This window comes from Streptomyces sp. NPDC058326, from assembly GCF_042879855.1.
Taxonomy (GTDB): Bacteria; Actinomycetota; Actinomycetes; order Streptomycetales; family Streptomycetaceae; genus Streptomyces.
In genome coordinates this window covers 113702-169410 of record NZ_JBHVZO010000003.1, presented here as the reverse complement: position 1 = coordinate 169410, position 55709 = coordinate 113702, and the positions used below count along the sequence as shown (strand labels likewise).

The 55709-nt window shown below is 68.9% G+C and carries 55 protein-coding genes (2 of these 55 running past the window's edge); 26 read left to right on the top strand and 29 right to left on the bottom strand.

The annotated features are described in order from the left end of the window. The 6 genes from gyrB to dnaA all read right to left on the bottom strand — a co-directional run. Positions 1-369, bottom strand: partial view of a DNA topoisomerase (ATP-hydrolyzing) subunit B gene (gene gyrB, locus ACFVYX_RS06345; RefSeq protein ID WP_389680188.1) — the beginning only. The gene continues 1659 nt to the left of window position 1, outside the view; 369 of the gene's 2028 nt are visible here — the first part of the coding sequence; its start codon is at positions 367-369; the stop codon falls past the left edge of the window. 354 nt (positions 370-723) lie between these two features. Next, positions 724-1278, bottom strand: coding sequence for a DUF721 domain-containing protein (locus ACFVYX_RS06340; protein ID WP_389680186.1), 555 nt, complete (start codon positions 1276-1278; stop codon positions 724-726). Further along, a complete protein-coding gene (gene recF, locus ACFVYX_RS06335) occupies positions 1275-2396 on the bottom strand; it encodes a DNA replication/repair protein RecF (RefSeq protein WP_389680185.1) in 1122 nt (373 codons plus the stop codon). Before recF ends, ACFVYX_RS06340 begins: the two co-directional genes overlap by 4 nt. 60 nt (positions 2397-2456) lie before the next feature. Beyond that, on the bottom strand, positions 2457-3335 hold the full coding sequence (gnd, locus tag ACFVYX_RS06330) for a phosphogluconate dehydrogenase (NAD(+)-dependent, decarboxylating) (RefSeq protein WP_056565173.1): 879 nt from the start codon (positions 3333-3335) through the stop codon (positions 2457-2459). Positions 3336-3445: 110 nt separating this feature from the next. Continuing rightward, a complete protein-coding gene (gene dnaN / locus ACFVYX_RS06325) occupies positions 3446-4576 on the bottom strand; it encodes a DNA polymerase III subunit beta (RefSeq protein WP_030205035.1) in 1131 nt (376 codons plus the stop codon). Positions 4577-5549: 973 nt separating this feature from the next. After that, positions 5550-7310 (bottom strand): chromosomal replication initiator protein DnaA, encoded by a 1761-nt coding sequence (gene dnaA / locus ACFVYX_RS06320; protein WP_389680184.1) that lies wholly within the window; start codon positions 7308-7310, stop codon positions 5550-5552. Between the two features lie 396 nt (positions 7311-7706). On the opposite strand from dnaA, the gene rpmH reads away from it, so the two are divergent. From rpmH to ACFVYX_RS06275, 9 genes are all read left to right on the top strand, one after another. Beyond that, on the top strand, positions 7707-7844 hold the full coding sequence (rpmH, locus tag ACFVYX_RS06315; RefSeq protein WP_030205020.1) for a 50S ribosomal protein L34: 138 nt from the start codon (positions 7707-7709) through the stop codon (positions 7842-7844). Between the two features lie 21 nt (positions 7845-7865). Then, the gene (gene rnpA / locus ACFVYX_RS06310; RefSeq protein WP_389680183.1) at positions 7866-8237 is read left to right on the top strand and encodes a ribonuclease P protein component; all 372 of its coding nucleotides are present in this window, start codon (positions 7866-7868) and stop codon (positions 8235-8237) included. Continuing rightward, positions 8234-8560, top strand: a complete 327-nt coding sequence (yidD, locus tag ACFVYX_RS06305) for a membrane protein insertion efficiency factor YidD (RefSeq protein WP_015034858.1) — start codon at positions 8234-8236, stop codon at positions 8558-8560. The genes rnpA and yidD overlap by 4 nt, the downstream gene beginning before the upstream one ends. 3 nt (positions 8561-8563) lie before the next feature. Further along, positions 8564-9874, top strand: a complete 1311-nt coding sequence (yidC, locus tag ACFVYX_RS06300) for a membrane protein insertase YidC (protein ID WP_389680182.1) — start codon at positions 8564-8566, stop codon at positions 9872-9874. Between the two features lie 29 nt (positions 9875-9903). Then, positions 9904-10428: a protein jag gene (locus ACFVYX_RS06295; RefSeq protein WP_389680181.1), complete on the top strand. Its 525-nt coding sequence runs from the start codon at positions 9904-9906 to the stop codon at positions 10426-10428. 117 nt (positions 10429-10545) lie between these two features. Beyond that, on the top strand, positions 10546-11262 hold the full coding sequence (gene rsmG, locus ACFVYX_RS06290) for a 16S rRNA (guanine(527)-N(7))-methyltransferase RsmG (RefSeq protein WP_389680180.1): 717 nt from the start codon (positions 10546-10548) through the stop codon (positions 11260-11262). A 236-nt stretch (positions 11263-11498) separates the two neighbouring features. After that, a complete protein-coding gene (locus ACFVYX_RS06285; protein WP_389680587.1) occupies positions 11499-12575 on the top strand; it encodes a ParA family protein in 1077 nt (358 codons plus the stop codon). Next, the gene (locus ACFVYX_RS06280; protein WP_389680179.1) at positions 12572-13669 is read left to right on the top strand and encodes a ParB/RepB/Spo0J family partition protein; all 1098 of its coding nucleotides are present in this window, start codon (positions 12572-12574) and stop codon (positions 13667-13669) included. Before ACFVYX_RS06285 ends, ACFVYX_RS06280 begins: the two co-directional genes overlap by 4 nt. Before the next feature lie 159 nt (positions 13670-13828). Further along, positions 13829-14446 carry a GNAT family N-acetyltransferase gene (locus ACFVYX_RS06275; RefSeq protein ID WP_389680178.1) on the top strand — a complete coding sequence of 206 codons (618 nt, stop codon included), beginning with the start codon at positions 13829-13831 and terminating at the stop codon, positions 14444-14446. A gap of 98 nt (positions 14447-14544) precedes the next feature. On the opposite strand, the gene trxA is transcribed toward ACFVYX_RS06275, so the two are convergent. From trxA to sigM, 4 genes are all read right to left on the bottom strand, one after another. After that, complete coding sequence (gene trxA / locus ACFVYX_RS06270; RefSeq protein ID WP_030321223.1) at positions 14545-14877, bottom strand: thioredoxin; 333 nt, start codon at positions 14875-14877, stop codon at positions 14545-14547. Positions 14878-14921: 44 nt separating this feature from the next. Next, on the bottom strand, positions 14922-15887 hold the full coding sequence (gene trxB, locus ACFVYX_RS06265; protein WP_389680177.1) for a thioredoxin-disulfide reductase: 966 nt from the start codon (positions 15885-15887) through the stop codon (positions 14922-14924). Positions 15888-16025: 138 nt separating this feature from the next. Next, positions 16026-16967 (bottom strand): anti-sigma factor family protein, encoded by a 942-nt coding sequence (locus ACFVYX_RS06260; RefSeq protein WP_389680176.1) that lies wholly within the window; start codon positions 16965-16967, stop codon positions 16026-16028. Further along, on the bottom strand, positions 16964-17674 hold the full coding sequence (gene sigM, locus ACFVYX_RS06255) for an RNA polymerase sigma factor SigM (protein ID WP_389680175.1): 711 nt from the start codon (positions 17672-17674) through the stop codon (positions 16964-16966). Before sigM ends, ACFVYX_RS06260 begins: the two co-directional genes overlap by 4 nt. 110 nt (positions 17675-17784) lie before the next feature. On the opposite strand from sigM, the gene ACFVYX_RS06250 reads away from it, so the two are divergent. Continuing rightward, on the top strand, positions 17785-18309 hold the full coding sequence (locus tag ACFVYX_RS06250) for a hypothetical protein (RefSeq protein ID WP_389680174.1): 525 nt from the start codon (positions 17785-17787) through the stop codon (positions 18307-18309). Positions 18310-18538: 229 nt separating this feature from the next. After that, positions 18539-19288: a hypothetical protein gene (locus ACFVYX_RS06245; protein ID WP_389680173.1), complete on the top strand. Its 750-nt coding sequence runs from the start codon at positions 18539-18541 to the stop codon at positions 19286-19288. Between the two features lie 56 nt (positions 19289-19344). Here the strand turns inward: ACFVYX_RS06245 and ACFVYX_RS06240 are convergent, their stop codons facing one another. From ACFVYX_RS06240 to ACFVYX_RS06230, 3 genes are all read right to left on the bottom strand, one after another. Then, positions 19345-21063 (bottom strand): protein kinase family protein, encoded by a 1719-nt coding sequence (locus tag ACFVYX_RS06240; protein WP_389680171.1) that lies wholly within the window; start codon positions 21061-21063, stop codon positions 19345-19347. 118 nt (positions 21064-21181) lie between these two features. Beyond that, positions 21182-23464, bottom strand: coding sequence for a murein biosynthesis integral membrane protein MurJ (gene murJ, locus ACFVYX_RS06235; RefSeq protein ID WP_389680170.1), 2283 nt, complete (start codon positions 23462-23464; stop codon positions 21182-21184). A gap of 45 nt (positions 23465-23509) precedes the next feature. Then, positions 23510-25870 (bottom strand): DUF6049 family protein, encoded by a 2361-nt coding sequence (locus tag ACFVYX_RS06230; protein ID WP_389680169.1) that lies wholly within the window; start codon positions 25868-25870, stop codon positions 23510-23512. A 213-nt stretch (positions 25871-26083) separates the two neighbouring features. On the opposite strand from ACFVYX_RS06230, the gene ACFVYX_RS06225 reads away from it, so the two are divergent. Further along, positions 26084-27550, top strand: coding sequence for a CCA tRNA nucleotidyltransferase (locus ACFVYX_RS06225; RefSeq protein ID WP_389680168.1), 1467 nt, complete (start codon positions 26084-26086; stop codon positions 27548-27550). A gap of 80 nt (positions 27551-27630) precedes the next feature. Here the strand turns inward: ACFVYX_RS06225 and ACFVYX_RS06220 are convergent, their stop codons facing one another. From ACFVYX_RS06220 to ACFVYX_RS06210, 3 genes are all read right to left on the bottom strand, one after another. Then, entirely contained in the window at positions 27631-28890 is a 1260-nt protein-coding gene (locus ACFVYX_RS06220) for an MFS transporter (RefSeq protein ID WP_389680167.1), read from the bottom strand. Between the two features lie 75 nt (positions 28891-28965). After that, positions 28966-30048 carry an inositol-3-phosphate synthase gene (locus ACFVYX_RS06215; protein ID WP_389680166.1) on the bottom strand — a complete coding sequence of 361 codons (1083 nt, stop codon included), beginning with the start codon at positions 30046-30048 and terminating at the stop codon, positions 28966-28968. Between the two features lie 48 nt (positions 30049-30096). Then, positions 30097-30777: a helix-turn-helix transcriptional regulator gene (locus ACFVYX_RS06210; protein ID WP_389680164.1), complete on the bottom strand. Its 681-nt coding sequence runs from the start codon at positions 30775-30777 to the stop codon at positions 30097-30099. 374 nt (positions 30778-31151) lie between these two features. Here ACFVYX_RS06210 and ACFVYX_RS06205 point away from each other — a divergent pair, with 374 nt between their 5' ends. Further along, positions 31152-33920, top strand: a complete 2769-nt coding sequence (locus tag ACFVYX_RS06205) for a transglycosylase domain-containing protein (protein ID WP_389680163.1) — start codon at positions 31152-31154, stop codon at positions 33918-33920. A 115-nt stretch (positions 33921-34035) separates the two neighbouring features. Next, a complete protein-coding gene (locus tag ACFVYX_RS06200; protein ID WP_389680162.1) occupies positions 34036-35550 on the top strand; it encodes a glycosyltransferase family 87 protein in 1515 nt (504 codons plus the stop codon). 22 nt (positions 35551-35572) lie between these two features. Here the strand turns inward: ACFVYX_RS06200 and ACFVYX_RS06195 are convergent, their stop codons facing one another. From ACFVYX_RS06195 to ACFVYX_RS06185, 3 genes are all read right to left on the bottom strand, one after another. Beyond that, a complete protein-coding gene (locus ACFVYX_RS06195) occupies positions 35573-36604 on the bottom strand; it encodes an alanine racemase (protein ID WP_389680161.1) in 1032 nt (343 codons plus the stop codon). 82 nt (positions 36605-36686) lie between these two features. Further along, complete coding sequence (locus ACFVYX_RS06190) at positions 36687-37805, bottom strand: lipid II:glycine glycyltransferase FemX (RefSeq protein ID WP_384101849.1); 1119 nt, start codon at positions 37803-37805, stop codon at positions 36687-36689. Positions 37806-37922: 117 nt separating this feature from the next. Beyond that, entirely contained in the window at positions 37923-38237 is a 315-nt protein-coding gene (locus tag ACFVYX_RS06185) for a hypothetical protein (RefSeq protein ID WP_389680160.1), read from the bottom strand. 284 nt (positions 38238-38521) lie between these two features. Between ACFVYX_RS06185 and rpsF the strand changes: the two genes are divergently transcribed. The 4 genes from rpsF to rplI all read left to right on the top strand — a co-directional run bounded on the left by rpsF (position 38522) and on the right by rplI (position 40249). After that, positions 38522-38812, top strand: coding sequence for a 30S ribosomal protein S6 (gene rpsF / locus ACFVYX_RS06180; RefSeq protein WP_015034882.1), 291 nt, complete (start codon positions 38522-38524; stop codon positions 38810-38812). A 74-nt stretch (positions 38813-38886) separates the two neighbouring features. Next, positions 38887-39489 carry a single-stranded DNA-binding protein gene (locus tag ACFVYX_RS06175; RefSeq protein ID WP_389680159.1) on the top strand — a complete coding sequence of 201 codons (603 nt, stop codon included), beginning with the start codon at positions 38887-38889 and terminating at the stop codon, positions 39487-39489. Positions 39490-39547: 58 nt separating this feature from the next. Continuing rightward, complete coding sequence (gene rpsR / locus ACFVYX_RS06170; protein WP_003956534.1) at positions 39548-39784, top strand: 30S ribosomal protein S18; 237 nt, start codon at positions 39548-39550, stop codon at positions 39782-39784. Between the two features lie 18 nt (positions 39785-39802). Next, complete coding sequence (rplI, locus tag ACFVYX_RS06165) at positions 39803-40249, top strand: 50S ribosomal protein L9 (RefSeq protein WP_030204953.1); 447 nt, start codon at positions 39803-39805, stop codon at positions 40247-40249. A gap of 116 nt (positions 40250-40365) precedes the next feature. Here the strand turns inward: rplI and ACFVYX_RS06160 are convergent, their stop codons facing one another. After that, complete coding sequence (locus ACFVYX_RS06160; protein ID WP_389680158.1) at positions 40366-41703, bottom strand: MATE family efflux transporter; 1338 nt, start codon at positions 41701-41703, stop codon at positions 40366-40368. Between the two features lie 425 nt (positions 41704-42128). Between ACFVYX_RS06160 and dnaB the strand changes: the two genes are divergently transcribed. Both dnaB and ACFVYX_RS06150 read left to right on the top strand, forming a co-directional pair. Next, on the top strand, positions 42129-43610 hold the full coding sequence (dnaB, locus tag ACFVYX_RS06155) for a replicative DNA helicase (protein WP_389680157.1): 1482 nt from the start codon (positions 42129-42131) through the stop codon (positions 43608-43610). 118 nt (positions 43611-43728) lie between these two features. Continuing rightward, positions 43729-45111, top strand: a complete 1383-nt coding sequence (locus ACFVYX_RS06150) for a serine hydrolase domain-containing protein (protein ID WP_389680156.1) — start codon at positions 43729-43731, stop codon at positions 45109-45111. Between the two features lie 104 nt (positions 45112-45215). Here ACFVYX_RS06150 and ACFVYX_RS06145 read toward each other — a convergent pair whose 3' ends face one another. The 3 genes from ACFVYX_RS06145 to ACFVYX_RS06135 form a co-directional block, all read right to left on the bottom strand. Further along, positions 45216-45668 carry a GNAT family N-acetyltransferase gene (locus ACFVYX_RS06145; RefSeq protein WP_389680155.1) on the bottom strand — a complete coding sequence of 151 codons (453 nt, stop codon included), beginning with the start codon at positions 45666-45668 and terminating at the stop codon, positions 45216-45218. Between the two features lie 85 nt (positions 45669-45753). After that, positions 45754-46212, bottom strand: a complete 459-nt coding sequence (locus tag ACFVYX_RS06140; protein ID WP_389680154.1) for a MarR family winged helix-turn-helix transcriptional regulator — start codon at positions 46210-46212, stop codon at positions 45754-45756. Positions 46213-46360: 148 nt separating this feature from the next. After that, positions 46361-47224 carry a GNAT family N-acetyltransferase gene (locus ACFVYX_RS06135; RefSeq protein ID WP_389680153.1) on the bottom strand — a complete coding sequence of 288 codons (864 nt, stop codon included), beginning with the start codon at positions 47222-47224 and terminating at the stop codon, positions 46361-46363. A 99-nt stretch (positions 47225-47323) separates the two neighbouring features. Here ACFVYX_RS06135 and ACFVYX_RS06130 point away from each other — a divergent pair, with 99 nt between their 5' ends. Next, positions 47324-47977 carry an HAD family hydrolase gene (locus ACFVYX_RS06130; RefSeq protein ID WP_389680151.1) on the top strand — a complete coding sequence of 218 codons (654 nt, stop codon included), beginning with the start codon at positions 47324-47326 and terminating at the stop codon, positions 47975-47977. A 106-nt stretch (positions 47978-48083) separates the two neighbouring features. Beyond that, complete coding sequence (locus tag ACFVYX_RS06125; RefSeq protein WP_389680150.1) at positions 48084-49397, top strand: globin domain-containing protein; 1314 nt, start codon at positions 48084-48086, stop codon at positions 49395-49397. On the opposite strand, the gene ACFVYX_RS06120 is transcribed toward ACFVYX_RS06125, so the two are convergent. The 5 genes from ACFVYX_RS06120 to ACFVYX_RS06100 form a co-directional block, all read right to left on the bottom strand. Then, positions 49340-49819: an NUDIX domain-containing protein gene (locus ACFVYX_RS06120; RefSeq protein ID WP_389680149.1), complete on the bottom strand. Its 480-nt coding sequence runs from the start codon at positions 49817-49819 to the stop codon at positions 49340-49342. The genes ACFVYX_RS06125 and ACFVYX_RS06120 overlap by 58 nt on opposite strands. Positions 49820-49854: 35 nt before the next feature. Beyond that, positions 49855-50748: a LysR family transcriptional regulator gene (locus tag ACFVYX_RS06115; RefSeq protein ID WP_389680148.1), complete on the bottom strand. Its 894-nt coding sequence runs from the start codon at positions 50746-50748 to the stop codon at positions 49855-49857. 228 nt (positions 50749-50976) lie between these two features. Next, positions 50977-52116 (bottom strand): cystathionine gamma-lyase, encoded by a 1140-nt coding sequence (locus tag ACFVYX_RS06110; protein ID WP_389680147.1) that lies wholly within the window; start codon positions 52114-52116, stop codon positions 50977-50979. Then, positions 52113-52604: a low molecular weight protein-tyrosine-phosphatase gene (locus ACFVYX_RS06105; RefSeq protein WP_389680146.1), complete on the bottom strand. Its 492-nt coding sequence runs from the start codon at positions 52602-52604 to the stop codon at positions 52113-52115. The genes ACFVYX_RS06110 and ACFVYX_RS06105 overlap by 4 nt, the downstream gene beginning before the upstream one ends. Before the next feature lie 9 nt (positions 52605-52613). Then, on the bottom strand, positions 52614-52991 hold the full coding sequence (locus ACFVYX_RS06100; protein WP_351211025.1) for a phage holin family protein: 378 nt from the start codon (positions 52989-52991) through the stop codon (positions 52614-52616). A 51-nt stretch (positions 52992-53042) separates the two neighbouring features. Between ACFVYX_RS06100 and ACFVYX_RS06095 the strand changes: the two genes are divergently transcribed. The 4 genes from ACFVYX_RS06095 to ACFVYX_RS06080 all read left to right on the top strand — a co-directional run bounded on the left by ACFVYX_RS06095 (position 53043) and on the right by ACFVYX_RS06080 (position 55330). After that, a complete protein-coding gene (locus tag ACFVYX_RS06095) occupies positions 53043-53360 on the top strand; it encodes a cupin domain-containing protein (protein ID WP_389680145.1) in 318 nt (105 codons plus the stop codon). 167 nt (positions 53361-53527) lie between these two features. Further along, positions 53528-53740 (top strand): DUF5326 family protein, encoded by a 213-nt coding sequence (locus ACFVYX_RS06090; protein WP_389680586.1) that lies wholly within the window; start codon positions 53528-53530, stop codon positions 53738-53740. 243 nt (positions 53741-53983) lie between these two features. Beyond that, complete coding sequence (locus ACFVYX_RS06085; RefSeq protein WP_389680144.1) at positions 53984-54748, top strand: IclR family transcriptional regulator; 765 nt, start codon at positions 53984-53986, stop codon at positions 54746-54748. 138 nt (positions 54749-54886) lie between these two features. Then, positions 54887-55330, top strand: coding sequence for an SsgA family sporulation/cell division regulator (locus tag ACFVYX_RS06080; RefSeq protein ID WP_389680143.1), 444 nt, complete (start codon positions 54887-54889; stop codon positions 55328-55330). A gap of 91 nt (positions 55331-55421) precedes the next feature. On the opposite strand, the gene ACFVYX_RS06075 is transcribed toward ACFVYX_RS06080, so the two are convergent. Continuing rightward, positions 55422-55709, bottom strand: partial view of a YibE/F family protein gene (locus tag ACFVYX_RS06075; protein WP_389680142.1) — the end only. It continues 1083 nt past the right edge of the window; the window shows 288 of its 1371 coding nt (coding positions 1084-1371); its start codon lies beyond the right edge, outside the window — the gene reads right to left on this strand; its stop codon occupies positions 55422-55424.

The following is a 55709-nucleotide window of genomic DNA, read 5'->3' as shown; positions in this document are numbered from 1 at the left end:
GCCGCCGCCGCCGAACTTGCCGCCCGCGTGCAGCACGGTCAGCACGACCTCGACGGCCGGCTTGCCCTCGGAGGCGACGATGCCCACCGGGATGCCGCGGCCGTTGTCGATGACGCGGACGCCGCCGTCGGGGAGGATCGTGACGTCGATGGTGTCGGCGTGGCCGGCCAGGGCTTCGTCGACCGAGTTGTCGACGACCTCCTGCACCATGTGGTGCAGACCGCGCTCACCGGTCGAGCCGATGTACATGCCAGGGCGCTTGCGCACGGCATCCAGGCCTTCGAGGACCTGGATGTTGCTGGCGGTGTACTGGTTGTTCTCGTTGGGGTCGCCGGAATCGGCCACGAAGCGCCCTTTCTGGCACAGCACAGGCCGTTCTCCGGGCATACGGGAGCGGCTGCGTCGTTCGACATGTTCCGCAGGGTGGCGGGATTGTCTCCCAGTCTACCGGTAGCGCAGACAGTCATGGGGGTTTGCCGGTCCCTGAGTCCGCATGTGCCGCCCTGAGCGGGAGCGAGACGACTCCCCATATCCGGACAGGGGCTTCAGAGCCCTCTGACGGCCACCCAGCGCTTCGGCTCGTAGCGCGTTGTGGGGGTCGGGTTCGCGGCGTCGCGAGCACGCGTTTCCGCTGCGGTGCGGGGGCCCCGCGGACGGAGTCCGCGGGGTGGGCACAACGCCATCCCATGCTCCGACCCGTGCCCACGGCTCCACCCCCAGGGGTTACCCGTACGTGTCCCCGGGCCCCACGGATCCCGGCGCCCGCAGGGGTCCGTACCCCCGCCGCGGCGCCCCCGGCCCCAGCACCTTGATCATCCGCACGGTCCCGTGCCCCAGGTCCTCGTTCAGCCGCGCCACCAGCGTCGGCGCGAGCAGCCGCAGCTGCGTGGCCCACGCCGTCGAGTCGCACTGCACGGTGAGCACGCGCGCGTCCGGCTCGTCGTCGAACTTGAGCGGTACGCAGTGCTTCGCGAGGTTCTCGCCGACGATCTGCGGCCAGCGGCCCATGACCCCGCCGACGGCCGCCGGTGTCTCCCAGCCCCGCTCGGTGATCAGCCGGTTGATCGCCGCGCCGAGCGCCATCGGGTCACGTCCGTCGGCGCGCGCGCCGGAGCGCAGTCCGCCGCCGCGCCGGGCCTGCTTCTTCTGCTGCGCGGCCGCGCCCTTGGCCTTCGCCTGTTCCTTGGCGGCGCGCAGGGCGACCCGCGCGAGATCGACACCCGAGGGTTCGGGCACCGAAGGAGTGTCCACAGGCTGTGGAAGCTTTTCCTCGCTCATACCCGCTCCACCGTCCCGTCGGCCACCGTGTACCGCGTCCCCGCGAGGACCCCCGGCACGTCGTCGTCGACCGCGGCCGTCACCAGGACCTGCTCACCGCCCGCCACCAGCTCCGCGAGCCGCTCGCGCCGCCGCGCGTCCAGCTCCGCGAAGACGTCGTCGAGGACGAGTACGGGCTCGTTGCCCTCGGACCGCAGCAGGTCGTACGAGGCGAGCCGGAGCGCCAGGGCGTACGACCAGGACTCACCGTGGCTCGCGTACCCCTTCGCCGGCAGGTCTCCGAGCTTGAGCAGCAGCTCGTCGCGGTGCGGCCCGACCAGCGTGACGCCCCGCTCGATCTCCTGCTTGCGCACCTCGGCGAGCGCGGCCATCAGCTGCTCGTAGAGCTCCTCGCGGGTGTGCCCGGTGCCGGGCGCGGAGGGACGGTACTCCAGCAGAATCGGTCCTCCGGCGGGCGCGAGCTGGTCGTACGCCTTGTCCGCGAGCGGCTGCAGTACGGCGATCAGGTCGAGCCGTTGGGCGAGCAGCTCGGCCCCGGCCCGCGCCAGGTGCTGGTCCCAGACGTCCAGTGTGGACAGGTCCATGCCGCGGCCGCCGTGCCGCCGTGCCATCGCGGCCGACTTCAGGAGCGTGTTGCGCTGCTTGAGCACGCGGTCGTAGTCGGAGCGCACCCCCGCCATGCGCGGTGTGCGCGCCGTGATCAGCTCGTCGAGGAAGCGCCGGCGCTCGCCGGGGTCGCCCTTCACCAGGGCGAGGTCCTCGGGCGCGAACAGCACGGTCCGTACGATCCCCAGTACGTCACGGGGCCTGACCTGCGACGACCTGTTGATACGGGCACGGTTGGCCCGGCCGGGGTTGAGTTCGAGCTCGATCAACTGGGAGCGCTCACCCTGGGTGACGGCCGCGCGGATGACCGCGCGTTCCGCGCCCATCCTGACGAGCGGGGCGTCGGAGGCGACGCGGTGGCTGGAGAGGGTCGCGAGATAGCCGACGGCCTCGACCAGATTGGTCTTGCCCTGGCCGTTGGCACCCACGAAAGCGGTGACGCCCGGGTCGAGCGGGACCTCGACCCGGGCGTAGGAGCGGAAGTCGGCCAGCGAGAGATGCGTGACGTGCATGGTTGGGCGCCGACCTTCTTCCCCCGGCGGCTGTGCACCGCGGGGTGCACAGCCTGTGGATTACTTCTTCGTCTCGACCGCGTGGCCACCGAACTGGTTGCGCAGCGCGGCGATCATCTTCATCTGCGGGGAGTCGTCCTGGCGGGAGGCGAACCGCGCGAACAGCGAGGCGGTGATCGCCGGCAGCGGTACGGCGTTGTCGATGGCGGCCTCGACCGTCCACCGGCCCTCGCCGGAGTCCGACGCGTAGCCGCGCAGCTTGTCCAGGTGCTCGTCCTCGTCCAGGGCGTTGACCGCGAGGTCCAGCAGCCAGGAACGGATGACCGTGCCCTCCTGCCAGGAGCGGAAGACCTCGCGCACGTCGGTGACGGAGTCGACCTTCTCCAGGAGCTCCCAGCCCTCGGCGTAGGCCTGCATCATGGCGTACTCGATGCCGTTGTGGACCATCTTCGCGAAGTGGCCGGCGCCGACCTTGCCCGCGTGGACCGAGCCGAACTCGCCCTCCGGCTTGAGCGCGTCGAAGATCGGCTGGACCTTCGCGACGTCCTCGGCGGAGCCGCCGTACATCAGCGCGTAGCCGTTCTCCAGGCCCCAGACGCCACCGGAGACACCGCAGTCGACGAAGCCGATGCCCTTGGCCGCCAGCTCCTCGGCGTGCTTCTCGTCGTCCGTCCAGCGCGAGTTCCCGCCGTCCACGACGATGTCGCCGGGGGAGAGCAGTTCGGCCAGCTCGTCGATGGTGGACTGGGTCGCGGCACCGGCCGGAACCATGACCCACACGACGCGGGGCCCCTTGAGCTTGCCCACAAGCTCTTCGAGGCTGTGGACATCGGCGAGGTCCGGATTGCGGTCGTATCCGATGACGGTGTGGCCTGCGCGGCGGATGCGCTCGCGCATGTTGCCGCCCATCTTGCCGAGACCGACGAGACCGAGCTCCATCAGAGATTCCTTAAGCGTCGTGTGCGGTTTTCCCGGGTCCGAGCCTACGCCCGGACCCGGGTGCACACCTGTGGGGTCAGCCGCTCAGGCGATGGCCCCGACGGCCGTCCTCAGCCGGAGAGGCGCACCGGCATGATCAGGTACTTGTAGGCCTCGTCGGCCTCCGCGTCGACCGCCGGCTTGCCGCTCAGGAGCGCGGGCTTCGTGGAGGTCGTGAAGGACAGCTGAGCGACCGGGGAGTCGATCGCGCTCAGGCCGTCGAGCAGGAAGGTCGGGTTGAAGGCGATCGAGATGTCGTCGCCCTCCAGCTGCGCGTCCACACGCTCCACAGCCTGTGCGTCGTCGCTGGAGCCGGCCTCCAGGATCAGCACGCCCTGCTCGAAGCTCAGCCGGACCGGGGTGTTGCGCTCGGCCACCAGGGCCACGCGCTTGACGGCCTCGACGAAGGGGGCGGTCTCGATCACCGCGACCGAGTTGAACTCGGTGGGGAAGAGCGTCCGGTACTTCGGCAGGTCGCCCTCGAGCAGCCGGGTGGTGGTGCGGCGGCCGGCGCCCTCGAAGCCGATGAGGCCCTCGCCCTTGCCGGAGCCCGAGAGCGCCAGGGTGACGGTGTCGCCGCTGGTGAGCGCCTTCGCCGTGTCCAGGAGGGTCTTCGCGGGCACCAGGGCGACCGCGGAGGCGTCCGGGGACTCCGGCTTCCACAGGAACTCGCGGACCGCGAAGCGGTAGCGGTCGGTGGAGGCCAGGGTGACCGTGTCGCCCTCGATCTCGATGCGCACACCGGTGAGGACGGGCAGCGTGTCGTCACGGCCGGCGGCGATGGCCACCTGCGCGGCGGCGGAGGCGAAGACCTCACCGGGGACGGTGCCGGTCGCGGTGGGCATCTCCGGCAGCGCCGGGTACTCCTCCACAGGCAGGGTGTGGAGGGTGAAGCGGGAAGAGCCGCAGACCACGGTCGCCCGTACACCGTCTGTGGAAATCTCCACCGGCCGGTTGGGGAGAGCGCGGCAGATGTCGGCGAGCAGTCGGCCGGAGACCAGGACGGTGCCGTCCTCCTCGACCTCCGCCTCGACGGAGACACGCGCCGAGACCTCGTAGTCGAAGCTCGAGAAGCTCAGCGCGCCGTCCTCGGCCTTCAGGAGAAGGCCCGCGAGAACGGGGGCCGGCGGACGGGCCGGGAGGCTGCGGGCCACCCAGGCCACCGCCTCGGCAAGTACGTCGCGCTCCACCCGGATCTTCACCGGAACCGCCTCCTGCTTGTTGCTGGCTCTTCGTCGACTGCGGGAACCAGTCTGACGTACGCCGCCGACACTCGGTGCTGCTCGGGGTCAAGTCGCGACAAGGGCGGGTCGGAGCTCCGGCGCCGAGTTGTGCACAGGTCCCACTTCGAAGCGGATTCCGGGCTAACTCTATGTGGGAGTAGTAGTAGGGCCTGTGGAAACGGTGGATAACCCCGTCTGCGCAGGTCAGGCCCAGTTTTTTGTCCACCGCGCCTGTGGGTGGAACCGGTGGACAACTGGGGTTCTCTGTGGACACCCGAAAGTTCTGCACACCCCATACACAGGCCACGGGGAGTTCTCCCCAGCGCTGTCCCCAGCTTTACCCAGGTTCCCCACAGCCCAACCGTCCTCCTTGGTGTGACGGCTTTCACTCGACGCGGTGAGAAGGGCCGATTCGTTGCCGAACAGTGGACAGGGCTGTGGAGAAGCTGTGGGCAACAGACCCCGTCCTGTGGGCAGCCGGTGGACAACCGTCGGGACCCCCTGTGGACGAGACATTCATCCACAGCCTGTGGAGATCTTTTACCAACAATTCCACAAGGGTCTGACCTGGGGTGATGATCTGTCACCAGGCTTGCCTGTGGACACGATCCGGATAACTCGACAGTCCCCACCCTGTGGACGGGAGATCATCCCCCAACCTGTGGAGAACCCGCCACCGGAACGGAGTAATCGAACACCCGGGTCGGCGGACGGGGCAGGGGACGGCCCGCCGAAGCCCGCGAGAGGGGGCTTCGGACGGCCCCGCAGGGGCCTCAGAGGCCTCAACGAGACCCTTCAGCGGCTCTCGGAAGCTCTCAGGAGGGCTCGCTGAGCGCCGGGAACGGTCTCGTAGAGCGCCCGGCGCGTCCTCCTCGTAAGGCATCGGGGACATACGAAAGGGCGCTCCGGGGGTGATCCCGGAGCGCCCTTGGAACGCCGCTGAAGCGGTCAGTCAGCCGTTCTTGATGCGGTTCGTCAGCTCGGTGACCTGGTTGTAGATGGAGCGCCGCTCGGCCATCAGCGCGCGGATCTTCCGGTCCGCGTGCATCACCGTCGTATGGTCGCGGCCGCCGAACTGCGCGCCGATCTTCGGCAGCGAGAGGTCCGTGAGCTCGCGGCACAGATACATCGCGATCTGCCGGGCCGTCACCAGGACCCGGCTGCGCGAGGACCCGCAGAGGTCCTCCACCGTCAGACCGAAGTAGTCGGCCGTGGCCGCCATGATCGCCGGCGCGGTGATCTCCGGCGACGAGTCCTCGCCGCCCGGGATCAGGTCCTTGAGGACGATCTCGGTCAGCCCCAGGTCGACCGGCTGCCGGTTGAGGCTCGCGAAGGCTGTGACCCGGATCAGCGCGCCCTCCAGCTCACGGATGTTCCGCGAGATCCGGGAGGCGATGAACTCCAGGACCTCCGGCGGGGCGTTGAGCTGCTCCTGGACGGCCTTCTTGCGGAGGATCGCGATGCGCGTCTCCAGCTCGGGCGGCTGCACGTCGGTGGTGAGACCCCACTCGAAGCGGTTGCGGAGCCGGTCCTCCAGGGTCACCAGCTGCCGGGGCGGCCGGTCCGAGGAGAGCACGATCTGCTTGTTCGCGTTGTGCAGCGTGTTGAAGGTGTGGAAGAACTCCTCCTGCGTCGACTCCTTGCTCGCGAGGAACTGGATGTCGTCGACCAGCAGGATGTCCACATCCCGGTAGCGCTTCCTGAAGGCGTCGCCCTTGCCGTCGCGGATCGAGTTGATGAACTCGTTCGTGAACTCCTCCGAGCTCACGTACCGCACGCGCGTGCCCGGGTAGAGGTTCCGCGCGTAGTGGCCGATCGCGTGCAGCAGGTGGGTCTTTCCGAGGCCCGACTCCCCGTAGATGAAGAGCGGGTTGTACGCCTTCGCCGGCGCCTCGGCCACCGCGACGGCGGCCGCGTGCGCGAAGCGGTTCGAGGAACCGATGACGAAGGTGTCGAAGAGGTACCGGGGGTTCAGCCGCGCGTGCTGCTCGCCGGGAGCTCCGCCCTGGGAGGCGGACGAGGAACCGTGGCCGCCCGGGCCGCCGCCCACCGGACCGGGACCGCCCTGCCGGGGGCCGGGACGGGCACCGTGGTTCTGCGGCTCGGGCAGTTCGCCGCGCTCGGACCGCTGCGGCTCGTACCCCCGGGGCGGCTCGTCGTAGCGCGACTGCCGGGACTGGTCGGGACCGGTGTACGGGGCCCGCTCCTGGTAGCCGCCCATCCGGGACTGCTGCCAGCCCAGGTCCTCCTGGGTACGCGGCCAGGCGCCGGGGTCCGGCCGCTGCTGGCTGTAGTCCGGGTAGGCCGGGCGTGCCGTGGGCAGCCCGTCGTCGGGCATCGGCCGATGGCCGTAGCCCTCGTACTTCTCGTACGGCTCGGGCTGCGAGCGCTCGTCGTAGCGGGACTGCTGAGACGACGGGGCCGGCGGAGTCGGCTCGCCGGCGGAGTCGTCGACGGTGATCGCGATCCGGATCGGGCGGCCGCACTCACGGCTGAGGGTCTCGCTGATCAAGGGGGCGAGCCGGCCCTCGAGGACGCGCTTTCCCCATTCGTTGGGTACGGCGAGGAGCGCCGTGTCGGCGACCAGGGCGAGCGGCTGGCAGCGCTCGATCCACTGCTTGTCCTTGGGCTCGATTCCCTGCTGGCCCTCCGCGAGGAGTTGCTCGAGGACGCGTGGCCACACTGCGGCAAGATCGGCAGGTACGTCAGCCACAGGGCACGCTTTCTCGCAGGTCCCACGATGGTGTGGTTCTCGGGGACGGTGGGTCGGTGTCCGTGAGGACGGGGTCCGTGAGGACAGGTAAGGACAGAACGGAAAAGAATGTGGAGTCCATCCACGGTAGTCGTGGCGGCTGACGTGGTTCAAGTTGTTGTCCACAGCCTGTGCACAATGGGGGGCGGCGACAGGTCGGTTTGACCGGATGGCGTAGCCGCGCGTACCGTAACCAGGTCGAGTTGTCGATGGCTGCTGCCGCCTGCCTCCGATGGGCAAAGATCACGGTCTGTGATCGTTTAGCGGTGCACTCGGGCGTATTGCGAGCTACTCGTGGGCGCACGGTGACAGCCAGGCGATGTCCCGCCGTCTACGAATCATTTCTGGAGCCCCCGAGTGAGCAAGCGCACCTTCCAGCCGAACAACCGTCGTCGTGCGAAGACCCACGGCTTCCGCCTGCGCATGCGTACCCGCGCCGGCCGCGCCATCCTGGCGAACCGCCGTTCCAAGGGTCGCTCTGAGCTGTCCGCCTGATCTGCCTTAACAGGTCATGACGTGCTGCCTACCGAGAATCGGCTGAGGCGGCGCGAGGACTTCGCAACCGCGGTACGCCGAGGTCGCCGGGCCGGTCGCCCGCTCCTCGTCGTCCACCTACGCAGCGGTGCAACGGACCCGCACGCGCCTGGGGAGAGCGCTCCCCCGACGCGTGCGGGTTTCGTCGTGAGCAAGGCCGTGGGCGGTGCGGTCGTACGCAACCAGGTGAAGCGTCGCCTCCGCCATCTCGTCCGCGACCGGCTCACCGAGCTGCCCCCCGGTAGCCTGGTGGTCGTACGGGCGTTGCCCGGAGCCGGCGACGCCGACCACGCACAGCTGGCCCGAGACCTGGACGCCGCTCTCCAGCGGCTGCTGGGAGGGGGCGCGCGATGAAGTACCCGCTGCTGGCTCTCATCAAGCTGTACCAGTGGACGATCAGCCCGCTCCTGGGCCCCGTCTGCCGGTACTACCCGTCGTGTTCCCACTACGGATTCACGGCCATCGACCGGCATGGCGCGATCAAGGGCACGGCCCTGACCGCCTGGCGCATTCTGCGGTGCAACCCGTGGTCGCCCGGCGGTGTGGACCATGTCCCCCCGCGTAAGCGCCCTCGCTGGCACGAAATGCTGAGGAACGCGCTGCGCGGCGACAAGGGCGGGTCCACCGCCGAGACGAGCCCGGCCGCAGAGACCTCGCCCAATGCTCAAGGAGCCTGATTAGTGGACACGATTGCCAGTCTGTTCAGCTTCATCACCTGGCCCGTTTCCTGGGTCATCGTCCAGTTCCACAAGGTGTACGGGGCGGTCTTCGGCCCTGACACGGGCTGGGCCTGGGGCCTGTCCATCGTGTCCCTCGTGGTGCTGATCCGTATCTGTCTGATCCCGCTGTTCGTCAAGCAGATCAAGTCGACGCGGAACATGCAGGCGCTCCAGCCGAAGATGAAGGCGATCCAGGAGCGCTACAAGAGCGACAAGCAGCGTCAGTCCGAAGAGATGATGAAGCTGTACAAGGAGACGGGTACCAACCCGCTCTCCTCGTGCCTTCCCATCCTGGCGCAGTCGCCGTTCTTCTTCGCTCTGTACCACGTGCTGTCCAACATCGCCGAGGGCGACAAGGTCGGCGCGATGAACCAGGCGCTGGTCGACAGCGCCCGGCAGGCCCACATCTTCGGTGCTCCGATCGCCTCGAAGTTCATGGACAGCGCCGCCGACGTCGCCGCTCTCGACGCCTCGATCACCTCGGTCCGCATCGTCACCGCGATCATGATCGTCCTGATGTCGGCCTCGCAGTTCTTCACCCAGCGCCAGCTGATGATGAAGAACGTCGACCTCTCCGTGAAGACCCCGTACATGCAGCAGCAGAAGATGCTCATGTACATCTTCCCGGTGATCTTCGCCGTCATGGGCATCAACTTCCCCGTCGGTGTCCTCGTCTACTGGCTGACCACCAACCTGTGGACCATGGGCCAGCAGATGTACGTGATCAACCAGAACCCGACCCCGGGCAGCAAGGCTCAGGACTCCTACCTCCAGCGCCTCCTGAAGAGCATCACGACCCACGGCGAGGTCCGCGGCCGCCGCCGGAAGACCGTCGTGAAGTTGATCGTCGCCAAGGCCACCAGCGACCGGAACGAGAACGAGCGCCGCTTCTTCTCGGGTCTGACCAAGGCCGGCTTCGCCGCCCAGGCCGACGGCACCGTGATCAAGAGCGACACGATCGAGGCCGAGGCCGAGGGCGGTGCCGCCGCCAGGCGTCAGCAGCCCAAGCGCCAGACCAAGGCCCAGCGCCAGGCCGCCGCGGCCCAGCAGCTCGTGGCCAAGGACACCGAGGACGACTCCGAGCCGGCAGCCGAAGCGGCGACCACCTCGCTCGAGAAGAAGCCCCAGGGTCCGGCCAAGACCACCGCGAAGGACGAGGCCGGCGACAAGCCCGCCCGCCCGAGCCGTGCCAACTCCGGTGGCACCCGCCAGGGCAAGTCCGGCCAGCGCAAGGGCCAGCAGCGGCCCAAGCACCCGTCCTCCAAGAAGTAAGCCTCGCCGAAGCAAGAAGGAGTCCATCCGTGACGGAAGGCACCACCTCCGCCGCCGCCTCCGCCGCCGCCGAGGGTGGCGACACCCTGACCCGCCTGGAGCAGGAGGGTGAGATCGCGGCCGACTACCTTGAGGGCCTGCTCGACATCGCCGACCTCGACGGCGACATCGACATGGACGTCGAGGCGGACCGGGCCGCGGTCTCGATCATCAGCGACTCCAGCAGCCGTGAGCTCCAGAAGCTCGTGGGCCGCGACGGTGAGGTCCTGGAAGCCCTCCAGGAGCTGACCCGCCTGGCCGTCCACCGGGAGACCGGGGACCGCAGCCGTCTGATGCTCGACATCGCCGGCTTCCGCGCCCAGAAGCGCACCGAGCTCGCCGAGCTGGGCGCCAAGGCCGCGGTCGAGGTGAAGTCCACCGGTCAGCCGGTCAAGCTGGACCCGATGACGCCGTTCGAGCGCAAGGTCGTGCACGACGCGATCGCCGCCGCCGGTCTGCGCAGCGAGTCCGAGGGCGAGGAGCCGCAGCGCTTCGTCGTCGTGCTCCCGGCCTGAACCCTCACGTAGTCTCGGCCCCGTCTGTTCGCAGGCGGGGCCGATCTTTGTCAGCCTGATAGTCAGCCACCACAGTGCGCTTGCACGCGATGCGTGCGGTACGGAAGGACGGTTCCCGTGACGGAGGCAGCGGAGCTCCCGGAAGCTCCGGAGCAGGCGCGGACAGTCTTCGGTGAGTACTTCCCGGAGGCCGTGCGGTACGCGGAGCTCCTCGCGGACGCGGGTGTGAAGCGCGGCCTGATCGGGCCGCGTGAGGTCCCGCGACTGTGGGAGCGCCATCTGCTGAACTGTGCTGTCCTCTCGGAGGTCGTCCCCGAGGGCATCACCGTCTGCGACGTGGGCTCGGGTGCCGGTCTTCCCGGCATTCCGCTGGCTCTGGTCCGGCCGGATCTGAAGATCACGCTCCTGGAGCCGCTCCTCCGCCGGACGAACTTCCTCCAGGAGGTCGTCGAGCTGCTCGGCCTCGACCATGTGACCGTGGTCCGAGGGCGCGCGGAGGAGATGCTCGGCAAGATCACTCCTGTGCACGTCGTGACCGCTCGGGCGGTCGCACCCCTGGACCGGTTGGCCGGCTGGGGCGTCCCCCTGCTCCGCCCGTACGGGGAGATGCTGGCTCTCAAGGGCGACACCGCCGAGGAGGAGATCATCGGCGCGCGCGCCGCGCTCTCCCGGCTCGGAGTGGTGGAGACCTCGGTGTTGCAGGTGGGCGAGGGGATCGTGGATCCGCTGTCCACGGTCGTCCGTGTGGAGGTCGGTGAGAGCCCCGGGGGTGTGCGGTTCGCGGCGAAGCGGGCCAAGGCTGCCCGGACGAGCAAGACGCGTCGACGTCGCTGATCGCCGCATACGTACCATTTCGGAGTGTCGAACGGTCCCGGCCAGGCAGCGGGGGCATGGTGTTTCACGTGAAACATCGCTCACTGCTGCAGGGGATCATCAGCCGTGGTCGCGCGGCTGCCACGCCCCGGGACCGTAAACCCCGCGTGAAGCCACCCGCGAGGGTTACGCAGATGTCCACAGAGGTGGATTCACCCACAGAACCACCGGCCTCGCTGGTTCACGACCCCGAAAGCATGGCAGGCTCTCCCCATCGCGAGCCTGAAGCCGAGGAGAGTGAATCCTTGCGGTCCGACGCCAACATCGCGGGACCGATGACCGATCCGGTCCCCGGTCCCCGAACCGAATCGGTGGGGGAGGATGTTTCACGTGAAACACCGCCCCCCATGGACGACACCCCCATTGGTCGTGCTGCCCAGCTGGCAGTAGAAGCCTTGGGTCGTGCCGGTGAGGGACTTCCCCGCCCGGCGCAGACTCGCGTGATGGTGGTCGCCAATCAGAAGGGTGGCGTGGGCAAGACGACCACGACGGTCAACCTTGCCGCGTCCCTCGCCCTGCACGGTGCCCGGGTCCTGGTCATCGACCTGGACCCGCAGGGCAATGCCTCCACCGCGCTCGGTATCGACCACCACGCCGAGGTCCCTTCGATCTACGACGTCCTGGTGGACAGCAGGCCGCTTTCCGAAGTGGTGCAGCCCGTCATGGACGTCGAAGGCCTCTTCTGCGCCCCCGCCACGATCGACCTCGCCGGTGCCGAGATCGAGCTGGTGTCGCTGGTGGCCCGTGAGAGCCGCCTTCAGCGGGCGATCCAGGCCTATGAGCAGCCGCTCGACTACATCCTGATCGACTGCCCGCCCTCGCTCGGTCTCCTCACGGTCAACGCCATGGTGGCCGGAGCCGAGGTGCTGATCCCGATCCAGTGCGAGTACTACGCCCTTGAGGGACTCGGGCAGCTTCTGCGGAACGTCGATCTGGTGCGAGGGCACCTCAATCCCGCCCTCCATGTCTCGACGATTCTGCTCACCATGTACGACGGCAGAACGAGGCTCGCCTCCCAGGTCGCCGACGAGGTGCGCACCCACTTCGCCGAAGAGGTGCTGCGGACCAGCATCCCGAGATCCGTCCGGATCTCTGAGGCGCCGAGCTACGGGCAGACGGTCCTCACCTATGATCCGGGTTCCAGCGGCGCCCTGTCGTATCTCGAAGCGGCCCGTGAGATCGCCCTGCGGGGGGCTGCGGTGCACTACGACCCGCAGCACGCCCATGTAGGGCACCAGAACAACCAGCGCAGCATGTCGGAGGGGATCCAGTGAGTGAGCGACGTAGGGGATTGGGGCGTGGGCTCGGTGCGCTGATCCCCGCTGCTCCCCAGGAGCGACAGGCGCCGACGGTCGGCCTCGGGGCAGGCGCGAGCTCCCCCGGCGCGGTCCCGCCCCTGTCGTCGGACCGCGGGGTGGCCGCCGCGAAACTGGCGACGCTTCCACAGAGCGCACACTCTCCTGAGTCCGCGCTGTCGTGGAACGCATCCGAATCCGTGCGGCCGGAGCCTCCGGCGGGGGCCTACTTCACGGAGCTTCCGCTCGACGCGATCGTTCCCAACCGGCACCAGCCGCGTGAGGTCTTCGACGAGGACGCTCTGGCGGAGCTCGTCATCTCCATCAAGGAGGTCGGCCTTCTTCAGCCCGTGGTCGTGCGCAAGGTCGAGGACGAGCGCTATGAGCTCGTCATGGGCGAGCGTCGTCTGCGGGCGTCCAGGATGGCGGGCCTTGAGCGGATCCCGGCGATCGTCCGGGACACCGACGACGAGAAGATGCTCCTGGACGCGCTCCTGGAGAACCTTCACCGTGCCCAGCTGAACGCGATCGAAGAGGCCCACGCCTACGAGCAGTTGCTCAAGGACTTCGGCTGCACCCATGACCAGCTCGCGGAGCGGATCGGGCGGTCCCGCCCGCAGATCTCCAACACCCTGCGCCTTCTGCGGCTCTCGCCGCCGGTGCAGCGGAGGGTCGGCGCCGGAGTGCTGTCCGCCGGCCACGCCCGGGCCCTGCTCGGTGTGGAGGACCCGGAGGCCCAGGACAAGCTGGCCTTTCGGATTGTCTCCGAAGGCCTCTCGGTGCGCTCCGTCGAGGAGATCGTGAGCCTCATGGGCTCCGAGGAGCCCGTCGGCACGGTCAAGCCGAAGGGCCCGCGTGCCGGCGGTCGTGTCTCGCCCGCCCTCACGGAGCTCGCCACCAGGCTCTCGGACCGTTTCGAGACCCGGGTGAAGGTCGATCTGGGGCAGAAGAAGGGCAAGATCGTCGTCGAGTTCGCGTCGATGGAGGATCTGGAACGGATCCTGTCGACTCTCGCTCCCGGCGAGGGACGGGTCCTGGACCAGAAGAGCGCCGAGCAGGACGCGAAGAACTGATCCTCTTTGCTTCTTGAGGCCGCCGAGGGCGGGCCGCGATCCGGTCTTCACCGGCATGCGGCCCGCCCTTTGCTCGTGTGCGGTGTCTTCCCGATCGCCCGATCGATACGATTCCCAGAGGCGTATCCGTGCTCGATGGCGAGGGAATGAGGAGCGGCCGTGGGGCGTCGGCTCGTACCGCTCACGCTGGACAACCTTCCGGACCTGCCCAAGCGGTGTCGCTCCTGTGTCTTCTGGGAGCTCGACCCGGTCAGCGGGGAGGCCGCGGTGAAGGCCGGCCGCCCGGAGCTGGAGAAGGAGTCCTGGATCTCGGGCGTCCTGCTGGAGTGGGGGTCCTGCGGTCGGGTGGTCTATGTCGACGAGGTGCCGGTCGGCTATGTCCTCTACGCTCCCCCGGCCTATGTGCCGCGCTCGACGGCCTTTCCGACGAGTCCGGTGGCCGCCGATGCCGCGCAGCTGATCACGGCCTGGATCATGCCCGGCTATCAGGGGCAGGGACTGGGCCGGGTGATGGTGCAGACCGTGGCGAAGGATCTGCTGCGGAGGGGCTTCAAGGCCATCGAGGCGTTCGGAGACGCCCGGTGGAAGGAGCCGGCCTGTGTCCTGCCGGTCGATCACCTGCTGGCGGTGGGCTTCAAGACCGTCCGTCCGCATCCTGCCTTCCCCCGGCTGAGGTTGGAGCTCCGGACGACGCTCTCCTGGAAGGAAGACGTCGAGATGGCCCTGGACCGGCTTCTCGGCGCCGTGCAGAAGGAGCCCGTCCTGCGGCCGCTCTAGGGGCGTACACGAGAACGGCCCGCCCCCAGGAGGGGGCGGGCCGTTGGTGTTTCACGTGAAACAGCAGCTCAGTTTCATGTGAAACAAGCGAGTGCGTGTCAGGCCTTGGTCGGCTCGACGAAGCCCTCGAGGTCGCGGAGGATGGCAGCCTTCGGCTTGGCACCGACGATCGTCTTCACGACCTCGCCGCCCTGGTAGACGTTCAGCGTCGGGATGGACATGACGCCGTACTTCGCAGCCGTGGCCGGGTTCTGGTCGATGTTGAGCTTCACGATCTCGATCTCGCCGTGCTCGGCGGCGATGGCCTCGAGCGACGGGGCGATCTGGCGGCACGGGCCGCACCACTCGGCCCAGAAGTCCACCAGGACGGGCTTGTCGCTCTTGAGGACGTCCTCTTCGAAGGAAGCGTCGGTCACAGTCTTCAGGGCCACAGCGGCCTCCTTGATCTCGCGGGGTGTGGGTGGGGAGAGACGGGTCAGACCGCGGGGGTCTCGGCCAGCTTCTCGCTGTCGGCGAGGGCGGCCAGGAAACGCTCGGCGTCGAGCGCGGCGGAGCAGCCGGTACCGGCGGCCGTGATGGCCTGGCGGTAGGTGTGGTCGACGACATCGCCGGCGCCGAAGACACCGGTGAGGTTCGTCCGCGTCGACGGGGCGGCCACGTTGAGGTAGCCCTCCTCATCGAGGTCCAGCTGGCCCTTGAAGAGCTCCGTCCGCGGGTCGTGGCCCACGGCGATGAAGAGGCCGGTGACGGGCAGCTGGCGGGTCTCACCGGTCTTGGTGTCGCGCAGGGTCACACCGCTGAGCTTCTGCTCACCGTGGATCTCGGTGACCTCGCTGTCCCAGGCGAAGGAGATCTTCGGGTCGGCGAAGGCGCGCTCCTGCATGGCCTTCGAGGCACGCAGGGTGTCGCGGCGGTGGACGATGGTGACGGTCTTGGCGAAGCGCGAGAGGAAGGTGGCCTCCTCGATCGCGGTGTCGCCGCCGCCGACGACGGCGATGTCCTGGTCCTTGAAGAAGAACCCGTCGCAGGTGGCGCACCAGGAGACACCGCGGCCGGAGAGCGTGTCCTCGTTGGGGAGACCGAGCTTGCGGTGCTGCGAGCCTGTGGTGACGATGACGGCCTTGGCGCGGTGCACGGTGCCGGCGGTGTCGGTGACGGTCTTGATGTCACCGGTCAGGTCCACGGCGATGACATCGTCGGGGACCAGCTCGGCGCCGAAGCGCTCGGCCTGGGCCCGCATGTTGTCCATCAGGTCCGGGCCCATGATGCCGTCACGGAAGCCGGGGAAGTTCTCGACCTCGGTCGTGTTCATCAGCGCGCCGCCGGCAGTCACGGCACCCTCGAAGACCAGCGGGTTCAGCGACGCTCGGGCGGTGTAGAGCGCAGCGGTGTATCCCGCGGGCCCGGAGCCAATGATGATCACGTTACGGACGTCGCTCACGGGTTTCTTCCTCGTCTCTGCAGACTGCCACTGCCTACGGGGCGGTTGTCTCGGTCGCTCTCACCCCACCCAACGGATCCTAAGGGGCGTACATTCCCGAAACCGCCGCGCGGCACCGTTGCCGGACGGGGAGAGAGATCAGGGGCGGGGGTAGCTCTGGCTGAAGAGCAGATCGGCGGCCGGGCTTCCGCTCCCCGTGGTCCGGTCCACGCAGGAGGCGTCGAGCACATAGGCCTGGATCCGGGTGCTGTCCGTGGGGTCAGGCAACACGAGCAGATAGGCGGGTGTGCCTTGGTATTCGCCGCGCTCGTGGCCGAGCACCGCATCGGTGCGGCCGGTGCCGGCCAGGACACAGCCGGGGACGGCGGTGTCCCTGCTCAGCTGAGGGCCCGTGGTGGTACCCGCATCGGCGGACATCGACTCGGGCGCGATGCCCCGGGGCGTCTTGGCGATGCTCTCCTCGGCCATGAGTGCCTGGACCCGGTCCTCGACCGGAGAGCCGGAGAAGGGGCTCAGACTCCCCTCTGCGGCGGTGGCGGCCTTCTTGGTGTCCGCCGCTGTACCTCCCTGGTCCAGGTTGCTCGTCTGGCTGAGGAACAGACTCGTTCCCAGGATCACGGCTCCGAAGGCGGCACCGAGCGTGGAGAGCAGGGCGATCCGGCTGCGGCGTGGCCGCTTCGTCCGGCCGGGGCCGGTGGCTGCGCTGGGGCGTCCTGCAGGGCGGTCGGAGACAGGGGCCTGGGTAGAGGACGGGACCGTCTCGGACGGGGTGCGGGATGTTTCACGTGAAACGGAGGTGCCGCTCTCCGGAGTGGTGGCGTTGAGGAGGGCTTCGGCGGCGAGGGCGGCATCGATGCGGCCGGTGATGTCTGCGGGCATACGGGGCGGCCCGGGCAGGGTGCCCAGGAGGCCACGGATCTCCTCCAGGGAGGTCCGTACGTCGGCGCAGAGCGGACAGTCGTCCAGGTGGCGGCGTACGGCGGCGGCGCGGCTCGGTGAGAGCAGCCCCTCGGTCAGATCGGAGATCTCCGAGACGTCCGGGTGCTGTGTTGTGTCGGCCTTGCCGGTCGTGGAAGTCACGCGCGCCCACCTCCGCCCTTCACAGCAGCTGGATCAGTCGGTCCGGTATCCGTCGGCCCCGGCACCGGTGGGACGGATGTCCCCGGCGTCCGGTTCCTTCCCCCATCGGAGGCATCGTTACCCACGGTGTCGGCGCGCAGATGAGTGACCATCGGAAGGAGCCGTGCGCGCCCGCGTGCGCAGCGGCTCTTCACGGTGCCGGTGGGAACGCCGAGGATACGGGCCGCCTCCGCGACCGGGTATCCCTGCATGTCCACCAGGACGAGGGCGGCGCGCTGGTCGGCGGGGATCGCGGCGAGCGCGGCGAGCACTTCGCGGTGGACGTCCTGCCGTTCCGCAGGTGCCTCGGCCGACTCATGGGGTTCGAGGAGCTGCTCGAACCGATCGGTGTCATCGACGGGCGAGGTCCTGCGGGAGGCGGTCTTGCGTGCGCGGTCGAGGCAGGCGTTGACCGTGATGCGGTGCAGCCAGGTGGTGACGGCCGACTGGCCCCGGAAGGTGTGGGCGGCACGGAAGGCGGAGAGCAGAGCGTCCTGAACGGCGTCGGCCGCCTCCTCGCGGTCCCCCAGGGTTCGCAGGGCCACCGCCCACAGCCGGTCCCTGTGCCGCCGCACGAGCTCGCCGAAGGCGTCCGGGTGCCCGGCGACGTGGAGCGCGAGGAGCTCCTGATCCTTGACCGAACGAGGGTCATCAGCCGCAGACGACACGATTTCCTCCCGTCAGCTTTCCCTGGAGGCATTCAAGCCGCTCGGTCACCAAAAGTAAATGAGACCGGCCGCTCGTCGCAAGGGGTTGTAAATGGGGCAATCTCGACGAGGTGATCTTGACGGTTCAAGATGATCGTGGAATTATGCTGCCGATATATATCTTTTTGCGCGAGAGGAATAGTTCTGTGAAGAGAAAAATAGCGGCGATGGTTATGGCCGCTGCTGCGGCAGCCTCGTGCGTCGTTGCCTCGGCCTCGACGGCAAGCGCCGTCGAATGCGTGGGTGAGTATGCCTACGACAAGGTTTGCCTTCATGAGAACGGCGGCCAGTATCTGAATGGGATGCTGCGGATCGATTACTACTCGCGCGCCTCGTGGGCGAACATCACCTACGGCGGGACCAGTACGCCTCTGTACAGGGGTGATGGCGTGCTGACAAATGTGAGTGGCGCCACCAACTGGGATCAGGACAGTCGCATCGCCGTCTACTACAACTCGAATCACGCCGGTCCCTGCTTCACTATTCGGGCCGGCGGCATCGTTTTCTTTAACAAGGTGCTTCTGAGCAATGGCAGGAGTGCGAACGACAACATGAACTCGCACCAGTTCAACGTGACGTGCGGCTCCGTTTATTAAAAGCTCTGTCGATGGTGGCGTCCTGCCCTCCGGGGTGGGGCGCCTTTTGTTTTGAAGGTATGTGAGTATGAATTCAAAGAAGCTCTTCATTGCTTGCGCGAGTGCATTCCTTGTGTCTGGTTGCACTTCAGCCGGCAATACCCCCGAACAGCAGCCGCCCAGGTCGGATGCCCCTACTCGCCCACCGGTCGTCAGGCAGGTTGAGAGCGGAGCTGACATCGTCCTGCCCATGGACGCCTATGTCGAGACACCGCGGCAGGCTCAGGCAAACGACTTTGCTGTCCAGCGGCTGGCCTATTCATGCATGAAGAAACTGGGCCTTGACTGGCCTGAACCGAGGATGGTGGAAAACAGGTCCCCGGCTTCTGTGAATTCACGTCGATATGGAGTAATAGACATATCGGAAGTCCGGAGGATTGGCTACCATGCGCCTGTTTCCGAAGGGGATCAGGAACATGGTGCCGATCTGAACGGAAAGAAGTTCGTTCCCGACGCAAAAGAGTTCGAGGCCTATACCGGGCGGCGGCTTGATGAGCCCATGGAAGCGTCAGATCAGATGGGAGGGTGTCGAGGGGATGCCGAGCGGAAGGTGTACGGCACGGACGGACTCGAACCTGAGTTGGTCGAGTTGCTGAAGTACCATGCGCGTTCCTTCCTTGATGCCGGCCGGGATCCGCGAGTGCTGAGGGCCATGGCGAGCTGGAAGGCTTGCATGACTGGCTTCGGTTATTCATATGAAGACATCTGGGACGCGAATGATGATCCTCGCTGGCAGTCCAGTTCGGTCAGTTCCAAAGAAAAAGAGACTGCCGAAAGAGACGTGAACTGCAAGATGAAATCCCGTGTTCCTACGGTCCTGCTCTCTGTCGAGAGCGACCTGCAATCAGCTCATATGAGGAGCCATCCCGAGGAGTTCTCGCGGATCAAGGATCACTTTGCGCAGGCCTACCGCAGGTCGTCTGCCGTGGTGGGAAATTAACGAGAGGGGTAGTGGCGGGCGTCGAGCAGCGGCACGACGCCCACCCTTTCCGCTGCCTATGTGCCGCTACCGACGAACGAGACGTCCATGATCGCTTGCTTGTAACCGGCTCGGCTGAACTGGTCGCCCCCGGAGTAGGGCAGGGCGGTGAGCCAGAGCAGCACGTAGCGCGTTTTCACCGGAACCTTGCCTGCCAGCTCGACTGTGGAGCCCGAGGTCTCGGCCGTAGCGATCTTCTTCATGGACTCGAGAGACCCCGAAGAAAGGGAGTCGGCGGCGTACAGCGTGGCCGCAGTGTGTTCGCCGCCGTAGCGGAGCGAAATCGAGGCGGCGGAAACGTCCTGGTCCGAGCCGAGGTCGTACACGATGCCGACGCCCTGTTTGAAGGGTGCCAGTATGGGCCCCTCGTAATAGCTCTTGGTGCGCCAGTACGACGTGCTGTCGTCGTCATAGGTGTTCCCGACCCCCTCTGCGTTCTGCGGGGAACCGTCCGGTGAGAACTCCGCGGCCGCATGGATCGTGAGCGGCTTGGGCGGCGGCGGCTTCTCGTCGGCCGTCGGTGTCGTCACCGGCGTCTTGGGAGTGGCCTCGGGCGCGAGCAGCCGGTCCGCGATCTGCCAGCTGCCCAGACCGAGAGCGGCGATGAGGAGGGCGGACACGGCCCACTTCAGCGCAGTGCCCGTGCGGCTCTGGAGGGGCGGCGGGGGAACGACGACCGGCTGGGTGACCTGAGGACGTGGCTGCGGGCGGCCGTACGTGCCCTGCTGATAGGTCGTGCGCTGGTACTCGGGCGGTGTGGCGTACTCCGGCTCCGGGGGCTTCACACGGGGCATCGCGGCCACGGCCTTGGCCAGCTCGTCCGGGGTGGTGCAGGGCGGCTCCTGGCGCGAGGCGGTGGCCCCGTCGTTGGCCAGGGCGCGCATGGCGATCTCGGAGAGGCCCCGGTGGACACCGGCGCGGACCTGGTCGGGCGGGAGCAGCCCGACGCCCTTGGGCAGCCCGGAGAGCCCGTAGGCATCGCTGTCGTACGGCCAGCGCTGGGTGAGCGCGGCGTACAGGAGCGCGCCGATGGCCTCGGTGTCGCTGCGCTGCGGGCGATCGGCGGTGATGCCGCGCAGGGCTGCGTTCACGGCCAGGCCGCGGATCCGGTACTGGCCGGTGGAGCTGCGCAGGACGGCGCTCGGGGTGAGCCGGAGGTGGGCGAGGCCTTCGCGGTGGGCGGCGGCCATGGCCTGGGAGACCTGGGTGACGAGTTGGTAGGCGTCGTGGGGTTCCAGCGGGCCGGCCGCGAGCAGCGCGGTCAGCTCGGTGGAGTCGGGCAGCCACTCATGTACGACGTACACGAGGTCGTTCTCCTCGACGGCGTCGAGGACCTGGACGAAGCGAGGGTCGCCGAGGAGGGCCGAGGATCGGGCCGCGGCCAGGACCGAGCGGGCCCGGGGGTGGTCGGCGGGAAGCAGGTGCACCCCGACGGCACGCCGCAGCTTCTCGTCGACGGCACGCCAGCTGCTGAAGCCGTCCAGACGGGTGACGCACTCCTCCAGCCGGTAGCGTCTGGCCAACTTGTGGCCGCTGTGCAGTTCCGGTGCCGTGAGGGAGGGCTGTTCGCCGCTCTGTCGTTCGACCGCCTTCTTCTCCGTGGCCTCGGCGTTCTGCTCCGCCGTCTTCTGCTCTTCCGCCACCCCGTCGGTCGCGGCCGTGTCCGCCTTGGCGGTCAGCGGGTCGTCACCGCTGTTGTCGGCCACGTCGACGGCAGCCGTGCTACGTTCCGCCACCGTCGTTCCTGCCTCCCCATCCGTTGCGCCACATCCAACAGCCAAGCCAATTGTGCCCACAGTCGGACGCTATGCACGACACGCGGCTCCCCCCGATGGTTGTGCGGGACCCGTCGGTTCAGCGTCCCAGACGTCCGCGCACCATGCCGACCAGGGTGTTCAGCTCCGCGATCCGCATGCGCTTGGCCGCGACGAAGAAGACACCGAGGAGTACCGCTCCGCCGACGAGCAGGGCGACGAGCGAGCCCAACGCGCCTTCGCCCAGGAGCTTCAGCAGGCCGAAGCCGACGGCGCCGGAGACGATGGCGGCGGGCACGGAGGCCATGCAGAGGCGGGCGTAGGTCCGCATCACCTGGGCGCCGTCCAGGTCGCCGCCCAGCCGCTTGCGGAGGCGGCGCCACGCGATGCCGACACCGACGGCGTAGGCGAGCCCGTAGGAGGCGGCCATACCGACGACGGCCCACTGGGCGGGGAGCAGGACGTAACAGAGCGCTGAGGCCGCCGCGTTGACGGCGGCGACGATGACCGTGTTGTAGAAGGGCGTCCGGGTGTCCTCGTAGGCGTAGAAGCCTCGGAGCACGACGTACTGGACGGAGTAGGGGATCAGGCCGAGGCCGAAGGCCATCAGGATGAAGCCCATGCTCTGGGCGGCCTCGATGCCGCTGGAGGCGTACAGGAGGGTGCACATCGGGACGCCGAGCGCCAGGAAGGCGAAGGAGACCGGGACGATCGCGACGGCCGAGTTGCGCAGCCCCTGCGAGATGTCGTCCCGGACGGCGCCGGGGTCGTCGTCGTGGGCGGCGCGGGAGATCCGCGGGAGCAGCGCGGCCATGACGGAGACGGTGATGATGGCCTGCGGCATGCCCCAGATCAGCTGGGCGTTCGAGTACGCGAGGAAGCCGGCGCCGTTCTTTCCTGACTCCTCACCGGCGGCCGTGGCGAGCTGGGTGACGACCAGGACGCCCGCCTGGTTGGCGAGGACGAAGAGAACGGTCCACTTGGCGAGCTTGACGGTCTTGCCGAGCCCGTGGCCCTTCCAGTCGAAGCGGGGCCGGAAGCGGAAGCCGGTCTCACGGAGGTACGGGATCATCGCGAGGGCCTGGACGGCGAGCCCGAGAAGGGTGCCGATGCCGAGCAGGCGGATGCCGTCGTCCGGGATGGTCTGCACACCCATCTGGGACTCGGCGGAGGTGCCGTAGACCCAGATGAACAGGCCGAAGGTGACGATCATGACGATGTTGTTGAGGACCGGGGTCCACATCATCGCGCCGAACTTGCCGCGTGCGTTGAGGATCTGACCCATCACCACGTGCACGCCCATGAAGAAGATCGTGGGCAGGCAGTAGCGGGCGAAGGTCACGGCCACGCTGTTGGCCGCGGCGTCGTCGGCGATGGTGTTCGACATCAGCCGGATGAGCAGCGGGGCGGCGAACACGGCGAGGGCCACGATCGCGCCGAGCGCCACCATGACCAGGGTGAGCAGCCGGTTGGCGTAGGCCTCGCCGCCGTCCTCGTCGTTCTTCATCGAGCGGACGAGCTGCGGCACGAAGACCGAGTTGAGGCCGCCTCCGACGGTGAGGATGTAGATCATCGTCGGCAGGGTGTAGGCGATGGTGAAGGCGTCACCGAGCAGTGCGGCGCCGAGCGCGCCGGTGATCACCAGGCTGCGGACGAATCCGGTGAGCCGGGAGACCAGGGTGCCGGCGGCCATCAGCGCGCTCGACTTCAGGAGTCCGGAGGCACGGCCGGTCTTCTTGGGAGCGGGGGCGGGCATGGGGTCCGGTTCCGGAGCGGGCGGCGGTACCTGGCCGGGCGTCTGCTGGTCGCGGTAGAGGTGTGCGAAGGCGTCCGGTTCGGGCTTCTCCTCGCCGGCCCGGGTGACCAGGTCGTCGACGCCGGTGAACTGGACCGTGCGCGCGTCGTCGCCGTACGGCAGATGGCGGAAGGTGCCGTCCGGTTCCGGCGCGGGGGTCTGTGCCCACAGCCGGGGGTCGGGAGCGTGGGGGGGCGCGGCCGGCTGCTGGTAGAGCGGCTGCGGCTCCTGGTAGGTGCCGGGCGGGGGCGGCGGGTGCGCGGCGCGGTCGTAGAGCGCCTCGGTCACGGGGTCCTGCGCGGAGAGGTCCTGGGCCCGATAGGGGTCGTGGGTGTACGCGTCCTGGACGTAGGGGTCCTGGGCGTACGGGTTCTGCGGGTGGACGTCCTGGGCGTACGGGTTCTGCGGGTGGACGTCCTGGGCGTACGGGTCCTGTGCGTAGGGGCCCTGTCCCTCGGGGCCTGGGGCGCCCTGCTGTGGGGGCGGGACCGGTGGGTAGCCGGAACCGGGAGGTGCCGCGGGCGTCCCACCGGACGGCGCGGTGCCGCCCGGGCCCTGGCCGCGGTCACCGTCGTACGGCGCGTTCATGGTTACCCCACCTCATCGTCCCCGGCCGACCGGCCACGACATCGCTCAACGGTCCACTTTCTCACCCGCGCCCGACGGGTCGCCGCTTTCGGGCCCGGTGTCCGGTGTCAGGTCACTCGGCTGCTCGGGTTCGTCCCGGTCGACCTCCGCCGAGGGCGCCTCCGCCTCCGGGTCCGCGTCGGACTCCGCGTCGTCCGGCTCCGGGTCGGTCTCCGCCGCTTCGGCTTCGGCGTTCCGAGCGGCCAGCCGCTTGCGCTGGCTGTACATCCGCACGCCGGCCAGGACGAGGAGGAGGACTCCGCCGGCGATCACGAGCATCACCGTGGCGGTGATCTCGGAGACCTTCACGTTGAAGGTCATCGGCTGTCCGTACGGGGTGCCGTCGTCCGTGTAGAGCTGGGCCGTCATCGGCACCTGGCCGTTGACGTTCGCCGACGCGTCGAACTTCACCGACTGGCTGTGCCCACCGCTGATCTTCACGGGCAGTTCGGCGACCGCCTCGCCGTTCAGCGTCAACCGGTTCTTGTTGCTGGAGGTGAGCCGCAGTACCAGGTGCACATCCTGCAGCAGCTGGTTCTGGACGGTCACGGGGATCGTCGCGCTGCGGCCCGACAGCATGAGGTCCGACTTGTCGACCAGCTGGACGCCCTCGGTGAGGGTCTGCAGATACTCCAGGACGTTGTCCCGGTAGATGGCGGCCGTTCTGGCCTGCCCGCGCCAGGAGGTCGACATCTCGCGGTTGATCGCGTTGCCGAACGGGGTCACCACGCGGTCGGGCAGGGTCAGGATGACCTTGAAGTCGTTCAGCTCGTCGCGGGTGGTCTTCATGTCCCGGAAGGCCTGGACCGGCAGCTCGCGGTCGCGCAGCTTCTTCGGGTACCGGGAACCGGAGGGCACCGCGGTGGACGCGTCGGGATCCGCCTTGGCCGCGGCGGCCACCAGCAGGTCGGTCGGCTGGCTCCAGCGCCGGCCGGAGAGGCCGTGGAGGGCGGTCGCCATGGTCTGCGCCTGGGCGACGGTGGGCACGCGCTGCGGGGCGACCACGATGCTGCGCTGGTCCTCCGGCTGCTCCAGGGTGATCGCGAGGGACTGGGCGAGGAACTCCTGGACCGCGAGCGTGGAGTTCTCCGCGCGGACCATGTCGCCCTCGAACGCGGTGGACAGGAGAGCGTCGCTCACCACTGCCGTCGTGCTGCCGTCGCCGAAGGGGCGGGCCGCAGTGGGCGTGTACGGGAGGTCGTCGCGGACGCTGTCGCTGCGGGCGATCACCTTGTCGGCGCCGGCGGAGGTCGCCACGGCCAGGATCGAGGGGTCGACAGCCCCTTCGGCGGGCCAGGCGAAGTCGGTGGAGGGCTGGACGTGGAGGATGGTCTCCACCGTGCCCGCGGCGAGGGCGGTCGCCGACTGGAGGTGTCCCAGCGAGCCGGGCACGTCCTTGCCGCGGTGGGCGAGGGAGGCCAGGTCGGGGTCCGCGAAGGGCAGGGCGACGACCTTGCGTCCCTGGACCGCCTTCTCCAGCGCGTTCAGCCAGCGCTCGGCGACGGCCTGGTTCCTGCCGGGGACGTGCAGGGTGCCGTCCTTGACGCGGTAGCCGTTCGCCATCGCGTCGACGGAGGCCAGCAGGTCCGGGTCGAGTACCCAGGTGACGGGGAGCTCCTTGCCGAGCGAGACGAGCTGGTCGAGGCGCCCGCCCGGCTTGAGCTCGGTCGCCAGGGCGTCGTCCTCGAAGACCGGGGTCTGCTGGTCGTCCGTGGCCGTCTCCGCCGAGACGTGGGCAGAGGAGATCAGTGGCCACAGATAGGTGAGCTGGGTCTTCTTCTTGGTGGCCTCGGGCTGGTACGGAACGAAGGTCCGCTCGATGCCGAGCACCCGGTCGTAGCGCCGGTCCGAGGTCTGTCCGGTGAGGGAGACGCCCAGCTGGTAGACGCCCGCCTCGTCGAGTCCGAGTTCGGAGACCGGCACGGAGAGGGAGAACTCGGCGCTCAGGCCGGCGCCCAGCCGGGGGACGGCAACCGTGGGGGCGTCTTCGAGGGGAGCCGGGTCACTGTCGCTCCGGTAGCCGGTGCGTGCTGTGACCTGCTCGATCTCGCTGCGGCTGGTCATGCGCGGCCCGACGCGCAGGTCCACGGTCGCGTCGGTGATGGTCTTCTTTCCCCGGTTGGTGACCGTCCCCGTGACGGTGACGGTGTCGCCGTCGACGGGCGCGCTCGGGGCCAGCGTGTCGAGGGACACATCGACGGTCTTCGAGACGGCGGCGTCCTCGGCCGCGGCTGCCGGCGAGGAGCCCCCCGGCGCCTGGAGCAGTCCGGCGAGGAGCGGCGCGCCGAAGGCGACGGTGATCGTGCGCCGCAGCCATCGGCGGGCAGGTGAGGGACCGGTTCCCTGGATGTCTGCCGCCTCGGCCACGCGTTCGCCCGTCCTCGTCGTTGTCTGTGGTGCCAGTGGTGTAGGTGGTTCCCGGTTGCTGTGTCCAGGCATGGTAACGAGGCACGCTGGGAGCAAGTGCCGGGGACTGCTCCAGCCGATCTCCTCATGGGCCCTCGGTATGCGGCTCACGTGGCCCGGCCCCCGGGAAAACGAGGACGTCGCCGCGGGCCGGGGCACGTACCCTTTTCTGTTGTGCCGAACGCCAACGAAGACACCCCGACTGCCCTGAGCCAGGTGCAACGCCGCGCGGTCAGTGAACTGCTGCGTGTGTCCCCTGCCGCCGACGACCTTGCCCGCCGTTTTCAGGAGGCGGGGTTCAGCCTCGCGCTGGTCGGCGGCTCGGTACGGGACGCGTTGCTCGGACGGCTCGGCAACGACCTGGACTTCACCACCGACGCCCGCCCCGAGGACGTACTGAAGATCGTCCGTCCATGGGCCGACGCCGTGTGGGAGGTCGGCATCGCCTTCGGCACGGTCGGCTGCCAGAAGGACGCCCGTGTGGGAGACACCGTTCAGCGCTTCGAGATCGAGGTCACCACATACCGCTCGGAGGCGTACGACCGGAGCTCGCGCAAGCCCGAGGTCTCCTACGGCGACTCCATCGAGGAGGACCTCGTCCGGCGTGACTTCACCGTCAACGCCATGGCCGTGGCCCTTCCCGAGAAGGAGTTCATCGACCCGTACGGTGGCCTTGAGGACCTCGCCGCCCAGATGCTGCGTACGCCGGGTACGCCGGAGGAGTCCTTCTCCGACGACCCCCTGCGCATGATGAGGGCAGCGCGTTTCGCTGCTCAGCTGGACTTCGAGGTCGCTCCCGAGGTCGTCACGGCGATGAAGGAGATGTCCGGCCGGATCGAGATCGTCTCCGCCGAGCGCGTCCGTGACGAACTCAACAAGCTGCTGCTCTCGGCCCACCCGCGGAAGGGTCTCGGTCTCCTCGTGGACACCGGGCTCGCCGACCATGTGCTCCCCGAGCTGCCCGCGCTCCGTCTGGAGAGCGATGAGCACCACCGCCACAAGGACGTCTACGAGCACTCCCTGACCGTGCTGGACCAGGCGATCGACCTGGAGGAGGACGGTCCCGACCTGGTGCTGCGCCTTGCGGCCCTGCTCCATGACATCGGCAAGCCGCGTACCCGTCGCTTCGAGAAGGACGGCCGGGTCTCCTTCCACCACCACGAAGTGGTCGGCGCGAAGATGACGAAGAAGCGCATGACCGAGCTCAAGTACTCCAACGAGATGATCAAGGACGTCTCGCGGCTGGTGGAGCTGCACCTCCGCTTCCACGGGTACGGGACGGGTGAGTGGACCGACTCGGCCGTGCGCCGCTACGTCCGTGACGCCGGACCGATGCTCTCGCGTCTGCACAAGCTGACCCGCTCGGACTGCACCACCCGCAACAAGCGCAAGGCGTCCGCGCTCTCCCGTGCCTATGACGGCCTGGAGGACCGCATCGCCCAGCTCCAGGAGCAGGAGGAGCTGGACTCGATCCGCCCCGACCTCGACGGCAACCAGATCCAGGAGATCCTGGGCATCGGCCCCGGTCCCGCCATCGGGCAGGCGTACAAGTTCCTGCTGGAGCTCCGGCTGGAGAACGGGCCCATGGAGCACGACAGTGCCGTCGCCGCGCTCAAGGAATGGTGGGAAGCGCAGAGCTGAGCCGCGTCAGGGCGCAGCGATGTTTCACGTGAAACACCGCGCTCCCGGTACCCGCGAGGGGTGGTGTTTCACGTGAAACATCACCCCTCGGTGCGTTCTCGCCGCAATGCCAGGGCGATCGCCGCATAGATCCCGGCCACCAGGACGACCAGCAGGGCGGATCGGCCGTCGGGCGGCAGCATCAGCGCGGCGACCCCCGCCGCCGCCACGAAGGCGACGTTGAACAGCACGTCGTACAGCGCGAAGACCCGGCCTCGGTAGGAGTCGTCCACGGACGTCTGCACCACCGTGTCCGTCGCGATCTTGGATCCCTGGGTGATGAGCCCGAGGAGGAAGGCGGCGACGAGGAAGGGGACCGGGGCGAAAGTCAGGGCGAGCGCCGGTTCGAGCACGGCGGCCGTCGCCGCGCACACCGTCATCCAGCCGAAGGGGCCGAGCCGTCCCACCGCCCAGGGGGAGAGGACGGCGGCCGCGAAGAAGCCCGCACCCGAGGAGGCGACGGCGAGTCCGAGGAGCCCGAGCCCCTCGGATTCCGTGGAGCTCCATGCGTAGCGGCTGAGCATGAGCACGGTGACGAGCAGGGCGCCGTAACAGAAGCGCATGAGGCCCACCGCGAGGAGAGCGCGGGCTGCGGGCTGTCGCTCGGCGAGGTGCCGCAGCCCGGCGGCCAGGCCTCGGGCCGTCGAGGCCAGGGCTGAGGTGAGGCGCTGCGGCGCGAGGTCCGGGTCGGGACCGAGGAGCTCCCGGGACATTCGCAGGGAGGCGAGGGCCGCGCAGAGGTAGAGGACGGCGCCGAAGGCCACGACGGCCGCGTCGGACTTCCCGGCGGCGAGTTGGACGCCGAACGCGAGGCCGCCGCCCAGGGTCGCGGCGAGGGTGCCGGCGGTCGGGGAGAGCGAGTTCGCCACGACCAGCCGCTCGGCGTCGACGACCCGCGGGAGGGAGGCGGAGAGCCCCGCGAGCACGAAGCGGTTGACGGCGGTGACGGAGAGCGCGGAGGCGTAGAAGAGCCAGTCGGGGACGGAGGCGAGGACGAGTACGGCGGTCCCGCCGGCGAGCAAGGCCCGCAGGAGGTTGCCGTACAGGAAGACCTGGCGCCGCTGCCAGCGGTCGAGGAGCACTCCGGCGAAGGGTCCGACGAGCGAGTACGGCAGCAGGAGGACCGCCATGGCGGAGGCGATCGCGGTCGGCGAGGTCTGTTTCTCGGGGGAGAAGACGACGTACGTGGCCAGGGCCACCTGGTAGACGCCGTCGGCGCACTGGGAGAGCAGCCGGACGGCGAGCAGGCGGCGGAAGTTCGTCAGGCGCAGGAGTACGCGCAGATCACGTACGACGGACATGGCAGCAAGACTCACATACGAAGAGGGCCCCCGGGGCAGTGCCTCGGGGACCCTCTTCGTCAAAGGTGCGGAGCTTTAGCGCTCGACCTCACCCGCGATGAACTTCTCGACGTTGGCCAGGGCCTCGTCGTCGAAGTACTGCACCGGCGGGCTCTTCATGAAGTACGAGGACGCGGAGAGGATCGGGCCACCGATGCCGCGGTCCTTGGCGATCTTCGCGGCGCGGAGGGCGTCGATGATGACACCCGCCGAGTTGGGGGAGTCCCACACCTCGAGCTTGTACTCCAGGTTCAGCGGGACGTCGCCGAAGGCACGGCCTTCGAGGCGGACGTACGCCCACTTGCGGTCGTCCAGCCACGCCACGTAGTCGGACGGACCGATGTGGACGTTCTTCTCGCCCATCTCGCGGTCGGGGATCTGCGAGGTGACGGCCTGGGTCTTGGAGATCTTCTTGGACTCCAGGCGGTCGCGCTCCAGCATGTTCTTGAAGTCCATGTTGCCGCCGACGTTGAGCTGCATCGTGCGCTCAAGACGGACACCACGGTCCTCGAACAGCTTCGCCATCACACGGTGCGTGATGGTCGCGCCGACCTGCGACTTGATGTCGTCGCCGACGATCGGGACGCCCGCCTCGGTGAACTTGTCCGCCCACTCCTTGGTACCGGCGATGAAGACCGGAAGAGCGTTGACGAAGGCGACCTTGGCGTCGATGGCGCACTGGGCGTAGAACTTCGCGGCGTCTTCGGAGCCCACCGGCAGGTAGCAGATGAGAACGTCGACCTGGCGGTCCTTGAGGATCTGGACGACGTCGACCGGCTCCTCGGCGGACTCCTCGATGGTCAGGCGGTAGTACTTGCCGAGACCGTCGAGCGTGTGACCGCGCTGGACCGTGACGCCCTTGTTCGGGACGTCGCAGATCTTGATGGTGTTGTTCTCGCTGGCGCCGATGGCGTCGGAGAGGTCGAGGCCGACCTTCTTCGCGTCGACGTCGAAGGCGGCGACGAACTCGACGTCACCGACGTGGTACTCGCCGAACTGGACGTGCATCAGGCCGGGCACCTTGGCCGCCGGGTCGGCGTCCTTGTAGTACTCGACGCCCTGAACCAGCGAGGCGGCGCAGTTGCCCACGCCGACGATGGCTACGCGAACCGAACCCATTCCGGTTGCTCCCTGTGTGATCGTGGAAGCCCTGCGGTGCGCAGGGTTTCACTTGGCGGTGTCGTCGGACGGATCCGGCCGGGTACTGCCCCCGTGCCGGGGCAGGCCGCCCGTTTCTCCAGAATCGTTGTCGTGCCGAGCGGGGGCGTCGGTGCCGGATCGCTGATCCCGCCCTGCCCTCTCGCTCTCGATGAGCTCGTTCAGCCAGCGCACTTCGCGCTCCACGGACTCCATACCGTGGCGCTGCAGCTCAAGCGTGTAGTCGTCGAGGCGCTCGCGGGTCCGGGCCAGGGAGGCACGCATCTTCTCCAGACGCTCCTCCAGCCGACTGCGGCGCCCTTCGAGGACGCGCATTCGCACCTCGCGCTCGGTCTGCCCGAAGAAGGCGAAGCGTGCGGCGAAGTGCTCGTCCTCCCAGGCGTCCGGGCCGGTGTGGGAGAGGAGCTCCTCGAAGTGCTCCTTGCCCTCGGGTGTCAACCGGTAGACGATCTTGGCCCGGCGTCCTGCGAGTGAAGCGGCGAGGGCCTCCTCGGGAGCGCTGCCCGGTTCCTCGATCAACCAGCCGTTGGCGACCAGCGTCTTGAGGCAGGGATACAGCGTTCCGTAGCTGAAGGCCCGGAAGACGCCCAGCGAGGTGTTGAGACGCTTCCGCAGCTCGTACCCGTGCATCGGAGCCTCGCGCAGCAGGCCGAGGACGGCGAACTCGAGGATGCCGGAGCGTCTGCTCATGTGTCGCCTCCTCCGCCGTCTTCGGGACTCTTATGCCGTGCTGATGTATCGACTCGATACATCAGCACGATAGAACGGCCTCTGTGTCTCGACAAGTGGGACCGCCGTGACCGGCGTCACATCGTCAATTCGCAGGGATCGACTTGCCTGATTTGGTATGAAGTCCGGCCCTAGGTGGGTTTTGGCCGTGCGTAGTCTGTGCGGCATGCAGATCACCGGGAACCGAGCACTGCCGTGGGGCGTCAGTGCTCCGGGTGACCGGCTGCGGTACGGAAGGACCTCCGATGGGGTTCCAGCCGTGTGCATTTCGGGGGGACCGGAACTCAACTGCCGCTTCCAGGCGCCTGTGCGCCTGCCCGAGGAGTAGTCGTTCGATGAGCGAGCATCGTCGCAAAATGCCGCCGCAGCAGCCGCCCACGGGCGGTCGCGCGGCGGCACGGCGCGCTGCCCAGCAGCCGGTGGGCCGCAGGTCGGCCCCGGCCCATGACGTCGGTACGGGGGCCCCTTCGGCCTCGTACGGGCCTGCTTCTTCCCATGGGGAGGAACAGCGTCCCTACGGGGGTCGCGCGGAGGCCCGCAGGGCTGCCCAGCGCGGCAGCCGCCGGAAGGGGGCTGACACCGGCCCCGGTGGCCCCGGCGGGTCCGGTGGTGGACGGCGCGGCGGCGGAGGTGGCGGCCGTGGCGGCGGTCCGGGGCGCGGCCCCGCCGGCCCCCCGCCCGGCAAGAAGCGGATCATCGACTACCCGCGGTACGGCAAGTACGGCTGGCGCCGCTGGGTGCCGTCGTGGAAGCTCGTGACGGGTACGTTCCTGTTCTTCGCGGCGAGCCTGATGGGCGCGGCGGCGTTCGCGTACTCGAAGGTGGAGATCCCCGACGAGGCTCTGACCGCGACCTCGCAGAACAACATCTACTACTGGGCCGACGAGACCCGCATGGTCGCGACGGGCAGCGGCACCAACCGCCAGATCGTCCCGTTCGCGAAGATCCCGAAGTCCATGCAGAACGCGGTGATCTCGGCGGAGAACAAGACCTTCTGGGACGACTCCGGTGTCGATCCCATGGGTATCGCCCGCGCCGTGTGGAACATGGCCAAGGGCGGCGAGACCCAGGGTGGTTCGACCATCACCCAGCAGTACGTGAAGAACAACCGTCTTGACGACCAGTCGCAGACCGTCACCCGGAAGGTGAAGGAACTCTTCATCTCCATGAAGGTCGGCGACGAGGTCGAGAAGGACGACGTCATGGCCGGCTATCTCAACACCGCGTACTACGGTCGCGGCGCGTACGGCATCCAGGCGGCGTCCCGCGCGTACTTCAACAAGGACACCGACAAGCTCAACCCCAGCGAGTCGGCGCTGCTCGCCGCGGTGCTGAAGGGCGCGACGTACTACGACCCCGCCGGCTACCCCGAGATCGACTCCAACGCCACGCCCGAGAAGAACACCGAGCGGGCCACCGTCCGGTGGAAGTGGATCCTCGACGAGATGCAGAAGGACGGGCACCTCACGGCCGAGGAGCGGGCGAAGTACACGACCTTCCCCAAGCTTCGGAAGCCCGGCCAGAGCGCCAACCTGAGCGGCCAGATCGGTTACCTGGTCAAGACCGCCAACGCGAACATCAAGGCCCAGTTCGGCATCAGCCCCCAGGAGCTCGAGCGCGGCGGCTACGAGATCTACACGACCTTCGAGAAGCCGAAGGTGAACGCGCTGGAGAGCGCGGTCAAGAAGGTCATCAAGGAGAACATCGACCCGGAGAAGCGCCCGGACGACGACACGCACGTCCAGTTCGGTGGTGCTTCCGTCGACACGGCGACCGGGAAGATCGTCGCTCTCTACGGCGGTGTCGACGCGACCAAGCACTTCAGCAACAACGCCGACGCCACCGGCGCCATGGTCGGATCGACGTTCAAGCCCTTCGTGCTCGCCGCCGCGATGAAGCACGGCGTCCGGGACCCGGAGCTCGGGCCCGTCCAGGACGCGTCCACCCGCACGATCGTGGACCCGGACAAGAGCCGCTACTCCGGCAAGAACAACCTGACGGTCCGGAAGTACAACGGCGAGATCTGGCACAACGAGAAGGGCGAGGAGTGGCGCCAGGCCAATGACGGGGACGCCAGCTACGGCGCCATCTCCCTGCGCCGGGCCATGATCCGCTCCGCCAACTCGCCGTACGTGCAGCTCGGCATGGACATCGGCATCGACAAGGTGCGCCAGACCGCCATGGAGGCCGGGCTGCTGGAAAGCTCGCTCGTCCAGGGCGAGGTGCCCTCGTTCTCCCTCGGTATCTCCAGCCCGAGCGCCATCCGCATGGCCGGTGCCTACGCCACCTTCGCCAACGAGGGCGAGCAGAACGATCCCTACTCGGTGCAGAAGGTCAAGAAGGACGGCGTCGTCAAGTTCCAGCACAAGGCCGCCTCCAAGAAGCCCTTCACGCCGGCCATCGCCAACAACGTCACCGACGTTCTCCGGAGCGTCGTGGACGACGACGAGGGCACCGGTAAGAACGCCCGCATCCCGGGCCGTGCCGTGGCCGGCAAGACCGGTACGACCGACGACAACATGTCGGCCTGGTTCGTCGGGTACACCGCGCAGCTGGCGACCGCGATCGACATGTACCGCTACGACGACGACGACACGAAGAAGAACCGCAAGTTCCTGGAGATGTACGACACGGGTGGCCAGGACTCGATCCACGGTTCGTCGTTCCCCTCGGAGATCTGGCAGGACTACATGACGGATGCCGTGGAGGGCATGCCGGTCGTGGACTTCCCGAAGCCGGAGAAGCTGGAGGGCGCCGAGCCCGTCTTCGGCGGTGGCGCCAAGAGCCCGACGCCGACGCCGTCGCCCACGCCGACGCCCACCGAGACGACGCCGACGCCGACGACGACTCCCCCGACGACGCCGACGACGACTCCCCCGCCGACCTCCAGGACGCCGAAGCCGGGCAAGACGACCTGTGACGTCCTGGACTGGAACTGCCACAACACCGGGGAACCGGGCGATCCCGGAGGCAACACCGGGGAACCCACCACCACGGCACCCACCAACACCGACGAACCGGGTCCGACCGACTCGCCGACGGACGACAACGACAACGGGGGTGGCGGGGGCGGCAGGCCCGGTGACGGGACCTGGGTTCCCTGATCCCGCCCCGGCGGGACACTCCCCGAGGGCCACCGCGTCCGCTCCGTACCTTCCGTACGGGCCGGCCGCGGCGGCCCTCGCCGTTTTCCCGGGGACGTACGGCAGGATGTCCCCCATGCCGAGCCTCCAGAAGACGAGCGCGCCGCAGGACCGGTCGCAGGGCCGCTCGCCGACGGTCAGCCCCACCCGCCGGGACAAGGTGGCCGCCGCGGGCAGCGAACTGATCGGCGGCCCCTACGGCCGCAGGGCGGCGGCCTACGGCGGGCAGCTGACGCCGGTGCGGGTGATCGCCCTCGTGGCCATCGGCATGTTCGCGCTCGGCATGGTGCAGAAGCTGCCCTGCTACAACTGGGCCTGGTTCCGGGGCACGACCTCCCAGTACACCCACGCCTGCTACTCCGACATCCCGCACCTCTTCTCGGGGCGGGGCTTCGCGGACGGCCTGGTGCCCTACTTCGACCGGCTGGGCGGCGACATACCGTTTCTGGAGTACCCGGTCCTGACGGGTCTGTTCATGGAGGTCGCCGCCTGGCTGACGCCCGGCGGCGGCGACACGATGCAGCAGGAGCGGGCGTACTGGCTGGCCAACGCGGGTCTGCTGATGGTCTGCGCGGCCGTCCTCGCGGTCTGTGTGGCCCGGACGCACCGCCTGCGGCCCTGGGACGGCCTCCTTGTCGCCCTGGCCCCCTCGATCGCCCTCACGGCCACGATCAACTGGGACCTGCTGGCCGTCGCGCTGACCGCCGCGGCGGTCCTGATGTGGTCGCGCGGGCGGCCGCTGGCCTTCGGCGTCCTGCTCGGTCTTGCCACCGCCTCCAAGCTCTACCCGGTTCTGCTCCTCTGCCCGCTGCTGCTGCTCTGCTGGCGGGCCGGGAAGTGGCGTGAGTACGGGGCCGCGGTACTCGGCGCGGGCGGCGCGTGGCTGGTGGTGAACCTGCCCGTAATGCTGCTGGCCCCCGAGGGCTGGAAGCAGTTCTACGTCTTCAGCCGGCAGCGGAACGTCGACTTCGGTTCGGTCTGGCTGCTCGTCAGCCAGCGGACGGGAATCACGATCCCGCCGGACCGGGCCAACCTGTACGCGCTGCTGCTGATGGTGGCGGCGGTGGCCGGCCTCGCCTACCTCGCGTTCACGGCGCCCCGCAGGCCCCGCTTCGTCCAGCTGGCGTTCCTGGTCGTCGCCGCGTTCGTGCTGACCAACAAGGTCTACTCGCCGCAGTACGTCCTGTGGCTCGTCCCGCTGGCCGCTCTCGCCCGGCCGCGCTGGCGTGACTTCCTCGTGTGGCAGGCGTGCGAGGTCATGTACTTCGTGGGCGTCTGGATGTACCTGGCGTTCACGACCAGCGGCAACAAGCAGGGACTGCCGGTGGACGGCTACCAGTTCGCCATCGTCCTGCACCTGCTCGGCACGCTCTACCTGTGCGTGATGGTCGTACGCGACATCCTGAGGCCCGAGAAGGACCCCGTCAGGCAGGACGGCGCGGACGACCCCTCGGGGGGCGTCCTGGACGGTGCGGAGGACGTCGTGGTGGCCGGCAGGGCCGCGCATCCCGCCCGGCACGCGGCCGCTGCCGTGGAGGGCCGCCCGCGGGTGGAATGGGGCACCCCCGGAGAGCAGAGCTCCCGGGGGTGACGGGGGTCGGCCGGATCAGCGCTCAGCGTTCGACGAGTCGGTCGAACTGTGTCGTGGTGTGGCGCAGATGGGCCACGAGCTCGTCGCCGACCCGGGGTTCCTGGGCGTCGGCGGGCACGAACAGGATCGACACCTGCATGTGCGGCGGCTCGGCGAACCAGCGCTGCTTCCCTGCCCAGACGAAGGGCGAAAGGTTCCGGTTGACGGTGGCGAGACCGGCTCGTGCGACGCCCTTGGCGCGCGGCATGACGCCGTGCATCGCCTTGGGGGCCTCCAGGCCCACGCCGTGCGAGGTGCCGCCGGCGACGACGACCAGCCAGCCGTCCGACGCGGCCTTCTGCTGGCGGTAGCCGAACCTGTCGCCCTTGGCGACCCGGGTGACGTCCAGGACCGCGCCCCGGTACTCCGTGGCCTCGTGGTCGCCCAGCCACAGCCGGGTGCCGATCCGGGCGCGGAACCGGGTCTGGGGGAACTGCTGCTGGAGACGGGCCTGTTCCTCGGCCCGCAGGTGGCTGACGAACATGGTGTGCAGCGGCAGCCGGGCGGCGCGCAGCCGGTCCATCCAGCCGATGACCTCCTCGACGGCGTCGGTGCCGTCAGGACGGTCCAGGGGGAGGTGGAGCGCGAAGCCTTCGAGGCGTACGTCCTCGATGGCGGCGTGGAGCTGCTGGAGCTCCTCCTCGCGGACGCCGTGCCGCTTCATCGAGCTCATGCACTCGATGACGACCCGGGCCCCCACCAGGGCGTGGACGCCATCCACGGACGACACGGAGCGGATGACCCGGTCGGGCAGCGGAACCGGTTCCTCTCCCCGGCGGAAGGGGGTGAGGACAAGCAGGTCGCCGCTGAACCAGTCCTTGATCCGCGCGGCCTCGTACGTGGTGCCCACGGCGAGCATGTCGGCCCCGAACCGGGCCGCCTCGTCGGCGAGGCGTTCGTGGCCGAAGCCGTATCCGTTGCCCTTGCAGACCGGGATGACGCCGGGGAACTGGTCGATGACGGTCTTCTGGTGCGCGCGCCAGCGAGCGGTGTCGACGTAGAGGGAGAGCGCCATGGCCGGCCCGGAACCTTTCTGATGGCAGCGGTGTATCAAAGGTATGTACGAGACTACGGAAACGTCAGCGGCACCACACGGGTCAGCGGCGCGACATGTAGATGTCGAGCGCCTTGTGCAGCAGCTTGTTCAGCGGGAAGTCCCACTCGCCGACGTACTCGACGGCCTCGCCGCCCGTGCCCACCTTGAACTGGATGAGCCCGAAGAGGTGGTCGGTCTCGTCGAGCGAGTCCGAGATGCCCCGCAGGTCGTAGACGGTCGCGCCCATCGCGTAGGCGTCGCGCAGCATCCGCCACTGCATCGCGTTCGAGGGCCGGACCTCACGGCCGATGTTGTCGGAGGCGCCGTAGGAGTACCAGACGTGCCCGCCGACGACGAGCATGGTCGCCGCGGAGAGGTTCACGCCGTTGTGGCGCGCGAAGTACAGCCTCATGCGGTTGGGGTCCTCGTTGTTGAGGACGGTCCACATGCGCTGGAAGTACGAGAGAGGGCGCGGCCGGAAGTGGTCACGGACGGCCGTGATCTCGTACAGCCGCTGCCACTCCGCCAGGTCCTCGTAGCCGCCCTGGACGACCTCGACACCGGCCTTCTCGGCCTTCTTGATGTTGCGGCGCCACAGCTGGTTGAAGCCCTTGAGGACGTCGTCGAGCGAGCGGTTGGCGAGCGGGACCTGGAAGACGTAGCGGGGCTGTACGTCGCCGAAGCCGGCGCCGCCGTCCTCGCCCTGCTGCCAGCCCATCTTCCGCAGCCGGTCCGCGACTTCGAAGGCACGCGGCTCGACGTGGGTGGCCTGGACGTCCTTGAGCCGCTTGACGTCCGGGTCCTGGATGCCGGACTTGATGGCGGCCGAGTCCCAGCGGCGGATGACGACCGGCGGGCCCATCTTCACCGAGAAGGCGCCCTGCTGCTTGAGGTGCGCCAGCATCGGCTGCAGCCAGTCGTCGAGGTTGGGCGCGTACCAGTTGATGACCGGGCCCTCGGGCAGATACGCCAGGTAGCGCTTGATCTTCGGGAGCTGGCGGTAGAGGACGAGACCGGCGCCGACCAGCTCGCCGTTCTTGTCGAACCAGCCGAGGTTCTCCGAGCGCCACTCGGTCTTCACATCAGCCCACGCCGGGACCTGGCAGTGGCTCGCCGAGGGCTGGCTCTGGATGAATCCCAGATGCTGCTCACGGCTGATGGTCCTCAGGGTCAGGCTCATGCGGGGCGCTCCTCGGCAGGTGTGTCCCCATCGGTCAGGGGCTCCGGCTCTCGCGCCGAAGCCTACTGTGACCGGGGAGCGCCCCGAATGGGCATGTACGCCCTGACGTGCCGCCGGTCAGCCGACGACGCCTCCGAAGAGACCGCCGTGGGCCATGCCGAGGAAGAAGCCCAGGGCCGCCGCGCCGAGCCCCACGATGAGGGCGAAGCGCTCGCGCGTCGTCACCGAGATGAACTGTCCGTAGGCGCCGGTCAGGATGCCGATCAGGCCCGCCCAGGAGCTCAGCAGATGCAGGTTGTGGAACTGCGCGGTGACGAAGGCGAGGACGCCCAGCACCAGAGTCACTCCGACCAGGGTGTCCTGGAGCGGATGGGGCTTGCCGTCGGTGGCGAAGAGGGAGTGGCCGGGGTCGGGTCGCATTGCCTGTGCCATGGAGCACCTCCTGGCGTGCCTGCCGGAAGGCGGCGCATCCTAGCGCCGCCTACATCCGTTGTGTACAGATTGCGTCCCCTCACCGGTGAATTTCAACCGGAGGGCGATGTCCGGGTACGCTGTACGGTCTGCACCGGTGTCTGCCCTGGTCCGTCTGGATCCCGGCGGTGTCCCTCGTTCGCCGAGGGGGACTGTCAGTGGCGGCGGATACCGTTGCTTACGCATCACGACCCTCCTGCCACGGAACGACCGTGGCCGCTGAGTCCAAAGGAGGTGGGTTCCACATGCGTCACTACGAAGTGATGGTCATCCTCGACCCTGATCTCGAGGAGCGCGCTGTCTCCCCGCTGATCGAGAACTTCCTTTCTGTCGTCCGTGAGGGCAACGGAAAGGTCGAGAAGGTCGACACCTGGGGCCGTCGTCGTCTGGCCTACGAGATCAAGAAGAAGCCCGAGGGCATCTACTCGGTCATCGACCTGCAGGCCGAGCCTGCGGTCGTCAAGGAGCTCGACCGACAGCTCAACCTGAACGAGTCGGTCCTCCGGACCAAGGTCCTCCGCCCCGAGACCCACTGAGCTTCTAGCTCAGTGGTCATCGGGTCCGAGTAGCAACACAGCAGCCAGAAGCAATCCCGCCGAGAGGTTCCCCCATGGCAGGCGAGACCGTCATCACGGTCGTCGGCAATCTTGTCGACGACCCCGAGCTGCGCTTCACCCCGTCCGGTGCGGCGGTCGCGAAGTTCCGTATCGCGTCCACCCCCCGCACCTTCGACCGTCAGACCAACGAGTGGAAGGACGGCGAAAGCCTCTTCCTCACCTGCTCGGTCTGGCGTCAGGCGGCGGAGAACGTCGCCGAGTCGCTTCAGCGAGGCATGCGCGTCGTCGTGCAGGGCCGGCTGAAGCAGCGGTCCTATGAGGACCGTGAGGGCGTCAAGCGCACGGTCTACGAGCTGGACGTCGAGGAAGTCGGCCCCAGCCTCAAGAACGCCACGGCCAAGGTCACCAAGACCACCGGTCGCGGCGGCCAGGGTGGGTACGGCGGCGGTGGCGGCGGCCAGCAGGCCGGCGGCGGCGGTGGCAGCTGGGGCGGAAACTCCGGCGGTGGCCAGCAGGGTGGTGGCGGTGCTCCCGCCGACGACCCGTGGGCGACCGGCGGTGCCTCCTCCTCCGGCGGCGGCCAGCAGGCCGGTGGCGGCGGTGGCGGCTGGGGTGGAAACTCCGGCGGCGGCTACTCGGACGAGCCCCCCTTCTAGGGCGCAAGCCCTCGAAGTGGCTCGTACCCCCACTTCTTGATCACACAGGAGAAACACCATGGCGAAGCCGCCTGTGCGCAAGCCTAAGAAGAAGGTCTGCGCGTTCTGCAAGGACAAGACCGTCTACGTGGACTACAAGGACACGAACATGCTGCGGAAGTTCATTTCCGACCGCGGCAAGATCCGTGCCCGCCGCGTGACCGGCAACTGCACGCAGCACCAGCGTGACGTCGCCACGGCCGTCAAGAACAGCCGTGAGATGGCGCTGCTGCCCTACACGTCCACCGCGCGATAAGGGAAGGGTGACCGAAAAATGAAGATCATCCTCACCCACGAGGTCTCTGGCCTCGGTGCCGCTGGCGACGTCGTCGACGTCAAGGACGGCTACGCTCGCAACTACCTGGTCCCGCGTGGTTTCGCGATCCGCTGGACCAAGGGTGGCGAGAAGGACGTGGCGCAGATCCGCCGCGCCCGCAAGATCCACGAGATCGCGACCATCGAGCAGGCCAACGAGATCAAGGCCCGCCTCGAGGGCACGAAGGTGCGCCTGGCCGTTCGCTCCGGCGACGCCGGCCGTCTCTTCGGCTCCGTGACCCCGGCCGACATCGCCTCGGCGATCAAGTCCGCGGGTGGCCCCGACGTCGACAAGCGTCGCGTCGAGCTCGGTTCGCCGATCAAGACCCTGGGCTCGCACCAGGTGTCCGTGCGTCTGCACCCCGAGGTTGCCGCGAAGCTCGGCGTCGAGGTCGTCGCCGCGTAACGCTGCCCTTGGCAGTCTGCGCTCAGCAGTGAGGAAGGGCCGCACCCCCCGGGGTGCGGCCCTTCCGCTGCTTTATGGCCTCTTCTCAGAAGAATGAGGGCGTTTCACGTGAAACATCACCGGGTGGCGCCCGTGACGATCCAGCGACCGGATCGGGAGCGCAGCCAGAGCGTGGCCATCCGGACCGACATCATCAGCGTCATCGCCCACCACAGGGCTGTGAGCCCGCCGCCGAGCGCGGGGATCGCGAGGGCGACCGGGGCGAAGACGGCAAGGGTCAGCAGCATGGCCCATGCCAGGTAGAGGCCGTCCCCCGCGCCCATCAGGACGCCGTCGAGGACGAAGACCACTCCGGAGATCGGCTGGGAGACGGCGACCACGAGCAAGGCCGGGAGCAAGGTGTCCTGGACCGTGGTGTCGCCGGTGAAGAGCGGGATGAACAGGGGCCGGGCGACGACGATGAGCGCGCCCAGCACCACACCGGAGACGACGCCCCACTGGACCATGCGGCGGCAGACCTGGCGCGCGCCTTGGGCGTCACCCGCGCCGAGATACCGACCGATGATGGCCTGGCCCGCGATGGCGATCGCGTCGAGGGCGAAGGCCATCAGGCTCCACAGGGACAGGATGATCTGGTGGGCGGCGACCTCCGCGTCACCGAGCCGGGCGGCGACGGCCGTGGCGATCATCAGGACGGCGCGCAGCGAGAGCGTACGGACGAGGAGCGGCACGCCGGCCTGGGCGGAGGCGCGGATGCCGGCCGCGTCGGGGCGGAGGGAGGCTCCGTGGCGCCGGGCACCGCGTACGACCACGACGAGGTAGGCGGACGCCATGCCGTACTGGGCGATGACCGTGCCCCAGGCGGAGCCCGCGATGCCGAGGCCCGCCCCGTAGACCAGCCCGATGCTGAGCGCGGCGTTGGCCGTGAAGCCGGCGATGGCCACGTAGAGCGGGGTACGGGTGTCCTGGAGGCCCCGCAGGACGCCGGTGGCGGCCAGGACCACCAGCATCGCGGGGATGCCGAGGCTGGAGATTCTGAGGTAGGTGACGGCGTGGGGGGTCGCGGTGTCGGAGGCTCCGAAGACGTCGACGAGCCAGGGTGCCGCGGGCAGGGTCAGTGCGACGACCGCGGCGCCGAGGAGGAGGGCGAGCCAGATGCCGTCCATGCCCTGACGGATGGCGGCCTGGAGGTCTCCGGCACCGACCCGGCGGGCGACGGCGGCCGTGGTGGCGTAGGCGAGGAAGACGAAGACGCTGACGGCGGTCGACAGCAGGGCGGCGGCGATGGCGAGACCCGCGAGCTGGGGGGTGCCGAGATGGCCGACGACTGCGCTGTCGACCATGAGGAAGAGCGGCTCGGCGACCAGTGCGGCGAAGGCCGGCAGGGCGAGGGAGATGATCTCGCGGTCGTGTCGGCGGCGGTCGGCCCTGGAGGTCGCGGGGGCCTGGGTCATGGGGGTCAATCTAATCTTCCACAGGTAAGCGACGCAATGCCTATGGAGTCCTTACTTGATGAGGGTAAGGGGCTTCGGGTGTGGGTCGTTTGTTCTGATCTTGAGCTGGGGGAGAAAGTTTTTCTCCCCCACAGCCCGTGGATGGAAAAACACCAGGTCAGGCGAGTGGTGTGGGGGTCCTTATGAGTTTGTCCACATGGCTGTCCCCCGCTCCGTGCACAGGTTCCGGGGGGTTCTCCACAGCATCTGGCCGTTCACCCACAGGGCCTGTGGATAACCAGATTGGCTGACGCCTCTCGCGGGCCTACCGTGGACCGGCGCCCGACGCGCCAGAAGCGGACGCGCAGCCACTCTTTGATGAAGGCCGTGGCGTAGGAAAGAGTGGCACGGCGAGGTCCGCGGAGCGGACGGGAGGAGGTGGCTTGGTGAGCGTTACCGAGCCCTTGGACGACCCCTGGGCCGACAGCGGACCGAGCGACCGGCTGCCCCCCCGTACCCGCGTCGACGGGCGCGGGCGGGGCAGAGGGCGTGACGACCAGCACGAGCGGGGCGGCGACGGCCCCTGGGACGGGGGGCTCTCCGGCTTCGAGCGCGTGCCCCCGCAGGACCTCGACGCCGAGCAGTCCGTTCTCGGCGGCATGCTGCTCTCCAAGGACGCCATCGCGGACGTCGTGGAGATCATCAAGGGCAACGACTTCTACAAGCCCGCCCACGAGACCGTCTACGCCGCGATTCTCGACCTCTACGCCAAGGGCGAGCCGGCCGACCCGATCACGGTCGGCGCCGAGCTCACCAAGCGCGGAGAGATCACCCGGGTGGGCGGCGCTTCCTATCTGCACACCCTGGTCCAGTCCGTACCGACCGCCGCCAACGCCTCGTACTACGCGGAGATCGTCCACGAACGGGCCGTCCTGCGCCGTCTCGTGGAGGCCGGCACCAAGATCACGCAGATGGGCTACGCGGCCGACGGAGACGTCGACGAGATCGTGAACTCGGCCCAGGCCGAGATCTACGCGGTCACCGAGCAGCGCACCACCGAGGACTATCTTCCGCTCGGCGACATCATGGAGGGGGCGCTCGACGAGATCGAGGCGATCGGCTCCCGCAGCGGCGAGATGACCGGTGTACCCACCGGTTTCACCGACCTCGATTCGCTCACCAACGGCCTGCACCCCGGCCAGATGATCATCATCGCGGCCCGTCCTGCCATGGGTAAGTCGACCCTCGCCCTGGACTTCGCCCGGGCGGCGTCCATCAAGCACAACCTGCCCAGCGTCATCTTCTCCCTCGAAATGGGCCGGAACGAGATCGCGATGCGTCTGCTCTCGGCCGAGGCCCGGGTCGCGCTGCACCACATGCGCTCCGGCACGATGACCGACGAGGACTGGACGCGCCTCGCGCGCAGGATGCCGGACGTCTCGCAGGCACCGCTCTACATCGACGACTCACCGAACCTCTCGATGATGGAGATCCGGGCGAAGTGCCGCCGGCTGAAGCAGCGCAACGGCCTCAAGCTCGTCATCATCGACTATCTGCAGCTCATGCAGTCGGGCGGCTCGAAGCGGCAGGAGAGCCGCCAGCAAGAGGTCTCCGACATGTCGCGAAACCTGAAGCTCCTCGCCAAGGAGCTGGAGCTGCCCGTGATCGCGCTCTCGCAGCTGAACCGTGGCCCTGAGCAGCGCACCGACAAGAAGCCGATGGTCTCCGACCTGCGTGAGTCCGGCTCGATCGAGCAGGACGCCGACATGGTGATCCTGCTGCACCGCGAGGACGCATACGAGAAGGAGTCCCCCCGGGCGGGCGAGGCGGACATCATCGTGGGCAAGCACCGTAACGGCCCGACGGCCACCATCACCGTGGCCTTCCAGGGCCACTACTCGCGCTTCGTGGACATGGCCCAGACGTGACCGGAGGGCCCGGCGCGTCCGGCCGTCCGTCCGTCGGGCAGTCCGTCCGTCGGGCCGTCGGGCCGTCCGGGCGGAAACCCGGGGGCCTTTGGGGAGGGCATCGCGTTGGATGGCCCTCATGACGACATCTTTCGAAGCCTTGCTGCCCGGTACCGAGCGGGCTCTGCTGCATCGCCTCGCGGTCGCCCAGTCGGAGGGGCGGGCGCCTTCCTTTGTTGGGGCGGTGGTGCGCGACGGAGCGTTGGTGTGGAGCGGTTCGCGCAGTTGCGTGGACGGGCACGCGCCGGACGCCGACACGCAGTTCAGGATCGGTTCTCTCACCAAGGTGTTCACCGCCGTGCTGGTGATGCGCCTGCGGGACGAGGGCCTTCTGAGCCTTGACGATCCGCTGGAGCGGCATCTCAAGGGCACGGGGGTCGGCGAGGTGACGGTCGCTCAACTCCTGACCCACAGTGGAGGTCTCGCGGCGGAGACCCCCGGCCAGTGGTGGGAGCGTTCGTCCGCCACGCTTCGGCCGGAGCTCTCCGACGTCCTGGGGGAGCAACCCCTCCTCCAGACGCCGGGGCGCCGTCACCACTACTCCAACCCCGGTTACACGCTGCTCGGTTCGCTGGTGGAGTCCGTGCGAGGGGTGTCCTGGGAGGAGGCGCTGCGGCGCGAGATCCTGGAGCCTCTGGGGATGGGCCGTACGACGGTCGATCCGGTCGCGCCGCACGCGGGTGGCTGGGCGGTGCACCCCTGGGCCGATGTGATGCTGCCGGAGCCGTCCGAGTCGTTGGGGCTGATGGCGCCGGCGGGGCAGCTCTGGTCGACGGCGGCGGATCTCGCCCGGTTCGCCGCCTTCCTCGCAGCGGGTGACGAGCGGGTGCTCGCCGCGTCCTCCGTGGAGGAGATGCGGGTTCCGGCCTCCCCGGCGGGCGAGGGGGAGTGGGAGGGAGGCTACGGACTCGGTCTTCAGCTGTTGCGCAAGGACGGCCGGACCTTGATCGGCCACACCGGGTCGCTTCCTGGCTTCGTGGCCACCCTCTGGGTGAGCGTGGAGGAGGGGCTTGCGGCGATCGCCCTCGCCAATGCCACCTCAGGGCCGCCGGCGGCGCTCGTGGCAGCTGATCTGGTGCGGATCGTGGCGGAGGCGGAGCCGAGGTTCCCGGAGCCGTGGCGCCCGCTTCCGGAGTCCGAGGTCGACGAGGAGCTCCTTGCCTTGACGGGGCCCTGGTACTGGGGGACGTACGCCTACGGGCTGCGGCTCGGCCCCGAGCGGGGAGTGGTGCTGGAACCCTTGCGGGGAGCCGGGCGACGTGCCCGCTTCCGGGCGCTGCCCGAGGGTGGCTGGGTCGGGCTGAACGGCTACTACGCGGGCGAGACGCTGCGGGCGGTCCGGCGCGCCGACGGCAGTGTGAGCCATCTCGACCTTGGCTCGTTCGTCTTCACCCGGGAGCCGTACGCGCCCGAGGATGCCGTTCCGGGCGGGGTGGACGAGGCCGGGTGGCGCGGCCTCTGAGCCGTTCTATGGGTTTCACGTGAAACACCGTGCCGGGACGTGGTGCCTCATGTGACGTTGCACGCAGGGCCGCCGGCCCTGCGTGCAGCCGTCTCGTTGGCCGGTCAGAGGTTCTTCTTGAAGCCCACGTGGGAGGCCTCGAAGCCAAGTCGCTCGTAGAAGCGGTGGGCGTCGGTGCGGGTGGCGTCGGAGGTCAGCTGAACGAGCCGGCAGCCCTGGCGTCCGGACTCCTCGACGGCCCATTCGATGAGCTGTGTCCCCAGCCCACTGCCGCGCTCATCCGCATGGATGCGGACGCCTTCGACGATCGAGCGGGTGGCGCCCCTGCGGGAGAGTCCCGGGATGACCGTCAGCTGGAGGGTGCCGACGACCTTGTCCGCCCGGACGGCCACGACGAGGTGCTGGTGGGGGTCGTGCGCCAGGCGATCGAAGGCGGTGAGGTAGGGGCCGAGGTCGTCCGGGGATTCACGCTGCGCGCCCAGGGGGTCGTCGGCGAGCATCGCGACGATGGCTTGGAGGTCCTCCGCTGTGGCGGGGCGTATCTCAAGATCGCTCATGCCCGCAGCGTACGCCGGTCTGCCGGTGGTACCGCTCGCGTGTGAGCGGGCCGTCCCGCTCGCGCCCGCGGCTTCCGGCTCCCCGTCACGCGGGAACGGTCAGACCCTCGACCACCTGGACCAGCGGGGCCAGCTCAGGGTTCTTCGCCGCCTCGTCGAGGGCCTCGCGCAGCGCGCTGTCGTTGGTGGGGCGGGCCTCTTCCAGGAGCTTCTGGCCGGCTTCGGTGACATCGGTGTAGATGCCGCGCCGGTCGGTGGCACAGAGGTACCGGGTGAGCAGACCGCGGTCTTCGAGCCGGGTGACGAGCCGGGTGGTGGCGCTCTGGCTGAGGACGACCGCGTCGGCGACCTGCTTCATCTGGAGGTGTCCCCCCGGGCCGCTGTGCTGGCGGCTGAGGACGTCGAGCAGCGAGTACTCCCGCACGCTCAGGCCGTGCCGGGCCTCCAGGGCACGCTCAAGGTGGGACTCGATCCTGCCGTGCAGCAGGGAGAGGGCGCACCAGCGCTGGGAGAGCGCGGTGAGGGCGGGGTCGGTCGCGGTCATGTCTCTCCTCGGTCTCTCCTCGGCACCAGAGCGGCTCTCGACCCAGGGTAGACGATGCGACGCAATAATGCGCGTGTGCAAGTAACTTTGTCCGGGGCAGGCCGGCCCGCCGGGTCCGGGGCGCGCTGCGGGGTCCGGGGCGGGCGGACTATCCGGCCGCGACGGTCAGCGGAGCGAAGCGGCGGCGCCAGTCGCCGGGGAGGTCGGGGAGCGAGCGGACCATCACCGAGGTGGTGGCGATCGTGTCGATGCCGTTCTCCTTCGCCCAGCCGAGTAGAGAGGTGTGGCGTACGTCGATGTCCGTGCGCAGCGGTCGGTCGGTGGCGGCCGCCAGGGAGGCGATCAGTGCCTGGGCCGTGGCCGGGTCCCGGGCGATCAGCGGTCCGACGACATGGGTGTCCATATTGGGCCAGGCCGCCGCGAAGCCCGTGATCTCCCCGTCCACCTCCGCGACCCGGAGGTGGTCCGCGAACGCGGGGAGCCGGGTGATCATCGGGGTGCGGTCGAGGCCGAAGACCTCATGGTCCAGGCGCAGGATCGCCTGAAGGTCCTCCGCTGTCGCCGGGCGCACCGGAACCGCCGGGGCGGGTGTGGTGAAGGTGAACCGCCCGAGCACCATCTCCGACCGGCTCGTCTGCGTGAAGCCCAGCTGCTCGTAGAGGGGCTGGCCGTTTGCCGTGGCGTAGAGAGTGAGCGGTGTCTCCCCGGCCTCCTCGATGACATGCTCCATGAGCCGGCGTCCCACCCCTTGGCGGGCGTACCGCTCGGCGACGAGCACCATGCCGATCGCGGAGAGCCCCGGGCCGTACGAGGTGACCACGGAGCAGGCGGTCAGTCCGGTTCCGGAGGGGTCGTCGATGCCGTACCCGGTGCCGGCGGTGAGCAGCAGCCCCCACTTGTGTTCCTCGCGCTGCCAGCCCCGGTTCTCGGCGAGGTCGGCGCAGGCGAGGAGGTCCTCCGAGGTGAGGCGCCGAATGGGGAGCTGGGCGAGGGAAGGGGAGGAGATCGGCATGCTGTCAGGCTGTCCGACGCGGTGATCTTCCGTCCAGCGCTTTACCGGATCTGGCCGATACCCGAAGGCGCGTTGATTCCACCCTGCTCCATGGGGACGATGTTTCACGTGAAACCCCGTAGACAGCGACTGCACCTCTTCGACCTCGACGGCACCCTGATCAGGGGATCGGCCGCGGCGGTGGAGATCTCCCGGCAACTGGGGGTCCTGGACGAGATCACCGCGCTTGAGGAGAGCTTCCTCCAGGGCATGACCCCCGACGAGTTCGCCGTCCGGGCCCGCGAGCTGTGGTCCGCGCTCACCGAGGCACAGGTCGCGGCCGCCTTCGAAGGAGCGCCCTGGCTGGACGGCATCCGCGAGGTCTGGGCCGACATCCGGGACCGGGGCGACCGCTGTGCGGTCATCTCCCTCTCTCCCGACTTCTTCGTCGAGCGGCTTCTCGACTGGGGTGCCGACGCGGCGCACGGTTCGCGATGGCCCGCCGTCCCCTTCACCGAGCCGATCCACCGGCCCAGCATCCTGGACGCGAGGGCGAAGGTGCGGATCGCGGGGCGACTCTGCGCGGAGTTCGGGGTGGACCCCGCCGACTGCGTCGCCTACGGGGACTCCATGTCCGATGCGGAACTCTTCGCGATCGTGCCGGACACCGTGGCGGTGAACGCGGACCATCATCTCGCCGGGGTCTCCCGCTACACCTACACCGGCGGCGATCTGCGCGAGGCCTACGCTCTGGTCCAAAACCGCGCAGCTTAGTCATAAAGCCCGCCCTTTGGCCCGAGAACTCCGCTTTCTGTCCGAAGCGCCGGACGGAAGGGTCATGCTGCGACCACGGAAGCCGGCCAGCGCGAGGGCGAGGCACATGATGGATGCTCCGACCACCACGAGGGCAGCGGAGGACGCGGACGCCCGCGAGCCCAGGGTGAGTGACGCGGACGAAGCTCGGCCGGCGGCGGACGAGGAGACGGCGGCCGCGGACGGGAACGAGCCGCGAATACCTGGCGAAGCATCCGCCGACGCGGTCCTCGTACGGCGCACTCTGGCGGAGATCGCCCCGGTCGCCGACCGGGTGACCTCGTACTTCTACGCGCTGCTCTTCATCAGGAACCCCGAGCTGCGCGACATGTTCCCCGCGGCCATGGACACCCAGCGGGACCGGCTCCTGAAGGCCCTCCTCACCGCGGCGGAGCACCTGGACGACACACCGGTGCTCACCGCGTACCTGGAGAACCTCGGCAGGGGCCATCGCAAGTACGGCACCCACTCCGCCCACTATCCGGCCGTGGGCGAGGCGCTGATCGGCGCACTCGTCCGGTACGCGACGACGAGCTGGGACGAGGAGACCGAGGCGGCCTGGGTCCGTACGTACACGACGATCTCGCAGATCATGATCGACGCTGCGGCGGAGGACGAGCGGTCGGCGCCCGCGTGGTGGCAGGCCGAGGTGGTCTCCCATGATCTGCGGACCCCGGACATCGCCGTCGTCACGCTCCGGCCCGACCAGCCGTATCCCTTCCTCGCGGGGCAGTACACGACGCTGGAGACCCCGTGGTGGCCGCGGGTCTGGCGGCACTACTCCTTCGCGTCGGCGCCACGACCCGACGGACTGCTGTCCCTCCACGTCAAGGCGGTTCCGGCCGGCTGGGTGTCCAACGCACTGGTCCACCGGGCACGCCCCGGGGACGTACTGCGCCTGGGCCCGCCGGCCGGTTCCATGACGGTCGACCACGCCACGGACACCGGTCTGCTCTGTGTGGGCGGCGGCACCGGGATAGCGCCGATCAAGGCCCTGGTCGAGGATGTCGCCGAGCACGGGGACCGCCGGCCGGTCGATGTCTTCTACGGGGCGCGCAGCGGTCACGACCTCTACGACATCGACACGATGCTGCGGCTCCAGAAGACCTTTCCCTGGCTCTCCGTCCACCCGGTCACCGAGGAGCAGGGCCGGCTCCCAGAGGCCGTCTGCCGTTACGGTCCGTGGAGTGGACGCGACGCCTATCTCTCGGGTCCGCTCGGCATGGTCCGTCGCGGGGTGGACGCGCTCCGGGACGCGGGGGTCCCGGTGGAGCGCATCCGTCACGACTTCCTCGCGGAGCTCGCCCCTGCGGCGGCCTCCGATCAGCCCAGGTCGGGGGCGTGCATCGCGCGGACCCCCTCGATGTTGCCGTCGAGGTAGTGGCGCAGGGAGAGCGGGACGAGGTGCACAGCCGCGATGCCGACCCGACTGAAGGGCACCCGGACGATCTCGTACTCGCCGACCGGTTCCTCGACCTCGGGGCCGTGGCGCAGCGAGGGGTCCATGGAGTCGAGCCGGCACACGAAGAAGTGCTGGACCTTCACTCCGGAGACGCCGCCGTCGACGATGTGCTCGACGGTGTCGACGAAGCAGGGGACCACGTCGGTGATCTTGGCGCCGAGCTCCTCGTACACCTCGCGGTGCAGGGCTTGGACGACGGTGGTGTCGGAGGGTTCCACGCCGCCACCGGGCGTGAGCCAGTAGGGATCCATCCCCGGCTTGGTGCGCTTGATGAGGATGAGGTCGTCCCCGTCGAGCAGGATGGCGCGTGCGGTGCGTTTGATCACGGGCCGTTCGTTCATGGGAAGAAAATGGCCCGTCCCGGGTGTCCTGAAACTCACCAGTCCACCGCGGCCCGCAGCAGCCCCTCATGAGCCCGCGCGATCGGCGGCAGCGCGAGCGTCCCCGTCCGTACGACGAGGAAGTAGGTACGCAGCGGAGGGACCGGGGGGTCGAGCAGCGCCACGAGCCGGCCCTGCTCCAGAGCCTCCTCACAGAGGTAGCGGGGCAGGACGGCGAGCCCGGCGCCGGAGGCGGCGGAGTCCCGTACAGCGCGCAGATCGGGGGCGATGACCGCGGCGGCGACCGCCGGCTTGGAATCGAAGACGCTCGCCCAGTAGCGGGCGACGAACGGCAGCGACTCATGCACCTCGACCACGGGGAGCTGTTCGAGGGCCACGGCGCCCTTGCGCAGGACCTCGGGGGAGAGCCGGTTCGCCCAGCGTTCCGCCGCGACCAGGACGTACTCCTCGTCGCAGAGCGGTGTGGAGACCAGCAGACCGCCCCGGGGGCGGGCGGTGGCGACGGCCAGATCATGGTGGCCCGCGGCGAGGCCGTCGAGGATCTCCTCCGTGTTGCCGAGGAACGACGCCCGTATGGCGAGCCCCTGGCCGATGAGCGGCGTGAGGGCGGGCAGGACGCGGAACGCCGTGAACTCCGGGGGCCCGGCGACATGGAGGGTGCGGACGCCGCTCTCCTCGGCGAGGCCGGTCTCGGCGATCTCGACGAGCGCGTCCAGATGCGGAGCGGCCCGGTGCGCGAGCTCGTCGCCGATGGTCGTCGGGGTGACTCCGCGGGCCTGCCGGAGGAACAGCGGCCGCCCGAGCTGTCGTTCGAGGGTGCGGATCTGGCTGGTGACGGCCGGCTGGGAGAGGCCGAGCAGCGCGGCGGCGCGGGTGAAGGAGCCGGCCCGGTGCACCGCCACGAACGTGCGCAGCAGGGCCAGGTCCATGTCCGCCTCCTCCCGGCCGTGCGGCCGTTCGACTCATGCGGTCGACCGACTGCCCCTCAGGACCGTCCAACTATAAATAAGTCGATAGGTCTCTGTCGCTACCGTGATTGGACACTGACGCACAGTCAACTAGCCTTGCTCAGGCGGTCTCCGCGCGTGGACCGAGGGCGTTCCGAGCCACGAGGGGGGAGGCTCGGAGCGCCCCGGTCCGCGTATCCGCGGCCGGTCTCAGGCGGTGGCGCCGGCCTCGTCGAGAGCCCGCAGCACATCGGCGATCAGGTCCTCCGGGTCCTCGGCGCCGACCGAGAACCGGATGAAGCCCTCCGCGACCGCGTCGCCGCCCCAGCGTCCGCGCCGCTCCGCCGTGGAGCGCACCCCGCCGAAGCTGGTGGCGTCGTCCACGATCCGCAGTTCTTCGAGGAACCGCTCGGCCCGTTTCCGGTCCGCGAGTTCGAAGGAGACCACGGGCCCGAAGCGCCGCATCTGCGCGGCGGCCACCGTGTGCGAGGGATCGGTGGGCAGCCCCGGGTAACGAAGCCCGGTCACGTCCGCGCGGTCGGCGAGCGTTCGCGCGAGGGCGAGGGCGGTGGAGCACTGCCGGTCGATCCGCAGCTGGAGCGTGGCGAGTGAGCGGTGGGCGAGCCAGGCCTCCATGGGGCCGGGGATGGCACCGACGACCTTGCGCCAACGCCGCACCTCCGCCGCCCGCCGGGAATCGCGGCAGCTGACATGGCCGAGCAGGATGTCGCCGTGCCCGGTCATGCCCTTGGTGTCGCTGGCGACGGAGAAATCGGCGCCCAGTTCGAGCGGGCGCTGGCCGAGCGGGGTGGCGAGGGTGTTGTCGACGGCGACGAGCGCCCCCGCGGCATGCGCCTCACGCACCAGGCGCCGGATGTCGCAGACGTCGAGCCCGGGATTGGACGGGGTCTCGATCCAGAGGAGGCGGGCCCCGTCGAGCACGGCGAGCTGCCCGTCGCCGCCGGTCGGAGCGGTGCGGACCTCGATGCCGTACGCCCGCAGCTGCTCGTGCAGCAGGGGCAGGGCCTGGTAGCCGTCGGTGGGCAGCACCACCGCGTCGCCCGCCTTCAGCTGGGAGAGGAGGACGGCGGAGATCGCGGCCATGCCCGAGGCGAAGACCAGCGTCTCGACGCCCTGCTCCCCCGGCGCCTCCAGCTCGCCGATGGCCCGTTCCAGATGGGTCCAGGTGGGGTTCTCGTCGCGGCCGTAGGTGTACGGGCCCGTCGGCTCGCCCGGCAGGTGGAAGTGCGCGGCGAAGACCGGGCCGGGCAGGGTCGGCTCGTACTTCACCGGTTCGGGCAGCCCGGCCCGCACGGCGCGCGTGCCGTCGCCGTAGTCCTTGTCGGTCACGGTGTCCGCTCCTTGATCTCTCGGCGTACGGCCGCGAGCAGTTCCTCGCTCGCGGCCTCCACCATCTCCAGGCACTCCTCGAAAGCCTCGGGGCCCCCGTAGTACGGGTCGGGGACGTCGAGGCGGCCCCGCGCGGCGGGGTCGTAGGAGCGCAGCAGTCGTATCCGCGCCGCCTCCTCGGGCGTGCGGGCGAGCTTCCGGAGCTCCCGCAGATGCCCTTGGTCCAGCGCGATCACCAGGTCCAGGCCGGAGAACCAGGAGGCCTGGAACCGGCGTGCGGTGTGCGCGGAGGTGTAGCCGTTCTCGTCGAGCACGGCGACCGCGCGCGGGTCGGCGGCGTCGCCCTCGTGCCAGCCACCGGTGCCGGCGCTGTCGACCCGCACCGCCGCGCCGAGACCGGCCTCCTCCACCCGCCTGCGGAAGACGTGCTCGGCCATCGGCGAACGGCAGATGTTGCCCGTGCAGACGAAGCAGACGCGGTAGGCCATGGTCCCCACTCAGTCGCCGTCGGGGAGCACGACGTTCAGCGCCCACGAGACGACGGAGATGATCAGGCCGCCGAGCACGGCGGTCCAGAAGCCCTCCACGTGGAAGCTGAGGTCGAACTGCTCGGCGAGCCAGGAGGTGAGGAGCAGCATCAGGGCGTTGACCACGAGAGTGATCAGGCCGAGCGTCAGGATGAAGAGGGGCAGCGTCAGCAGCTTGACGACGGGCTTGACCAAGAAGTTCACGAGCCCGAAGACCAGGGCGACGAGAATGAGGGTCAGGGCCTTCTTGCCGGTGCTCTCACCGGTCAGGGTGATGTCCTGGAGCAGCCAGATGGCGACTCCCAGGGCGCCCGCGTTGGCGAGCGTCTTGACTACGAAATTCATCATGTGTCTGATCGTGGCAGACATGATCGGGCCGAGGGCAGGGGCGGACGGGCGATGAAGGCATTCCGACTGGACGAACTGGAGGCGGAGCGTGCCGCGAACAAGGGCGCGTACCTCCAGTTCCTGCGGGAGCGGAACATGTCGGTGGGCCTGTACGCGCTGGACGCCGGGGAGCTCGATCCGCAGCAGCCGCACGGCCAGGACGAGGTGTACTTCGTGGTGAGCGGCCGGGCTGCGATCACGGTCGGGACGGAGACGACCCAGGTGGCGCGCGGGAGCGTGGTCTATGTGCCGGCCGGGGTGGAGCACAAGTTCCATCACGTCAGCGAGGACCTGCGGGTGATGGTGGTCTTCTCCCCGCCGGAGAGCTGAGCCCCCGATCCGTTGGGCTGCCCTGATCGACAAGACACCCCCTAGGGGTCGGATCAGGGGAGAGCGGGGGCCGCGGCGTCCCCGTGGGCCTCTTCCGGCCCCTAGCCTGAAGGTGTTCGGCGCGGAGTGCGTGGAACGGACTTCGAGAGCGAGGTAGGACGATGGCCGTGCAGGAGATTCTCGCGGGGATGCCCTGGTGGGTGAAGTGGGTCGCCATACCGGTGCTCGCGCTGCTCGTCTTCGGAGGGCTGATCACCAGCGTCCTGGCCTTCGTGGTCGGGCTGCTCTTCAAGGTGCTGCTCTTCGTGGCCCTCGTCGCCGGACTGATCTATGTCGTACGGAAGTTCACCTCCTCCGACCGCTCGCGCGAGGAGTGGTAGCACAAGCTACTCAGCGGTATGAAGGCGACGGAGGGTATTAGCCCGCCCGGGGGAACGCCCTGGTCGAATCAGGGCATGGCCCCAGAGGCTGCCACTAGAGTGGAATCTCTCCGCCGCGTTGGGGACTACAGGCGTAGACCTCCGCTCTGACCAGCGGTTTCCCAGGTCCGGCGGGCGCGCGGGGGCGGCCCCCGCGGGCGGGTGCAGTGCATCCGTCGTCACGCCTGGGGGTGACCTTTGGCCATGGCTACGCAGACGGCTGCGCCTACCCTGATCGGCTCGGTGCAGCGGGCGCTGAGACTTCTGGAGGCCGTGTCCTCCCATGAGGGCGGCGCGCCGGCCAAACAGCTCGCCCGTGAGACGGGCCTCCCGCTGCCCACCACGTACCACCTGCTCCGCACCCTGACGCACGAGGGCTATCTGCGCCGCGAGAAGGGTGTGTTCGTCCTGGGGGACGCCGCCTTCCGGCTCGCCGGCGGCGGAGCTGTGCAGAATCGTCGCATCAAGATCGAAGACTCCCTTGCCCGCTGGCGGGACGAGATCGGTGTGCCGGTCTACTTCGCCCTCTACCGCGAGGGGGAGATCGAACTCGTCGCCGTCGCCGACACCCCTTCCGCCCCCGCGGTGGAGGAATGGGCCGACTTCCGCGAGACCGCGCACGCGCACGCCATCGGGCAGTGCCTGCTGAGTCAACTCGATCTGAAATCTCGTCAAGACCACCTTGACCGCCATCCGGTGGATGCCATCACTCCGTACACGGTGCGTAATCGCCGTCTGCTTTTGGAGCGTTTGGACGGTTTGGGGCGAATGGAACCCCTGGTGGAGCGTCAGGAATATGCGCTCGGCACGGTCTGTGCCGCGATCCCCATCACGGCGGGCTCCACAGCGGCCGCAATGGCCATTTCCCTCCCCCTCCACCAGGAAGAACGGTTGCTGCCCGCAATCGAGCGACTACGCACCGAGATCGGACGGCTCTTCAGCTCACTCGCTTTCTCTATCAGTATCTGAAAAATCACTCCTTGTGATCTGCTAGTGCTTACAGCACGATTGCGTCAAGAGGGCCACGGGGGATCATTCCTGGCCGTTTCGGTCACAGGTTTCAGCAGCTGTGTTTACGCAACTACTTCATCTACTGCGGGGTACACGATGCGAGAGTCCGTCCAGGCCGAAGTCCTGATGAGCTTCCTCGTCTCCGAGGAGCTCTCCTTCAAGATCCCGGTCGAACTGCGATATGAGGCCCGGGATCCCTACGCGGTGCGGATGACCTTCCACCTCCCCGGAGACGCTCCTGTGACCTGGGCCTTCGGCAGGGAGCTGCTGCTCGACGGGATCAACCGGCCGAGCGGGGACGGCGATGTCCACATCGCCCCGACGGAACCCGAGGGACTCTCCGACGTCTCCATCCGGCTCCAGGTCGGCGGCGACCGCGCCCTGTTCCGGGCGAGCGCGCCGCCGCTGGTCGCCTTCCTCGACCGCACGGACAAGCTGGTCCCGCTCGGTCAGGAACGGACGCTCGGCGACTTCGAGGACAACCTGGAAGCCGCACTGGGCCGGATCCTGGCCGAGGAGAGCGCGGGACCGGCCGCCTGACCGGCCCCCCCGTACGCCTGACCTGCCCTCCGCACACCGGTCCGGCCTCACCCGCCCGCCCGCCTCGACGAGCCGCCCGCCCCCGTACGCCTCACTTGGCGCGGCGGCGCCGTCCGCCCCGTACCGCCGTGGGCTTTCGGCCGCCCGCGCCCGGCCGCCCTTCGCCCTCCGCCCGGTCGGCCGAGACCACCAGTGCCGCGAGTGCCGTGGTGACCGGTACGGAGGCGACCAGACCGATCGATCCGACCAGGGTCCGCACGATCTCCTCGGCGACCAGCTCGCTGTTGGCCACCGTCCCCATGCTGCTCTGCGCGATCGAGAAGAGCAGCAGCAGCGGGAGAGCGGCGCCCGCGTAGGCGAGCACCAGGGTGTTCACGAC

What these genes read in the sequence shown, in the direction of transcription:
- ACFVYX_RS06340 (WP_389680186.1), bottom strand. Translation starts at nt 1,278, where the DNA reads ATGAGCGAGGAAAAGCTTCCACAGCCTGTGGACACTCCTTCGGTGCCC.
- recF (WP_389680185.1), bottom strand. Translation starts at nt 2,396, where the DNA reads ATGCACGTCACGCATCTCTCGCTGGCCGACTTCCGCTCCTACGCCCGG.
- gnd (WP_056565173.1), bottom strand. Translation starts at nt 3,335, where the DNA reads ATGGAGCTCGGTCTCGTCGGTCTCGGCAAGATGGGCGGCAACATGCGC.
- yidD (WP_015034858.1), top strand. Translation starts at nt 8,234, where the DNA reads ATGAAGTACCCGCTGCTGGCTCTCATCAAGCTGTACCAGTGGACGATC.
- ACFVYX_RS06285 (WP_389680587.1), top strand. Translation starts at nt 11,499, where the DNA reads ATGGCAGGCTCTCCCCATCGCGAGCCTGAAGCCGAGGAGAGTGAATCC.
- ACFVYX_RS06245 (WP_389680173.1), top strand. Translation starts at nt 18,539, where the DNA reads ATGGACGCCTATGTCGAGACACCGCGGCAGGCTCAGGCAAACGACTTT.
- murJ (WP_389680170.1), bottom strand. Translation starts at nt 23,464, where the DNA reads ATGAACGCGCCGTACGACGGTGACCGCGGCCAGGGCCCGGGCGGCACC.
- ACFVYX_RS06220 (WP_389680167.1), bottom strand. Translation starts at nt 28,890, where the DNA reads ATGTCCGTCGTACGTGATCTGCGCGTACTCCTGCGCCTGACGAACTTC.
- ACFVYX_RS06215 (WP_389680166.1), bottom strand. Translation starts at nt 30,048, where the DNA reads ATGGGTTCGGTTCGCGTAGCCATCGTCGGCGTGGGCAACTGCGCCGCC.
- ACFVYX_RS06210 (WP_389680164.1), bottom strand. Translation starts at nt 30,777, where the DNA reads ATGAGCAGACGCTCCGGCATCCTCGAGTTCGCCGTCCTCGGCCTGCTG.
- ACFVYX_RS06205 (WP_389680163.1), top strand. Translation starts at nt 31,152, where the DNA reads ATGAGCGAGCATCGTCGCAAAATGCCGCCGCAGCAGCCGCCCACGGGC.
- ACFVYX_RS06200 (WP_389680162.1), top strand. Translation starts at nt 34,036, where the DNA reads ATGCCGAGCCTCCAGAAGACGAGCGCGCCGCAGGACCGGTCGCAGGGC.
- ACFVYX_RS06195 (WP_389680161.1), bottom strand. Translation starts at nt 36,604, where the DNA reads ATGGCGCTCTCCCTCTACGTCGACACCGCTCGCTGGCGCGCGCACCAG.
- ACFVYX_RS06190 (WP_384101849.1), bottom strand. Translation starts at nt 37,805, where the DNA reads ATGAGCCTGACCCTGAGGACCATCAGCCGTGAGCAGCATCTGGGATTC.
- ACFVYX_RS06185 (WP_389680160.1), bottom strand. Translation starts at nt 38,237, where the DNA reads ATGGCACAGGCAATGCGACCCGACCCCGGCCACTCCCTCTTCGCCACC.
- rpsF (WP_015034882.1), top strand. Translation starts at nt 38,522, where the DNA reads ATGCGTCACTACGAAGTGATGGTCATCCTCGACCCTGATCTCGAGGAG.
- ACFVYX_RS06175 (WP_389680159.1), top strand. Translation starts at nt 38,887, where the DNA reads ATGGCAGGCGAGACCGTCATCACGGTCGTCGGCAATCTTGTCGACGAC.
- rpsR (WP_003956534.1), top strand. Translation starts at nt 39,548, where the DNA reads ATGGCGAAGCCGCCTGTGCGCAAGCCTAAGAAGAAGGTCTGCGCGTTC.
- rplI (WP_030204953.1), top strand. Translation starts at nt 39,803, where the DNA reads ATGAAGATCATCCTCACCCACGAGGTCTCTGGCCTCGGTGCCGCTGGC.
- ACFVYX_RS06160 (WP_389680158.1), bottom strand. Translation starts at nt 41,703, where the DNA reads ATGACCCAGGCCCCCGCGACCTCCAGGGCCGACCGCCGCCGACACGAC.
- ACFVYX_RS06150 (WP_389680156.1), top strand. Translation starts at nt 43,729, where the DNA reads ATGACGACATCTTTCGAAGCCTTGCTGCCCGGTACCGAGCGGGCTCTG.
- ACFVYX_RS06145 (WP_389680155.1), bottom strand. Translation starts at nt 45,668, where the DNA reads ATGAGCGATCTTGAGATACGCCCCGCCACAGCGGAGGACCTCCAAGCC.
- ACFVYX_RS06140 (WP_389680154.1), bottom strand. Translation starts at nt 46,212, where the DNA reads ATGACCGCGACCGACCCCGCCCTCACCGCGCTCTCCCAGCGCTGGTGC.
- ACFVYX_RS06135 (WP_389680153.1), bottom strand. Translation starts at nt 47,224, where the DNA reads ATGCCGATCTCCTCCCCTTCCCTCGCCCAGCTCCCCATTCGGCGCCTC.
- ACFVYX_RS06130 (WP_389680151.1), top strand. Translation starts at nt 47,324, where the DNA reads ATGTTTCACGTGAAACCCCGTAGACAGCGACTGCACCTCTTCGACCTC.
- ACFVYX_RS06125 (WP_389680150.1), top strand. Translation starts at nt 48,084, where the DNA reads ATGATGGATGCTCCGACCACCACGAGGGCAGCGGAGGACGCGGACGCC.
- ACFVYX_RS06120 (WP_389680149.1), bottom strand. Translation starts at nt 49,819, where the DNA reads ATGAACGAACGGCCCGTGATCAAACGCACCGCACGCGCCATCCTGCTC.
- ACFVYX_RS06115 (WP_389680148.1), bottom strand. Translation starts at nt 50,748, where the DNA reads ATGGACCTGGCCCTGCTGCGCACGTTCGTGGCGGTGCACCGGGCCGGC.
- ACFVYX_RS06105 (WP_389680146.1), bottom strand. Translation starts at nt 52,604, where the DNA reads ATGGCCTACCGCGTCTGCTTCGTCTGCACGGGCAACATCTGCCGTTCG.
- ACFVYX_RS06100 (WP_351211025.1), bottom strand. Translation starts at nt 52,991, where the DNA reads ATGATGAATTTCGTAGTCAAGACGCTCGCCAACGCGGGCGCCCTGGGA.
- ACFVYX_RS06095 (WP_389680145.1), top strand. Translation starts at nt 53,043, where the DNA reads ATGAAGGCATTCCGACTGGACGAACTGGAGGCGGAGCGTGCCGCGAAC.
- ACFVYX_RS06085 (WP_389680144.1), top strand. Translation starts at nt 53,984, where the DNA reads ATGGCTACGCAGACGGCTGCGCCTACCCTGATCGGCTCGGTGCAGCGG.
- ACFVYX_RS06080 (WP_389680143.1), top strand. Translation starts at nt 54,887, where the DNA reads ATGCGAGAGTCCGTCCAGGCCGAAGTCCTGATGAGCTTCCTCGTCTCC.